This window comes from Cryobacterium zongtaii (genome assembly GCF_002909375.1).
Taxonomy (GTDB): domain Bacteria; phylum Actinomycetota; class Actinomycetes; order Actinomycetales; family Microbacteriaceae; genus Cryobacterium; species Cryobacterium zongtaii.
Genome location: NZ_PPXD01000020.1, coordinates 170,427 through 228,097, shown reverse-complemented (window position 1 = coordinate 228,097; position 57,671 = coordinate 170,427). Strand labels below are relative to the sequence as shown.

The 57,671-nt window shown below is 63.4% G+C and carries 42 protein-coding genes and 1 tRNA gene (2 of these 43 cut by a window edge); 32 read left to right on the top strand and 11 right to left on the bottom strand.

Translation table 11 applies throughout. The features are described 5' to 3' along the window. From xerD to C3B61_RS13310, 11 genes are all read left to right on the top strand, one after another. On the top strand, positions 1–720 hold the 3' portion of the coding sequence (gene xerD / locus C3B61_RS13360; RefSeq protein ID WP_244285936.1) for a site-specific tyrosine recombinase XerD. It extends 198 nt beyond the left edge of the window; only the last 720 of its 918 coding nucleotides appear in the window; its start codon lies off the left edge, out of view; it ends in the stop codon at positions 718–720. Between the two features lie 94 nt (positions 721–814). Further along, complete coding sequence (locus C3B61_RS13355) at positions 815–2,050, top strand: low temperature requirement protein A (RefSeq protein ID WP_165791172.1); 1,236 nt, start codon at positions 815–817, stop codon at positions 2,048–2,050. Between the two features lie 108 nt (positions 2,051–2,158). Then, positions 2,159–3,046, top strand: a complete 888-nt coding sequence (locus C3B61_RS13350) for a ParA family protein (protein ID WP_088455765.1) — start codon at positions 2,159–2,161, stop codon at positions 3,044–3,046. A gap of 85 nt (positions 3,047–3,131) precedes the next feature. Next, positions 3,132–3,935, top strand: a complete 804-nt coding sequence (locus C3B61_RS13345; RefSeq protein ID WP_241990301.1) for a segregation and condensation protein A — start codon at positions 3,132–3,134, stop codon at positions 3,933–3,935. Beyond that, positions 3,925–4,560 carry an SMC-Scp complex subunit ScpB gene (gene scpB, locus C3B61_RS13340; protein ID WP_088455766.1) on the top strand — a complete coding sequence of 212 codons (636 nt, stop codon included), beginning with the start codon at positions 3,925–3,927 and terminating at the stop codon, positions 4,558–4,560. Before C3B61_RS13345 ends, scpB begins: the two co-directional genes overlap by 11 nt. Next, positions 4,557–5,375 carry a pseudouridine synthase gene (locus C3B61_RS13335; RefSeq protein WP_103432461.1) on the top strand — a complete coding sequence of 273 codons (819 nt, stop codon included), beginning with the start codon at positions 4,557–4,559 and terminating at the stop codon, positions 5,373–5,375. Before scpB ends, C3B61_RS13335 begins: the two co-directional genes overlap by 4 nt. Positions 5,376–5,424: 49 nt before the next feature. Then, entirely contained in the window at positions 5,425–6,507 is a 1,083-nt protein-coding gene (locus tag C3B61_RS13330) for a prephenate dehydrogenase (protein WP_244285935.1), read from the top strand. A 4-nt stretch (positions 6,508–6,511) separates the two neighbouring features. Further along, complete coding sequence (gene cmk / locus C3B61_RS13325) at positions 6,512–7,198, top strand: (d)CMP kinase (protein ID WP_103461130.1); 687 nt, start codon at positions 6,512–6,514, stop codon at positions 7,196–7,198. Continuing rightward, positions 7,191–8,711, top strand: a complete 1,521-nt coding sequence (gene der, locus C3B61_RS13320; RefSeq protein WP_088455769.1) for a ribosome biogenesis GTPase Der — start codon at positions 7,191–7,193, stop codon at positions 8,709–8,711. Before cmk ends, der begins: the two co-directional genes overlap by 8 nt. Positions 8,712–9,336: 625 nt before the next feature. Next, positions 9,337–11,661 (top strand): glycosyltransferase family 2 protein, encoded by a 2,325-nt coding sequence (locus tag C3B61_RS13315; protein WP_103461129.1) that lies wholly within the window; start codon positions 9,337–9,339, stop codon positions 11,659–11,661. Then, complete coding sequence (locus C3B61_RS13310; RefSeq protein ID WP_103461128.1) at positions 11,658–13,268, top strand: chitinase; 1,611 nt, start codon at positions 11,658–11,660, stop codon at positions 13,266–13,268. Before C3B61_RS13315 ends, C3B61_RS13310 begins: the two co-directional genes overlap by 4 nt. 101 nt (positions 13,269–13,369) lie before the next feature. Here C3B61_RS13310 and C3B61_RS13305 read toward each other — a convergent pair whose 3' ends face one another. Beyond that, on the bottom strand, positions 13,370–13,828 hold the full coding sequence (locus C3B61_RS13305; protein ID WP_103461127.1) for a hypothetical protein: 459 nt from the start codon (positions 13,826–13,828) through the stop codon (positions 13,370–13,372). A gap of 327 nt (positions 13,829–14,155) precedes the next feature. Between C3B61_RS13305 and C3B61_RS13300 the strand changes: the two genes are divergently transcribed. From C3B61_RS13300 to C3B61_RS13290, 3 genes are all read left to right on the top strand, one after another. Then, a tRNA-Pro gene (locus C3B61_RS13300) sits at positions 14,156–14,232 on the top strand. Positions 14,233–14,410: 178 nt separating this feature from the next. Continuing rightward, positions 14,411–14,665 (top strand): helix-turn-helix domain-containing protein, encoded by a 255-nt coding sequence (locus tag C3B61_RS13295; protein WP_103461126.1) that lies wholly within the window; start codon positions 14,411–14,413, stop codon positions 14,663–14,665. Between the two features lie 6 nt (positions 14,666–14,671). After that, a complete protein-coding gene (locus C3B61_RS13290) occupies positions 14,672–15,859 on the top strand; it encodes a tyrosine-type recombinase/integrase (RefSeq protein ID WP_103461125.1) in 1,188 nt (395 codons plus the stop codon). Positions 15,860–16,274: 415 nt separating this feature from the next. Here the strand turns inward: C3B61_RS13290 and C3B61_RS13285 are convergent, their stop codons facing one another. Then, positions 16,275–17,045 (bottom strand): VOC family protein, encoded by a 771-nt coding sequence (locus C3B61_RS13285; RefSeq protein WP_103461124.1) that lies wholly within the window; start codon positions 17,043–17,045, stop codon positions 16,275–16,277. 74 nt (positions 17,046–17,119) lie between these two features. Between C3B61_RS13285 and C3B61_RS13280 the strand changes: the two genes are divergently transcribed. Continuing rightward, positions 17,120–17,611: a DUF1801 domain-containing protein gene (locus C3B61_RS13280; protein ID WP_244285934.1), complete on the top strand. Its 492-nt coding sequence runs from the start codon at positions 17,120–17,122 to the stop codon at positions 17,609–17,611. Positions 17,612–17,650: 39 nt separating this feature from the next. On the opposite strand, the gene C3B61_RS13275 is transcribed toward C3B61_RS13280, so the two are convergent. The 3 genes from C3B61_RS13275 to C3B61_RS19485 all read right to left on the bottom strand — a co-directional run bounded on the left by C3B61_RS13275 (position 17,651) and on the right by C3B61_RS19485 (position 23,228). After that, complete coding sequence (locus tag C3B61_RS13275; protein ID WP_103461123.1) at positions 17,651–18,388, bottom strand: hypothetical protein; 738 nt, start codon at positions 18,386–18,388, stop codon at positions 17,651–17,653. A gap of 199 nt (positions 18,389–18,587) precedes the next feature. Further along, positions 18,588–21,689: an SIR2 family NAD-dependent protein deacylase gene (locus C3B61_RS13270; protein WP_133160297.1), complete on the bottom strand. Its 3,102-nt coding sequence runs from the start codon at positions 21,687–21,689 to the stop codon at positions 18,588–18,590. Positions 21,690–22,043: 354 nt separating this feature from the next. After that, positions 22,044–23,228 carry a hypothetical protein gene (locus C3B61_RS19485; protein ID WP_133160296.1) on the bottom strand — a complete coding sequence of 395 codons (1,185 nt, stop codon included), beginning with the start codon at positions 23,226–23,228 and terminating at the stop codon, positions 22,044–22,046. A gap of 566 nt (positions 23,229–23,794) precedes the next feature. Here C3B61_RS19485 and mobF point away from each other — a divergent pair. Next, entirely contained in the window at positions 23,795–27,277 is a 3,483-nt protein-coding gene (mobF, locus tag C3B61_RS13265; RefSeq protein WP_103461152.1) for a MobF family relaxase, read from the top strand. A gap of 186 nt (positions 27,278–27,463) precedes the next feature. On the opposite strand, the gene C3B61_RS13260 is transcribed toward mobF, so the two are convergent. After that, positions 27,464–28,411 carry an abortive infection family protein gene (locus C3B61_RS13260; protein WP_103461121.1) on the bottom strand — a complete coding sequence of 316 codons (948 nt, stop codon included), beginning with the start codon at positions 28,409–28,411 and terminating at the stop codon, positions 27,464–27,466. Positions 28,412–28,953: 542 nt separating this feature from the next. Between C3B61_RS13260 and C3B61_RS13255 the strand changes: the two genes are divergently transcribed. The 3 genes from C3B61_RS13255 (at position 28,954) to C3B61_RS13245 (ending at position 34,892) form a co-directional block, all read left to right on the top strand. Next, complete coding sequence (locus C3B61_RS13255; RefSeq protein WP_103461120.1) at positions 28,954–29,346, top strand: hypothetical protein; 393 nt, start codon at positions 28,954–28,956, stop codon at positions 29,344–29,346. Positions 29,347–29,943: 597 nt separating this feature from the next. Next, the gene (locus C3B61_RS13250; RefSeq protein ID WP_103461119.1) at positions 29,944–30,927 is read left to right on the top strand and encodes a hypothetical protein; all 984 of its coding nucleotides are present in this window, start codon (positions 29,944–29,946) and stop codon (positions 30,925–30,927) included. Positions 30,928–31,187: 260 nt separating this feature from the next. Next, positions 31,188–34,892: a YobI family P-loop NTPase gene (locus tag C3B61_RS13245; RefSeq protein ID WP_133160295.1), complete on the top strand. Its 3,705-nt coding sequence runs from the start codon at positions 31,188–31,190 to the stop codon at positions 34,890–34,892. 85 nt (positions 34,893–34,977) lie between these two features. On the opposite strand, the gene C3B61_RS13240 is transcribed toward C3B61_RS13245, so the two are convergent. After that, complete coding sequence (locus C3B61_RS13240) at positions 34,978–35,544, bottom strand: dihydrofolate reductase family protein (RefSeq protein WP_103461117.1); 567 nt, start codon at positions 35,542–35,544, stop codon at positions 34,978–34,980. Between the two features lie 224 nt (positions 35,545–35,768). Here C3B61_RS13240 and C3B61_RS13235 point away from each other — a divergent pair, with 224 nt between their 5' ends. Then, positions 35,769–36,779: a PIN domain-containing protein gene (locus C3B61_RS13235; RefSeq protein ID WP_103461116.1), complete on the top strand. Its 1,011-nt coding sequence runs from the start codon at positions 35,769–35,771 to the stop codon at positions 36,777–36,779. Positions 36,780–36,939: 160 nt separating this feature from the next. Here the strand turns inward: C3B61_RS13235 and C3B61_RS13230 are convergent, their stop codons facing one another. Both C3B61_RS13230 and C3B61_RS13225 read right to left on the bottom strand, forming a co-directional pair. Then, positions 36,940–37,494 carry a hypothetical protein gene (locus C3B61_RS13230; RefSeq protein WP_103461115.1) on the bottom strand — a complete coding sequence of 185 codons (555 nt, stop codon included), beginning with the start codon at positions 37,492–37,494 and terminating at the stop codon, positions 36,940–36,942. A 684-nt stretch (positions 37,495–38,178) separates the two neighbouring features. Continuing rightward, complete coding sequence (locus tag C3B61_RS13225) at positions 38,179–38,361, bottom strand: hypothetical protein (RefSeq protein WP_103461114.1); 183 nt, start codon at positions 38,359–38,361, stop codon at positions 38,179–38,181. Positions 38,362–38,451: 90 nt separating this feature from the next. On the opposite strand from C3B61_RS13225, the gene pdxR reads away from it, so the two are divergent. The 6 genes from pdxR to C3B61_RS13195 all read left to right on the top strand — a co-directional run bounded on the left by pdxR (position 38,452) and on the right by C3B61_RS13195 (position 44,856). Beyond that, positions 38,452–39,873 (top strand): MocR-like pyridoxine biosynthesis transcription factor PdxR, encoded by a 1,422-nt coding sequence (gene pdxR / locus C3B61_RS13220; protein ID WP_103461113.1) that lies wholly within the window; start codon positions 38,452–38,454, stop codon positions 39,871–39,873. Between the two features lie 255 nt (positions 39,874–40,128). Next, on the top strand, positions 40,129–41,259 hold the full coding sequence (locus tag C3B61_RS13215) for an MFS transporter (RefSeq protein WP_165791170.1): 1,131 nt from the start codon (positions 40,129–40,131) through the stop codon (positions 41,257–41,259). A 53-nt stretch (positions 41,260–41,312) separates the two neighbouring features. Further along, on the top strand, positions 41,313–41,897 hold the full coding sequence (locus tag C3B61_RS13210; RefSeq protein WP_103461111.1) for an NAD-dependent epimerase/dehydratase family protein: 585 nt from the start codon (positions 41,313–41,315) through the stop codon (positions 41,895–41,897). Between the two features lie 48 nt (positions 41,898–41,945). After that, positions 41,946–42,401 carry an alkyl sulfatase C-terminal domain-containing protein gene (locus C3B61_RS13205; RefSeq protein WP_341866776.1) on the top strand — a complete coding sequence of 152 codons (456 nt, stop codon included), beginning with the start codon at positions 41,946–41,948 and terminating at the stop codon, positions 42,399–42,401. 87 nt (positions 42,402–42,488) lie between these two features. After that, on the top strand, positions 42,489–42,845 hold the full coding sequence (locus tag C3B61_RS19905; protein ID WP_208858819.1) for a three-helix bundle dimerization domain-containing protein: 357 nt from the start codon (positions 42,489–42,491) through the stop codon (positions 42,843–42,845). Between the two features lie 868 nt (positions 42,846–43,713). Next, on the top strand, positions 43,714–44,856 hold the full coding sequence (locus C3B61_RS13195) for a hypothetical protein (protein WP_103461109.1): 1,143 nt from the start codon (positions 43,714–43,716) through the stop codon (positions 44,854–44,856). A 209-nt stretch (positions 44,857–45,065) separates the two neighbouring features. Here C3B61_RS13195 and C3B61_RS13190 read toward each other — a convergent pair whose 3' ends face one another. Continuing rightward, complete coding sequence (locus C3B61_RS13190) at positions 45,066–46,967, bottom strand: ABC transporter ATP-binding protein (RefSeq protein WP_103461108.1); 1,902 nt, start codon at positions 46,965–46,967, stop codon at positions 45,066–45,068. 546 nt (positions 46,968–47,513) lie between these two features. Between C3B61_RS13190 and C3B61_RS13185 the strand changes: the two genes are divergently transcribed. From C3B61_RS13185 to C3B61_RS13160, 6 genes are all read left to right on the top strand, one after another. Further along, positions 47,514–48,536 (top strand): LacI family DNA-binding transcriptional regulator, encoded by a 1,023-nt coding sequence (locus tag C3B61_RS13185; protein WP_103461107.1) that lies wholly within the window; start codon positions 47,514–47,516, stop codon positions 48,534–48,536. A 47-nt stretch (positions 48,537–48,583) separates the two neighbouring features. Then, positions 48,584–49,843 carry a sugar ABC transporter substrate-binding protein gene (locus tag C3B61_RS13180; RefSeq protein ID WP_103461106.1) on the top strand — a complete coding sequence of 420 codons (1,260 nt, stop codon included), beginning with the start codon at positions 48,584–48,586 and terminating at the stop codon, positions 49,841–49,843. 87 nt (positions 49,844–49,930) lie between these two features. Beyond that, positions 49,931–50,902, top strand: coding sequence for a carbohydrate ABC transporter permease (locus C3B61_RS13175; protein ID WP_165787903.1), 972 nt, complete (start codon positions 49,931–49,933; stop codon positions 50,900–50,902). After that, positions 50,899–51,717 carry a carbohydrate ABC transporter permease gene (locus tag C3B61_RS13170; RefSeq protein ID WP_103461104.1) on the top strand — a complete coding sequence of 273 codons (819 nt, stop codon included), beginning with the start codon at positions 50,899–50,901 and terminating at the stop codon, positions 51,715–51,717. The genes C3B61_RS13175 and C3B61_RS13170 overlap by 4 nt, the downstream gene beginning before the upstream one ends. A gap of 4 nt (positions 51,718–51,721) precedes the next feature. Then, positions 51,722–53,647 carry a glycoside hydrolase family 127 protein gene (locus tag C3B61_RS13165; RefSeq protein ID WP_244285933.1) on the top strand — a complete coding sequence of 642 codons (1,926 nt, stop codon included), beginning with the start codon at positions 51,722–51,724 and terminating at the stop codon, positions 53,645–53,647. 159 nt (positions 53,648–53,806) lie between these two features. Next, positions 53,807–55,531, top strand: coding sequence for an amylo-alpha-1,6-glucosidase (locus C3B61_RS13160; protein WP_103461102.1), 1,725 nt, complete (start codon positions 53,807–53,809; stop codon positions 55,529–55,531). 316 nt (positions 55,532–55,847) lie between these two features. On the opposite strand, the gene C3B61_RS13155 is transcribed toward C3B61_RS13160, so the two are convergent. Then, positions 55,848–57,671, bottom strand: partial view of a glycoside hydrolase family 2 protein gene (locus C3B61_RS13155; RefSeq protein WP_103461101.1) — the 3' portion only. It continues 321 nt past the right edge of the window; only the last 1,824 of its 2,145 coding nucleotides appear in the window; its start codon lies off the right edge, out of view; its stop codon occupies positions 55,848–55,850.

The window sequence follows — 57,671 nt, the reverse complement described above, 5'->3', positions numbered from 1 at the left end:
GGCAGTCGCACCGAATCGCCGCTGACCGCGGCCTCCGTCGCGCGGATCTTAAGCACCGTGCGCGGCTTCCACCGGTTCCTTCTCGAGGAATCACTGGTGGACGTGGACGTGGCCCACGAGACCAAACCGCCCAAGCTCGGCCTGCGGCTGCCCAAGGCCATCTCGATCGAGCAGGTGACCGCGCTGCTGGCCGCGACCGACGGGGAGGAGCTGCAGCAGCTGCGCGACAAGGCGCTGCTCGAACTGCTCTACGCCACCGGGGCGCGGGTGTCCGAGGTGGTCAACCTCAACGTGGACGACATGCTCGAGGAAGACGTGGTGCGGCTCACCGGCAAGGGCAACAAGCAGCGCATCGTTCCCGTCGGCAGCTTCGCCCGGGCCGCCGTGGACGCGTACCTGGTGCGGGCCCGACCGGTGCTGTCGGGGCGGGGTAAGGCCACCCCGGCGCTGTTCCTCGGCGTACGCGGGCACCGGGTGAGCCGGCAGAACGCCTGGTTGATCATCCGCGCCGCCGCCGAACGCGCCGAGCTGGGCGTCGAGGTGTCGCCGCACACGCTGCGGCACTCCTTCGCCACCCACCTGCTCTCCGGCGGCGCCGACGTGCGCGTGGTGCAGGAGCTGCTCGGCCACTCGTCGGTGGCCACCACCCAGATCTACACCCTCGTCACCATCGACACCCTCCGCGACGTGTACACCACGGCGCATCCCCGCGCCCGCTGACCCGTGCCGCCCGCCCGCCATCCGGCCGTAACTGTGCCCGTTCCGCACGGGCAATAGTTGCGGATGGGCGGGGCGCATCAGTGACAATGGGGGAGTGACCCGTACCTCAACACCACCGCCCGCACCGACGCCGGCCGGCCGCTTCGGCATCCGCCGCAATCTGCTGCGGCCCGAGGACTCCACCAGCTCCGACCGGGTCACCTACGTCGAGTTGTTCTTCGACCTGATCTTCGTCTTCGCGCTCACCCAGCTCTCCCGCTACCTCTACGAGAACCAGTCCTGGGAGGGTGCCCTCGAGTCGGCGATGCTGGTGCTCGCGCTCTGGTGGGTGTGGGTGTACACGACCTGGGTGACCAACTGGCTCGACCCGGCCAAGCTGCCCGTGCGCGGCGTGGTGCTGGGCCTGTCGCTGGTGGGCTTCGTGGTGAGCGTCTCGATCTACGAGTCGTTCGGTGACCGCGGCATCGTCTTCGCGCTGGCCTACTCGTTGCTGCAACTGGGCCGCACGGCCTTCATGGTGCTCGCCGTGGCGCGGCACGATGCCGAGCTGCGCCGCACCTTCGTTCGGATCCTGATCTGGCTGGCTCTCTCGAGCGTGTTCTGGATCGTCGGCGCGCTACTGCCGTTGCAGTACCGGCTGCCGCTCTGGCTGATCGCCCTGGCCATCGAGTACCTCTCCGCCGGGGTCGGCTTCCGGGTGCCGGGACTCGGCGCGTCCGGCATCGACCAGTGGAACCTCTCCGGCCCGCACATCGCCGAGCGCAGTGCCCTGTTCGTGATCATCGCACTGGGCGAATCGCTGCTGGTGACCGGATTCGCGTTCGTCGCGAAGGAATCTTCGGCGGCGAGCATCCTGGGCATGCTGCTCGCGTTCGGCGCGACGGTGGCGATGTGGTGGCTGTACTTCGACCACAGCGAACGCGCCGGCGCCAAGGCCATCGCCGCCGCCGCGGAGCCCGGCCGCATCGCCCGGCTCGCGTACACCTACGTGCACGCCGTGATCATCGCCGGCATCGTGCTCACCTCGGTGGCCGACAAAGAGGTGCTCACGCATCCCCATACGGAGATGACCCTGTCCACCGCGGTGGTCCTGGTGGGCGGGCCGGCGCTCTACGTGCTGGGGATGCTGCTGTTCCGGCTCGTCGTGGCGCGGGAGCTGCTCGTGTCGTACCTGGTGGGCATCGGGGCGCTGCTGGTTGCGTTCGGCGCGGCCTTCGAGCTCACCCCGCTGCAGCTGGGCTCGGTGACCACCGGGGTGCTCGTGCTCGTGGCCGGCTGGGAGACCGTGGTGCGGGTGCGCCGGGGCACCGACGACAAGAAGGCCGGCTGACTCAGCCGGCGAGGCAGCTGGCGGCACACCGGGGAATCTGGCCGGGCTGGGCCTCTCGGCTCGGTAGAATCAACCAAGTGAACTGCATGACGGATCGAGGACAGCCCAGTGGCGCGTAGAACGGATAGCCGGACGCAGCTTCCCGGACTCGAGGAACCACCCACCGGTGCAACCGGTCGCCCGCTGCAGGTGTTCGATGAGCCCGCCCCGCTGAAAAGTCACGGCCCGGCGCGCATCGTCTCGCTGTGCAACCAGAAGGGCGGCGTCGGCAAGACGACGACCACCATCAACCTGGGAGCGGCACTGGCCGGCTACGGCCGCCGGGTGCTCGCCATCGACTTCGACCCGCAGGGCGCCCTGTCGGCCGGTCTCGGCGTGCCCACGCACGACGTCACCACCATCTACGACTTGCTCCTGAGCGGCTCCAAGGATCCCAAGGAAGCCATCCAGCAGACCTCCGTCGTGGGTCTGGACATCATCCCGGCCAACATCGACCTTTCCGCCGCGGAGGTGCACCTCGTCAACGAGGTCGCCCGCGAGCAGATTCTCGCCCGGGTGCTGCGCAAGGTCTCCAACGACTACGACGTGATCCTCATCGACTGCCAGCCGTCGCTGGGCATCCTCACCGTCAACGCCCTCACCGCCAGCCACGGCGTGCTGATCCCGCTGGAGTGCGAGTTCTTCGCCCTGCGCGGAGTGGCGCTGCTCATCGAAACCATCGACAAGGTACGCGACCGGCTCAACCCGGCCATCGAACTCGACGGCATCCTGGCCACCATGTACGACTCCCGCACCCTGCACTCGCGCGAGGTACTCGAACGGGTCGTCGACGCGTTCGGCGACCGGGTGCTCGACACCGTCATCGGCCGCACCGTCAAATTCCCGGATGCCAGTGTCGCGGGGGTGCCGATCACCGAGTTCGCTCCGGAACATGCCGCCGCCAAGGCCTACAAGCAGGCGGCGCGGGAACTGATCCAGCGTGGCGCGGTCGCCTAAGCGCACCTCGGCCGCTCCGGCCCCCGTCGCGGCGACCACCGCCACGACCAACACCCGCACGGCCGGCACCGGCACGCTCGAGTCCATCGGCGACGCCGGCACACCCGCGCCCGGCTTCTCCGTGGCGCTGCAAAACTTCGAGGGACCGTTCGACCTGCTGCTCTCGTTGATCGGCAAGCACGAACTCGACATCACCGAGATCTCGTTGAGCCGGGTCACCGACGAATTCATCTCCTACCTGCGCGGGCTCGACGCCGCCGAGGAGCTCGACCAGGCCACCGAGTTCCTCGTGGTGGCCGCCACCCTGCTCGACCTCAAACTGGTCGGGCTGCTGCCGCAGGGCGAACTGGTGGATGCCGAGGACGTGGCGCTGCTCGAGGCCCGCGACCTGCTCTTCGCCCGGCTGTTGCAGTACCGGGCGTTCAAGACCGCGTCGGAGTGGTTCCTCGAACGCCTCGAATACGAGGCCACCCGCCATGTGCGCTCGGTGCGACTCGAGGAGAAATACCGTACGACCACGCCGGAGCTCGTGTGGACGTTGTCGCTGGGCGACTTCGGCGCGCTGGCGGCGTTGGCGCTCACGCCGCGGGAGCTGCCGACCGTGGGGCTGGAGCATTTGCACGCGCCGCTGGTCAGCATCCGGGAGCAGGCGGCGATCGTGGTGGCGATGTTGCGGGCCAACCGAAGTCTGACGTTTCGGGAGCTGATCGTGGACTGCGCCGAGAAGGGCCTCGTGATCGCCCGTTTTCTGGCCGTGCTGGAGCTGTACCGGCACGGGGCTCTGACCTTCGACCAGCTCGAACCGCTGGGCGAGCTCAGTTTGCACTGGGATGCCGAGGGCTGGTCGGATGACAATCTTGCGAACCTTGGAGGCGATTATGAGTCTTGATGCCAGTGTGACGACCCTTGACGAGGTCTCGACAGGCTCGACCGACGGGAATCGCTCGAACGGCGGCGGGGGAGCGGTGGCCATTGAGCGGCGGCTCGAGGCGATTTTGATGGTGGCGGATGAGCCGCAGAGCCTGGTGCACCTGGCCACCGCGGTCGCGCATCCGCTCGTGGACGTACGCGCAGCCATCCTGCGGCTGGTCGCCGACTTCGACGGGGTCGACGGCACCGTGCGGCGGGGCTTCGAACTGCGCGAGGTGGCCGGCGGCTGGCGCATCTACGTGCGCGCGGAGCACGACCCGGTGGTGGCCGATTTTGTGCTCACCCAGAACCCCAGCCGGCTCTCTCAGGCCGCCCTGGAGACCCTCGCGGTGATCGCTTACAAGCAACCGATCAGCCGCGGCGCGGTAGCCTCGATTCGGGCCGTTAACGTCGACTCGGTCGTGCGCACCCTCCTGGGCCGCGGATTGATCACCGAGGCCTTCACCGATAGCGAGACCGGCGCGATCAATTACGCCACCACCGACCTGCTGCTCACCCAGCTGGGAATCAACTCGCTCGACGAGTTGCCACTAATTTCGCCGTTGCTCGCCGACGGTGCGAACGGATTCGAGGATCTACCATGACCGACCACAACGACGGCTACACCGACACCAGCAGCACCAACCCGGACTTCGCCACCAACCCCGAGGCCGCCGCCGACGGCATCCGCCTGCAGAAGGTGCTTTCCGCCGCGGGCGTCGCCTCCCGCCGGGTCAGCGAAGAAATGATTAGCTCCGGCCGGGTGCGGGTCAACGGCAAGGTCGTCACCGAGCTCGGCCGCCGCGTGCACCCCGAGACCGACAAGATCGCCGTGGACAACGTCGCCGTGCAGCTGGACACCAGCCGCCGCTACGTGATGCTGAACAAGCCCGTCGGCGTGGTCTCCTCCATGCAGGACGAGAGCGGCCGGCCGGACCTGCGCCAGTTCACGCAAGGCTACGAGGAACGCCTCTTCAACGTGGGCCGCCTCGACGCCGCCACCAGCGGCCTGCTGATCCTCACCAACGACGGTGACCTCGCCCACGTGCTCGCGCACCCCTCCTTCGGCGTCGCCAAGACCTACATCGCCAAGGTCGAGGGCCGCGTCTCGGCGCAGACCATCGGCAAGCTGCAGACCGGCATCGAGCTGGAGGACGGCCCCATCGCCGCCGACAAGGCCCGCATCCTGACCAGCCCTCCCGGTGACGGCTTCACCCTGGTGGAGCTGACCCTGCACTCCGGCCGCAACCGCATCGTTCGCCGGATGATGGACGCCGTCGGCCACCCCGTCGTAGACCTGGTGCGCCGCCAGTTCGGCCCGCTGCAGCTGGGCACCCTCCGCTCCGGCGCCGTGCGCGACCTCACTAAGGTGGAACTCGGTCAGCTGCTCACGGTGTCCCGCGCCGAAGTGCAGAAGTAACCCGCAGCATCCGTTTCACCCTGTCACCCGCGCAAGTTTGGAGCCGAACGTGGTCGAGTCTCGCCTGATCGGGCCGGTGCGTGTCGTCGGCGCAGGTCTCCTGGGAACCAGCATCGGCCTGGGCCTGAGCGCCCGGGGCATCGACGTGATCCTCGCCGACGCGTCGCCGACCAACCTGTCACTGGCCATCGACTACGGCGCCGGCCGCGCCGCCACGCCCGCCGACGCGCCCCAACTGATCGTGGTGTGCGTGCCGCCGGACGTGACCGCCGACATCGTCGCCCGCGAACTCGAGGCGTTCCCCGAAGCGATCGTGACGGATGTGGCCAGCGTCAAGCTGGCCCCGCTGACCGAGCTGCGTGCCCGCGGCGCCGACACGTCCCGCTACATCGGTTCGCACCCGCTCGCCGGCCGGGAACGCGGCGGACCGCTCGCCGGCCGCGCCGACCTGTTCATCGGCCGGCCCTGGGTGGTCGCCGCGCACGACGACATCAGCTACCAGCGCGCCACCGCAATCGACGACCTCATCCTCGACCTCGGCGCCACCCTGGTGGAGATGACCCCGGAAGAGCACGACAAGGGTGTCGCCCTGGTCTCGCACGTGCCCCAGGTGGTGGCCACCCTGATGGCCCGCCGCCTCACCGACGCGCCCGCCTCCGCGCTGAACCTCGCCGGGCAGGGCCTGCGCGACGTCACCCGCGTCGCCGCGAGCGACCCCGAACTGTGGGTGCAGATCCTCGGTGCCAACCCCGCGCCGGTACGCGAGATCCTGCTCGCGCTGCGCGACGACCTGGACCGGTTCATCGGCGCCCTCGCCGACCCATCCGCCCCCGGCGCCCGCCGCCAGGTGGCCGAGGAGATCGCCGGCGGCAACGCCGGCGTGGCCCGGCTGCCCGGCAAGCACGGCCAGGACCGCCGTTACGCCAGCCTCACCGTGATGGTCGACGACACCCCCGGCCAGCTCGCCCGCCTGTTCAACGAAATCGGCGAGGCCGGCGTCAACCTCGAGGACCTGCGCCTCGAACACTCCCCGGGAGCCCAGATCGGGCTCGCCGAGATCAGCATCCTCCCCGAGGCGGTCAGCCGCCTCACCACTGAGCTGGCCGCCCGCGGCTGGCGGATTGTCGGTTAGACATTTGAGTAAGCACTCCTACCCCCTGTTCGTCGCGATCGACGGGCCTGCCGGCAGCGGCAAGTCCAGCGTCAGCCGAGCCGTGGCCCGCCGTCTCGGCTACGGCTACCTCGACACCGGCGCCGCCTACCGGGCGCTGGCCTGGTTGGTCATCGACCAGGAGGTTGACCCGCAGAACTCCGCCGCGGTCAGCGCACTGCTGCCCAGCTTCGACTACACGATCGGCACCGAACCGGATGCCTACTTCGTGCGGGTGGGGGAGACCGACGTCACCGACGCCATCCGTGAACCGCAGATCTCGGCCGCGGTCAGCGCAATCGCCCGGGTCCCCGCGGTGCGCAGCCACCTGACCGAGCTGTTCCGCAGCATCGCCCGGGCGGTTCCGCAGCCCGGCGTGGTGGTCGAAGGCCGCGACATCACCACCGTCGTCGCACCCGAGGCCGAGGTCCGCATTCTACTCACAGCAACCGAAGAGGCTAGAATGGCTAGGCGCTCTGCGGAAATATCAACCCAATCGGCCCACACCGTGGCGGAACAGCTGCGATCGAGGGATCGCGCCGACTCCCAGGTAGTGGAATTCATGAGCGCCGCAGACGGTGTGACCACCGTCGACTCCACCCATCTCGACTTCGACCAGACCATTGACGCGGTTGTAGAGGTCATCAATACCGCGAGGAACTCGCATGACTAATCAATTCGACGACACGACGATCCCCGAACTCGACCCGGAAATCGCATCGCGCCTGACCGACCTCGACGAGGACGACGCGCTGATCACTCAGCGTGCCACCGCGCTGCGCACCGGCCTGAACGAATACGACCTTGACGACGAGGACTTCGACGTTCTCGACTCGGTCTCCGATGACCCCGACGCGATCCAGTACCTGCCGGCCCTGCCGGTCATCGCGATCGTCGGCCGCCCCAACGTGGGCAAGTCCGCGCTCGTGAACCGCATCCTCGGCCGCCGCGAGGCCGTCGTGGAGGACACCCCCGGCGTGACCCGCGACCGGGTCACCTACAAGGGTGAATGGCACGAACGCCGCTTCAGCCTCGTCGACACCGGCGGCTGGGAGCCCGACGCCAAGGGCATCGACGCGTCCGTGGCCATGCAGGCCGAACTGGCCATCGAGCTGTGCGACGTCGTCATGTTCGTCGTGGACTCCAACGTGGGCCCGACCTCCACCGACGAGGCCGTCGTCAAGCTGCTGCGTCGCAGCGGCAAGCCGGTCTTCCTCATCGCCAACAAGGTCGACGACATCCGTCAGGAGCCTGAAGCGGCCAGCCTGTGGGCGCTCGGCCTCGGCCAGCCCTGGCCGGTCTCCGCGCTGCACGGCCGCGGCGTTGCCGACCTGCTCGACGCGATCCTCGAGAAGCTCCCGGAGATCTCCAACGTCGCCAAGCAGGAAGTGGGCGGCCCGCGCCGCGTCGCCATCCTGGGACGCCCGAACGTGGGCAAGTCCAGCCTGCTGAACAAGGTCGTCGGCGAAGAGCGTGTTGTTGTCAACGCGCTGGCCGGCACCACCCGCGACCCGGTCGACGAGCAGGTTGAGCTCGGCGGCAAGGTCTGGCGTTTCGTCGACACCGCCGGCATCCGTCGTCGCGTGCACCTCTCGCAGGGCGCCGACTTCTACGCGTCGCTGCGCACCAGCGCGGCCCTGGAAAAAGCCGAGGTGGCCGTGGTGCTCATCGACGTCACCGAGGTCATCAGCGAGCAGGACGTGCGCGTCATCGACCTGGTTCTCGAGTCCGGCCGTGCGCTGGTGCTCGCGTTCAACAAGTGGGACCAGATCGACGACGACCGTCGCCGCTACCTGGAACGCGAGATCGAGCAGGACCTGGCCCACGTGGCCTGGGCCCCGCGCGTGAACATCTCGGCCAAGACCGGCCGTCACATGGAGAAGCTGGTTCCGGCCCTCGAGCTCGCGCTCGAGTCGTGGGACACCCGCGTTGCCACCGGCAAGTTCAACGCCTTCCTCGCCGAGCTGGCCGCGGAGCACCCGCACCCGGTGCGCAGTGGCAAGCAGCCGCGCATCCTGTTCGGCACCCAGGCCTCCAGCCGCCCGCCGACCTTCGTGATCTTCACCACCGGGTTCCTTGACCCGGGCTACCGCCGGTTCATCCAGCGTCGCCTGCGTGAGGTCTACGGCTTCGCCGGCAGCCCGATCAACATCAGCATGCGGGTGCGCGAGAAGCGCAAGCGCTAACCCGACCGCCGGCTCACCGGCAGGTTCGATCAGGCCGTGTGCCGCCATCTTCGGATGCCGGCACGCGGCTCTTTCGTGCCGCGGAATCGACGCACGGTTGGCGCAAGCTTTGCTCAAGGGCTGCCCAAGGACAGCGCAACTAGAGCGAGCTGATCCCAGAGCTGGCGCGGAAATGGTTACCTGAACCCGCAAGCTGAGGTTGAAGGTGCCCCCAAACGAGGGGGTTTCCTGCACTCGTGAAATTGTCTTAGGTTCTAAGTGCTGGCAGAACCCACCCGGTTCCACCGGCATCACCAAGTCAACGAGCCTCATCCGGCCCGTCATCCACACCTGCGTGCTCCACTTCGACGTGACTCAGAACTTCGGGCTCACGCCCAGGTTCGACCGCATCATCCGCAGCATCCGCCGGCCCCGAAACCTGCGGAAGACTCGCCAGCTTGCGGCCTCTCGAGCTTCCTGTTCCCCCTCAGCCGTCCGCTTCCTAGAGCGGCGCTGGGTGCACCACGTAGCCCTTCCGACATTTCCGTGTCCCTGCATTTCGTTGACACCTGGTCTAAACGAGAACCCGAACTCTCGACCGCTGATCCAGCGAGATCCCTGGCCCTATTCCAAGGATGAATTCACTGTGCCCTCGAAGTCCCTCGCTTCGCCTGCCCGCAAACGCCAACTCGGCGCCGAACGCAGCACCCAGCCCCTTCCCACCGTTCACGACATCCCCAGCGACGCCAAAATCATCTGGGGTCGACTCGCCATCATCAGCACTGTGCTGGCTTGGCTCGCGTACGTCATCTACACGATCCTGCGCCAGTTCCTCAACCACGGCGCCGAGAGCTTTCGGTTCACCACCGAGGCCGTCTCCTACGTGATCGTGGTGACCTTCCTCACCTTCTCCGCGCTGCTGTACCTGGTAGCTCGGCAGGGTGCACTGCAACGGTTCCGCGACCACGTGCGGGTACCCCGTGCCGAACTCGACGGCCACTTCGCCAACCACCAGGGCTCACTTACCGTGCTGGTGCCCTCTTACAGCGAGGAATACGGTGTGGTGCGGGCAACTCTGTGGTCGGCCGCGTTGCAGGAGTATCCCGATCTGCGCATCGTGCTGCTGCTTGACGACCCGCCGCACCCGACCGACCCGGCCGTCGCCGCCCAGCTGCGGTCCTCCCGCAGCATCGCCCGGGACATCGAACTGGCCCTGGCGGTACCGAAGAACCGGTTCGCTGAAGAGCTCTTGATCTGCGAGATCGAATTGACTGACGACGAACAGCCCACGCAACGTGCCGTGCAACGCCTTGCCGACAGCTACCAGTGGGCTGCCCGCTGGTTGCAGGCGATGGCTTCCGCCGAGACCATCGATGACCACGTCGATACTTTCTTCGTGGAGCAGGTGCTCGGTGGCCTTGCCGCGGAACTCTCCCTCACCGGCGCGGCGCTGACCGCGGCCGCGCGGGAGGGCACCGCCCCGAGCGCCGCCCGGATGCTGGAGCTGCACCGCCGGTTGCTCTGGACCTTCTCCGCCGAGCTGGACACCTTCGAGCGCAAACTGTTTTCGTCGTTGTCACACGAGGCCAACAAGGCGATGAACCTCAACGCGTACATCGGTCTGATGGGTCGCCGATTCCAGCGCGAGGAGGGGCCGGACGGCACCATCCTGCGCCCGGTCGCCGACGATGCGCCGGCGAACTATGTGGTGCGCGACTCCGAGTACCTGCTCACTCTCGACGCCGACTCGCTGTTGCTGCGGGACTACTGCCTGCGCCTGGTCTACTTCCTCGAGCAGCCCGCCAACGCCAAGGTCGCTGTCACCCAGACGCCGTATTCGTCGTTCCGCGGCGCCCCCACCCGCATTGAGCGGCTCGCCGGTGCCTCCACCGATATCCAGCACATCCTGCACCAGGGTCTCTCGCATTACGGCGCCACTTTCTGGGTGGGCGCCAATGCCGTGATCCGCAAGGTAGCCCTGGAGGACGTCGTCGAGGTGGAAACCGTGGGTGGCTTCGAGGTTCGCCGCTACGTGCAGGACCGTACCGTGATCGAGGACACCGAGTCGAGCATCGACCTGGGCACCCATGGCTGGTCGCTGACGAACTACCCCGAGCGACTCAGCTACAGCGCCACCCCGCCCGACTTCGGTTCTCTCATCGTGCAGCGTCGCCGCTGGGCCAACGGCGGACTGCTGATCCTGCCCAAGCTCTGGCGCCAGCTGCGCGAGCGCCGCCGCCAGGGGCATCCGATCAGCGTGATCGAACTGGCGCTACGGGTGAACTACATGGCCAGCATCGCCTGGTCCAGCTTCGGCCTGATCTTCCTGCTGGCCTACCCGTACGACAGTAGGCTGCTCAGCCCCGTCGTGGTCCTCGCCGCTGTGCCGTATTTCCTCGCGATGGGCAGCGACCTCCGCTCGTGCGGTTACAAGTTCAGCGACATCCTGCGCATCTACGGCTTCAACCTGATCCTGCTGCCGGTGAACCTCGCAGGCGTGCTCAAGTCGATGCAGCAGGCCGTGACAAGCAAGAAGATTCCGTTTGCCCGCACCCCCAAGGTGCGCAACCGTACGGCCGCCCCGCTGCTGTTCGTGGCGGTGCCGTACGTGATCGTCGCGTTCTCCGCGCTCACACTGTGGCGGGATGTGTCGCAAGGGAACTGGGGCAACGCCTTGTTCGCCGGGTTTAACGCTCTGCTGGCCATCTTCGCGATTGTTGCCTACATCGGTCTCTGGAACTCGATCGTGGATGTCTGGCTGGGCTTGACCCAGTGGATGTTCGTCGAACGCGCCCCCCGACGTAGTGTCGCCGCCGAGGCGCCGCAACCGCTGGAGCCCGTTTTGGACTGGCGGGCGGTGATCTATCACGGCCACGCTGTCGGCGAACTGCCCAGCGACGTCGAAGTGATCACCGGACCGTTCGTGAACCAGCCCGCGTCCAAGCGCGCCAAGCAGGGAGCACTCAAATGAGCGCCGTAGACCCTGGCACACCGGTGCCCGCCGCCCGCGCGACCATCTCCGCGGTCGATGCGCCGCACCGCCGTCTCTCGGTGGTACGGGTGCTGCTCGGCGTCGTGCTCGTCGTGGCGTTGTCCAGCGGCGGTTACCTCGGCTGGCAGTGGTGGGGTTCGGCGCAGGCCGCCGAGGCCTACGACCCCTGGTTCGCCGGCTACGTCGACGTGACCGCCACCCCCACCTACGACTTCGAGGCGTCGGCCGACCAGGCCGGCAGCGACGTGGTGCTCTCATTCATCGTTGCTGACGCCGAGGAGCCTTGCACGCCCAGCTGGGGCACCTATTTCACCCTCGACGAGGCTGCGGACGAGCTGGACCTCGATCGCCGCCTGGCCCGGGTGACCCAGCTCGACGGTCAGGTCATCGTCTCCTTCGGCGGCCTGCTCAACACCGAACTGGGCACCGGCTGCACCGACACCAAGAAGCTCACCGCCGCCTACGCCGCGGTGCTCGATCGGTACGACGTGACCACCATTGACCTCGATCTCGAGGGTGACAACCTCACCGACAGTGCGGCGGCCAAACGCCGGGCCACCGCGCTCGCCGACCTGCAGGCCGACCGCCGCTCCGACGGCGAGGACCTTGCGGTGTGGCTGACCCTGCCTGTGGGCACCTTCGGCCTCACCGAAGACGGCACCGACGCGGTCACCGCCATGCTCGACGCCAAGGTAGACCTGGCCGGGGTGAACCTGATGACCATGGACTACGGCAGCAGCAAGGACGCCGGCGAGACCATGGCCGAGGCATCCATTCGCGCCGTCACGGCCGCGCACCGTCAGATCAGCACCCTGTACAGCCGGGCCGGTACCGAGCTGACGGATGCCACGGTGTGGTCGAAGATCGGCATGACGCCCATGGCCGGTCAGAACGACGTGCCCGACGAGGTCTTCGACCTCGACGACGCTCGCGCCGTGAACACGTTCGCGCGGGAACAGAAGATCGGCCGGATGTCGTTGTGGTCGCTCAACCGGGACACCACCTGCGGATCGAACTACGCCGACCTCACCCGGGTGTCGGACTCTTGCAGCGGCATCGACCAGGGCGATGAGAAGTTCGTGGACGTGCTGGGCAAGGGCTTCACCGGCCGCCCCGTTCACGCGGCGGCGTCGGTGACCACCGACGAGGCCAAGGAGATCGCGTCGATCGTCGACGACCCCGACACCAGCCCGTACTCGATCTGGGCGGAGGAATCCTCCTACCTCGAGGGCACCAAGGTGGTCTGGCACAAGAACGTCTACCAGACCAAGTGGTGGACGCGCGGTGACCTGCCCGACAACCCGGTGCTCAACGAGTGGGAGACACCCTGGGTGCTGATCGGCCCGGTGATGCCGGGGGAGACCCCGATCCCCAAGCCCACCCTGCCCGCCGGCACGTACCCCACCTGGGACGGCACCGCCATCTACGAGAAGGGCGCCCTGATCCTCTTCGATGGGGTTCCCTACGAGAGTAAATGGTGGAATCAGGGCGAGAGCCCGGATGCCGCGGCCGCGGACCCGGACGGTTCACCGTGGTCCGTGCTGCCCGACGCCGAGGTGCAGAAGCTCCTCGAAGCTCTTTCCTAGCAAGTTTTTTGGGCGGGGGAGGCCCAAACATAGATATGCCCGGGGCGGTGGTTAGGGCACCGCCCCGGGCATTCCCACGTCAGCGCTTCCGCGCGGAGGAGCTAGCGAGCGGTCTTGGGCTCGTCGGTGGGCTCGTCGCCCGAGGTGGTGTTGGCGGTGGGAGCCACAACGGTCGGCGCGGCAGCAGCCGGCGTCGTCACGGCAGTCTTCTCGTCGGTGTCGAAGTCGGTCTCATCAAAGTCGAAGTCCGGCTCGTCATCGATAACCGCAGGCGCCACGACGGCGTTCTTGGCGATTGACCGGGACACGACCATGGCCGCGAGGGTGATGATGAAGCCCAGGATGCCGGTGCCGATCAGGGTGGCACCGAGACCGCTGCCGGACTGGGCGGAGAAGTACGCCACGTAGTCCGAGGACTGCGACGTGTAGAACTCGGCCTGGGTGGCGTTGGAGGAGGTCAGGATCAGGTACCCCGCGGCGGTCACGACCACGTCGACCAGCCACAGCAGTGCCAAGACGAGATTGAACTTGGACAGGGGACGTGAGCTGTTCTGGGACATAACTTCCTTCGTTGTATGAGCGGCCGGTGACGACCTCGCGTCACGCTACGCACCATTCCTATGGACAACCTATGTGTGAGCAGGGAATCGTCGCCGCGTCCGCTGATCGAGCCCACCCGCGGACCGATCCCACCCGCTGATCGAGCCTGTTGAGATCCGGTGCCCTGTCTCCGGTAGACACTACGTCGCTCTGCAACATTGTCAACCGCATTTCCGAGCATCCCGCGCCCAGATACACCTCAAAAGTGAACGCGAGCACTCCGCCGACGCGGTAAGCTATTCGAGTTGCCTCCGGTGGATGCCCATACGGGAATCTGTCGGGCACGGCGGGCTGTAGCGCAGCTTGGTAGCGCACCTGACTGGGGGTCAGGGGGTCGCAGGTTCAAATCCTGTCAGCCCGACCAAATGTCCCGGAAACTCAAGGGTTTCCGGGACTTTTTTGGTTAAGAGATTTGATTGTGTCATCACTACGTCATCACTTTCAGCCCATTTCCGCCGCTTTGCCGGCCCTGTCGTGCGGGGCGCTGAGGTCGGTTTCGGTTCCTCCCGATCGTCCGGGATCGCCCGGCACACCTTCTGGGTATGAGCATTCACAACGAGAACTCAACCTCTTCTCCCACCGACGACTGGGGCCTGGAGCCCCTGCTGGACGTTGCCGAGCTGGCGGCCTATCTGGGCATCCCGATCTCCACCGTCTACGACTGGCGGGTGCACGGCAAAGGCCCCGCCGCCTACCGGTTCGGCAAGCATCTCAAGTTCGCGATCTCCGATGTGCGGGACTGGATCGCCCAACAGCGCGAACCCACCAGCGAGCCCAGGCGCCACGATCGGCGGTGAGCTGAGATGCCCCGGCAACGGTTGACCATCGGCACCTTCGGCGACATCACCACCCGCAAGCTACCGTCCGGCCGATTCGCGGCACGGACCCGCTATCGAGACTGGGACGGCCACGCGCGTCTGGTCCAGGCCAGCGGCGCCACCGCCAAGACCGCCGAACGCGCACTAAAGACCAAGATCGCCGACCGGGACCTGTTCCAACCCGCCGACACGTCGCTCACCCCGGACAGCCTGTTCAGCGACCTAGTGACCTACTGGCTGGAGGACATCGACCTGGAGGACCGGATCTCCCGGACCACCCGCAACCTCTACGAGCGCAACATGCGCACACTCGTCTCACCCGCCTTCGACCACCTGGCGCTGCGGGAGATCGGTGTGGCCCGGTGCGACAAGTTCATCAAACAGCTCGCGAAGATCTCCTACAATCGCGCCAAACAGGCCCGGGTGGTGCTGCGGCTCGCCCTGGAACTGGCGGTGCGGCACGAAGTCCTGCCGCGGAACCCGATGGACCACGTCTCCCGCCTGCACCGCGAGCCGCACGTCCCCGCCGCGCTCATGGCCCCCGAGGTCAACGTGATCCGCGCCGCGATCGCGCAGTGGGAGAGCGCCGTCAATCACACGTCAGGCCCCAAACCCGACGGCCAGCTCGGCGCCATCATCGAGGTCATGCTCGGCACCTCAGCCCGAATCGGCGAGGTCCTGGCCATCCGCCGCCGGGACGTCGACATCACCAGCCCCGTGCCGTCCATCCGCCTGGCCGGCACCATCGTCAGCCGCAAGGGGGAGCAGACCTTCCGGCAGGACCACCCCAAGACCGCCAAGTCCACCCGCGTTGTCGCCATCCCCACCTTCACCTCCGATGCGGTCCGCCGGCGGCTCGCCAAGGTCGGGAGCATGGGCCTGGATGACCTGCTCTTTCAATCCCGGGACGGCACCCCGCTGACCACGGCGAACGTGCGCAGGCAACTACGACAGGTGCTCGAGGGAGCCGGCATCAACGGGGTGACCCCGCACATGTTCCGCCGCACCGTCGCCACCGCGGTCAACACCAACGCCAGCATCGAACTCGCCGCGGAGCTGCTCGGCCACACCGACACCAGGGTCACGGTGATGCACTACATCCAACGCAGCGAACTGGTGAATCCGGCCACCGCCGCGCTTCTCGACCGGGCGTTCCCGAAGGATGAAGACTGAGCACGGTGCTGCCGATGCGGCAGCACCGTGCCATCTGGTCTTTTACCTATTGGAAGAGAATCTGCGACCCGATCGCCGCAGCCATCCTGACCGGACGTTCGCATTGGATGCCAACTTGTCACGGTGCCGCCACCGCGGCGGCACCGTGCCATCTGGGGTTTTGCCCTTCCGTGGGGAATCCTCGCCTCGGACCGCCGCACTCATCGACTGGCGTTGGCGAGAGATGACCACCGATCACGGTTGTGCCACGGTGGCTCCACCGTCCCATCTGGAGTTTTACCGAAAGCCCGAGAATCAGGTCGTCGATGCAACGTGCAGGCTTTCTAGGATCTACCTTCCATTTTGCGCCGAGGATCCAGCGTTTTCAATCGTTCCATCCTCGAAAGCGGAAAAACGCCCGTGACTTCCTTGGCGGTCATACTAAGGGGCTGTCATTCTCGTTGGGCCCGCTCGCGTCTTCGCCCGACTTGCCCATCTCGTTCTGTTGTTCTGTCGTGAGTTCCGCCTCGACCGCGAGTGTCAGCGCCCGCTCTGCATCCGCGCCGAGCTGATGCTCGGCGAGCAGCGCGCTTGCGATGGCCAGGTCGGGAGCCGGGTCCGCTCCCGTTCGCCCTCTGAGTTCCGCGCGGTAAAGTAGCGCCTCGAACACCTCGATTGGCGGCGCGTCGGGGTATCGGGCAAGCCCGGCGTCTAGGACGGCGATCGCCTGGGCGTCGTCGCCGCGCGAGTCGCCCTGCCGGGCGGCGACGTCGATCACCCGGAGGAAACCGGAACGCCGCTCTGCCGGGTCGTCCTCGGAGGATCCATGCCGGTAGAACCGGAGCCAGTTACCGCCGACATCTACGACCGAGAACCCGGTCGCGGTACCGGCTTTCCGCCGCGGGGGGAGTAGGCGCGGGATGCCCTTAATCGGGACCTTGCCGAATCGTTCCCGTAGCCCGGCTTTGAACGCCTCGTGGCGCTCACCGGGTTCTGCGACGGTGATGATGGCGCTGCCGTACGAGGTCGCCGGGTCGAAGCCGTCCATGGCGAACAGGTGGATCGCTATGTCGTCCAGCTCCACCACCGCGCAGGGGTAGGGGCGTCGTTGGTGGAAGGTGACGGTGAAACCAAGCGCGGTATAGAAATCGAGTGCGTCGTCCAGATCGGCGCACGGCAGCACCGGGTAGGTCCGTTCGCCGGTCATCCGATCATCTTGCGCCGAAAATCGGGTGCAGGCAATCGCGTCATCCGAGACAGGGGAAGGGCTACCATCCTGCCATGGACAGCAAAGAGATTGGGAAGAGCGAAGTCCAGAATCCGACTAAAGCCTCGGCCGAGGGTGACGCCGCCTGGACTCTACCGGAAGCCATGTCCGGCCGGGCAAGCCCCGCTAAGGCTGCGGTCGGTGACAAACCGGTCTTTGCCTACATTGCCAGCCTGCCGCAGCCGCAGCGCGGCATCGCCGAAGCAGTCGACGCACTTGCAGCCAAGACACTGCCCAACCTCCAGCGCTCCGTGAAGTGGGGCATGGCGTACTACGGCGTCGGCGACGGGTGGTGCTTCAGCTGCGGCGGCTTCGCTGGGGACGTTAAGGTCATGTTCGTCAATGGCGCAGCGCTCGAACCAGCCCCGCCGGTGACACCGGTGGGGATGGGGAAATCCACGCGGGGTGTGGAACTCGAGTCCGTGGACGACCTCGACGAAAGCCAGATCGCGTCCTGGATGAAACAAGTCACAGCCGTGCCAGGTGTTGGGGGAAAGAAGCGTTGACCTCGCAGGCGCAAAGGCGCTTGTGCAGAGGATGCGCTTTCACGTTCGCTGCGTCGTTTCGGCGGTGGCCGACGCGATGAGAAAACTCATGGCATCGTCGTGGCCGACGCCTTCGTCGATGAGGATCTGCCCGACGATGGCGCAGATCACCATAGATACGCCGTTTAGGTTTCCCGACCAGTCGATGGAAGCTGGCGGATTGGTGAAGGTGCCGAACGCGGATGTGGGTGCGTACGCCTCGTAAAGTGCCGCTGTGGCGTGCGTGAACTGAGTGGCGGCTTGCCACGTATGGTAAAAACCGGCTGAATCTTTAGTCGCTCTGGAGAAATCCAGGACTCGGCTGGCAACGCCCTGGAGCTTCGTGTCGAGAGGGCCGAACTGGTCAAGGTCAATTCGCGCTGTCGCCTCTTCGATCTTGAGCTCTAAGCCCATGGACTCCAGATTCCGGGGGTGACTGTTCGCCTTTCGGCTCTCACCTTCAAACTGCGCACGCAGCCCCGCTGCGCGGTCGTCGAGGCCGAGGAGCCACATGAGACGAAGTGTGATCTCCATGACGGTTCGTGCGTTGGGGCCGGTCGCGCTTGTGCGCCCGTCACGCACCAATTCACCGATAGCTAGAATCTGGTCGTGGGCTGCGCGCATCCACCCAATAATCGCTTGCCCGACTGGCGTGACGTGAATGCTCCTGTAGTCAACACCCAGCACGCTGCGCGCCATTTGAATAATGTAATCGGGGCTTGCAGGGTCGATCGAGGTCTCTTCAGGCAGTTCCGGCATTCAAGAATTTCCTCTATATCGGCAGAGCGAAGGGGGTGGACAACACTTCTTCGGCGCGCGGGCGCAAGATCGGCGGGATAGGAAAGCATCCTGGGGTGGATCGAGCGCGAGGGCGGCAGCATCTACTCTTCCGCTCCCACCGCACGGGATGCGGTGCGACTTCTGCCGCTGTCTTTCTTCAAGAGACGCCCGCCGTTGGCTAATTCAGTGCACGTTGGCCGTCAGGGAGACGCTTCTTTTCGTTGAGTACTCTCATCTTGGTGAGGCTTTGGGTGAACTTTGCGACCTGTCTTTGTCGGGACGCGTCTGAAACGTACGTTCCTCGCCCCGATAGACAATGGCCAAAAAAGATGCGAAGCCGAGCTAAGTCCTCATCATGCATAACCTCGTATTTATACGCCGAAATGCCGATTGCAAGCATGAAAGTGTTGACAACCCAAAGATCGCCAAAGTCCTTAGCTGTGGTTACCCACTGCTCGGTCCAGCTCTTGCTCTTCGAAGCGTATGCAAACATCGCCGACGCGAAGCAGGAGAAGGGATCGGCGGAAATTTCAGGATCAGTCAGTGCACGCGCATTTGCGCGCTCCAGCTTCGTGGAGGCTAAGCAAGCAGAGATTCCCGAGAAAACAAGCAATGACGGAATCAAAAGCTCGAAGTACTCAGAGATCAATTCCAGCTGATCGCCTTCGTAACCATCGCTCTCGGCGGCCTTCAACGCTCCTTCGTTGAAGAGCTTGTCCACCTCGAATCGTTTGAGGAGGAAGCCCCATCGCTGCAGAATAAGGCGAAATAGGCGATCCTTAGCAGCCAGCTCTTGAATGTCATCAGAATCTCGCAGCGCACGTGAAGCTAGATCGAGTGTCCATGCAAGTCTGCTGGCTTCGCTCCACGCCTGAGGGTCGGTTAGGGGGAAGGGTAGACGATCATCGTCAGGCGAGGGATCGTACGCCAGTGACTTGGGCAAGACGATCGGCACAGGTCCGGAACCCTCACCACAGCCCTTCGCTGCTTCATCCCCGGCCCCACCTGCCTCAGCGGCTACTGGCGTTTGAACAGTTAGGTCGTCCTCGCCAGTCGCGTGCCCTTCTTCGTCGTCGTCACCGTCTCCCAGGAACTCAAATCTCTCGGTCTGAGAAAAGATCCGGCTGTCACCACCAGGTTCGGGGAATCCGCCGACAAGGGTTTCCGCCGCATTTAGAACCACCGTGCTGTTTCGAGTGAGAGCCGCGTAGTGGCGGATAATCGGGGCAAAGTAGAGCGGGTCTGCCAAGAGTTCATCGCGAAAAGCCTCGTCACGAATAGCAGCTTTCGCTGCAAACAGGTGTAGGTAACTGGATTGCTGAAACTTGATCTGGCTGTTCTGTCGTGACAGGAGTTTGAGTTGGCAAAACACATTGAGCGTTGCGCCGGCATCGTCAGGCCAATCTAAGCGGTCAAATATTCCAATGATCTCGGCCTCAACGATGGGAGCCGAAAGCGAACCCGCTCTCTCTCGCACGAAGAGCTTCGCAACGTCGGCCAAGACGGTTTCCCGATTCTGAACTCCGAGAGTCCAGCGTGGGTCCAGGAATGGCCCAGTTCTTCCGAGCAAGTAGCTGGCATACGCATCAAGGACGGAGGTTTCAGAAGAATTGGCGAGATTTATGCTCTCCTTTGCGACCAGCACAAGCAGCAATGTGATGGTAAACGGCGAACGTGGCAGGTGCTCGTTCCGCACGATCTGTAGTACGCGACTACACAACGTTGGCGATGCCATGGGAACGATAAGACTCGCGAGTGAAGCCACTTCATCAATACCCAGGCGTCCCAGATAGAGCGGTTGCACGAGTCGCGAAGTGCTTGATACTCCTTCCCATACTTCTGGCCCGTCAGATTCTCGACAACCGAGCACGACGAACTTAGCTGTGCAGTCGTTAATCTCCCTCAAGAAATTTTCATAGATCTTGTCGTTCCGCGGTCGGACGTTGTCGATTGCCAGGACGAACTCGGGCAGATCGTCACCGATGGTGTCGATGAGACGCGCATTGAGGGCCTCCTTTCGTATCGCCCTCGACAGTGGCGAACTTCCGGGCGTCAGCGAATTGAAATCGACGTAGATCGGGCCAGCGTGTGGCCTAGCAAGCACTGCTTCGTTTAGGAGCCAGCGAATCGTCGTAGAGACCCCCGAAAGCTCCCTGCCCGACAAAACGACAACTTGATCATCACGGGCAACGTCTGTGGGCTCCACTCTGCGGGATTCCATCGCCGCGGCTACTTCACCGTCAACTTGCTTTTCTTGAACGAATCGCTCATGAGGCGCCGTTAGCAGGACTGGTGGAACCAGGTACTTTGAAAGTGCGGCCCCGTCGTGAACCGCAACATTAGGGGTGTGCAACGCATCCGAGACAAGCTGTGAACGCAATCGTTCGACAGCGAATGACACCCGATCGCGCAACACCATTCCATGCTGGCGCGTTGTGGGAGCCATGGACTCAACGAAGCCGACGAGCGCGCCGTAGTCGTCACCATATGGAACGACTCGAATGTCGTCTGCTAGGTGAAGGGCGGTCAGCTCGTCAACTTCGGACGACAGGCACAACCGGAAGTGATCGCCGCGAGACTCCGAACTGATGTTCCGGTGATGAGCCAGCATCATCCCGAAGTTGGGATCGTCTAGGCCTTTGCCATAGCCGACGAATATGAAGGAGTGGGAATGGTAAAACGAATTAAGGTTTGCGACTGCCGCAGGAGACGAGACGATTCTCCCGTAGTCAAGTTCAGACAGGATCACGCTCTGGGGATTGTCCCAAATCCCGTGGAGATGAACTACTCGGTCCACTTGCTCGCCCCGAAACACCTGTCTTACGGTCTCTGAATCCTGCCACTGCGTCGCACCCCAGTTCAGTGCCTGCCCCATCAAATTGTCGTAGTTGGTCGTTGCAATCGGAAGGCCCAGTGCCTTCAGAGCAAGCGCGAGACCTATTGGTCCAGCCAATGGCAAAGAGCCGACTGAGTCCCGCAGCCAATCCGCGAATGCTTGGTCAGAAGAGTCCCGAATCGTCTTGGATAGCCACGAGGCAACTCCCAAGAGTTGTTGTGGGCTGTCGCTTGCCAATGCATGGTCAAGCATCATCTGTTGGAGCGCGACGGTTTCGCCATCGGCGATCGCGGTTGACTCCGCATGCCCGAGGCCATCACGAAGCAATCCGACCCAGTCTGCAAGTGGGGCATTCCCCGAGAGAGCCTTGCTAATGCCTGTTCCTAGGACCACAATCGCTCGACCGGTCTCGATCTCTTGGCGCAGCCTTTCCGCGTAATCCACTTTTCCCCCTATATCGATGTGAAATGCAACCCACGTGTGGCGGCCATAGATCACCGAAATGCCTATTAAGGCTGGAGCCTATAGGCGCCCTGAGTCGATCGCATAATCAGTGCTTACCCCCATAACCGGGGGTTATGGCAGCTCTCAGCCTGGCACGATGCTTGCGGGATTTAACTGAATGGAATCGCCCAGAAAATCCATAAACGCGAGTGGTGTCAGTGACTTGTTGCTTGCGACCTAGGCCAGCTGTCGGGTCTCGAGTACTTAGATGCCACCTCTTCTCCGGAGTGGCTTTTTAGGTTGCCCGGGGAATGACTCGCTTTGCAGCCGGCGGGAAGTCGATGCGACATTGCTCTATGAGTTCTGAATAACCAATCGCTCGGCGGCCACGATCGATCGCCAGTTTGTAAACTCTGCACCCCAATCAGCGTCTTCTTCATCGCGTCGATACGCTGCAATCGTGGCCGATTGCACTCCACGCCTAATCAGCCCTGGGTCGCCAACTAGTGCAAGTGCGGTCCGCGAATAGCGTGGCAGCCTCGTTGGGCCGCAAAGGAGATCCGCCGCATAACGCTCAAGGTGAATGGTGGCTCGATAAGCGGTCTCAGCGTCAGCGCGTGTCGGGCGCACGCCCGCGTGAATGAGTCGATTTCGGACATTCGCGGTCAGTTCCAACCAGGCGCCTGGAGGAGTAGTTGCATCCATACAGTTCCAGATCCCTCCCAGACGCTGGGCATACTGAGACCGGACTCGCCTTGCAATACTCGTCGTGAAGAGGCGGGCTGCTGCTTCCGCTGTTGAGCCTTCTTCCCACAAGAGATGAAGCAGCAGAGTGTCAAGGAACACTTCTGCGGCCGTCGCTGAAGCGAGCGTGGACGACCTTGAATCTCCTCGCAGGCGCAAGGCTGCCGCAGACTCTCGCCGTAGGTCCGCGTAGGTGGCAAACGGCGTGTCGGGCGCCTCGAAGGCGAATCGGAAAGCGGCGTTCTGTTGCTCCGTCAGTGGCTCTGGCAGAGCCAGGGCAGAGATGCCGACGGAATTGGCGAGAAATATGCCGACTGCACCAGGCCAGCCATCACTACGATCCGTGACGATGCGGGTGGTAGTCGGGACCATTGGCGGTAGTAATTCACGAGTCAACAACTCGATGGGGTGCTGGGTCGCTAGCGCGTATGCCCGCTGTAAGTCCTGAATGCCTGCGAGTCCAAGGTCGAACGCGTCGGAAATGGCGTTTTCAGTCAGGTCGACGTTGCGGGGAAACTCTACGGCTAGCTCCAACACCGTGACGACTTCCGTGGTCTCCAGACGGTTCCGTCGCTCCTCGTCTCTCTGAATCGTGGGCGGTTGCAGTACTTTCATTGCGTCGAAAAGGTCGTCCATGGTCGCAGCAATGCGACTCGACCATTTGAACTGTTTGACCATAATCGAGACCGATTGGATGCGGGCATAGGCAGGAACGGCCAGCGCGATCGCGGTAAGTTCCGGCCATGCAACAGGCTCGGGTAGCGGCAAGTACCAATACACGACTGGAATGGTCATGGTTTGAGTCTCACATGCTGGCTCAGGTAGGGCGAACGCCGAAGGTATGGTCGATCTCGGACGAGAAAATGCGAGACATAGCAGGTGCGCATGGCCTCAGATCGAGACCGCTCCGCCTGACCCGGGGCAGGCGATATACCCCAGTAAGTTCGTCAAGAAAACGTCCTCAGCGGCATGAGTCGTTCGTGCCGGGGCTTGAGGTCCATTAGACCATCGCGCCGCGGCTGGAGGAAGTGATCAGCGACGCCCTGCCGGGTGTCACTAGAAGACACCGAAGCTCACAGTGAGCACCGAGCGAAAACAATCCGCCCTTGAAGCAACCGGAATGGCACGAGTCGTACCCTGAACTTCAAGTTCGAAGCGGACAAAGCGTTCGTAGCTTTCACTGGTTCAGCGCCTCAGCTGTATCGACACATTGACCAGCGCGGCTCCCGAAGTACAGCTTGCCTATATCGAAAGTCGTACCTGACCGCTTGAAGCACTTGAAGTATGAATTGCCACGCCTCTTGCAGATCGAGGCGGCACACCTCCTAAGGGACAGGGGAGGTGCGCCGGTGACGGTGTCGATGCGGGTGATGAGCGCCGGCGACGGCTACAAGTACCTGCTGCGCACCGTCGCTGTCGGCGACGGGCAGCGATCGCTGTCCACGCCGTTGACCCGCTACTACAGCGCGAAGGGCACGCCGCCGGGTCGATGGATGGGAAGCGGTCTGCCGGGTCTCGACTCGGGTCGCATCCTTGAGGGCGCCGAGGTCACGGAGGCCCAGCTCCAGAACCTGATCGGGTTGGGGCGAGACCCGGTCCATGGGGCACCGCTCGGTCGCGCATATCCCGACTACCAGAGGCCAGCTGATCCTGCACCGCCTGGCAGCGCTCAGGAGACCGTTACCCGGCGGCGTGCGGTTGCCGGGTACGACTTCACGTTCTCGATTCCGAAGTCGGCGAGCATCCTCTGGGGCGTGGCTGACGCAGCCACCCAGGCACGGATTGTGGAGGCGCATCATGCCGCGGTTTCCGAGATCGTAGCATACATGGAGCGCGAGGTCGCGGCGACAAGGACAGGAACCACCGCGTACGACGGAGCCGTGGCGCAAGTTGATGTGACGGGCCTGATCGCCACCGCGTTCGACCACTTCGACAGCCGAGCCGGCGACCCGCACCTGCATACGCACGTGGTGATCAGCAACAAGGTGCAAACCGTGCTGGATGGCAAGTGGCGCTCGCTCGACGGCCGGCCCATGCACGCCGCCGTAGTTGCCCTGTCAGAACTACACGAGTCCTTGTTCGCGGACGCTCTGAGGCGATCGCTGGGTGTGCGGTGGGAGATGCGGGAGCGGGGGAGGGATCGCCACCCCGCCTTATCGATCAGTTCAGTTGCTGAGGCGCTTGTCGCAGAGTTCTCGTCGCGGTCTAGGCACATCGACATCGCGACCGACGCGTTGATCAACGCGTACCTGGACCGGCACGGCCACCGGCCAGGACCGGTGACCATCATGAAGCTACGCGCGCAGGCGACGCTCTCCACGCGGCCCGCGAAGGAGGTGCGCTCGCTTGCCGAGCTCACCGCGGCCTGGCGCGAACGAGCCGAGCGAGTGCTAGGCGAGGACGCGACGACCTGGGCATCCACGGCAGGCACAACCTCCGTGGCGCCCGTGTTGCGGGCCGAGGACATGGCGCGGGAGGCGATCGATGAGATCGGGACGAGAGTGATGATGGCGGTGAGCGAGAAGCGAGCGACCTGGAGGCATTGGAATCTCGCCGCCGAGGCAGCACGCCAGCTGGCGCAGCTGCGATTCGCCTCGTCGGCAGAACGTGAAACCGTCATTGACCTCGTCGTGGATGCCGCCGAGCGGGCCTCGTTGCGGATCACTCCACCCGAGCTCGCGCCAAGCCCTGCTTCGTTCCTGCGAGCCGACGGCACGTCCGTCTTCCGGCCGAAGCATGCCACCGTTTTCACCTCGACGGCACTGCTTGACGCCGAGGTTCGGCTGTTGGAGCGCGCCGCGGACACGACCGGGCCCCGAATCGCCCCGGCGATGCTTCATGCAATTTCGCTGACGCGCCATCCGGGTGGCGTCGTGCTTGCCGACGACCAGGTCGCCGCGCTCAGCGCGATCGCCGGCTCTGGGCGAGCCGTTGATGTCCTGGTGGGTCCGGCCGGTGCAGGCAAGACGACCGCGATGAGCGCGCTTCGGCACGCGTGGGAGGCAGCGCACCATACGGGCTCGGTGGTGGGGCTCGCTCCCTCGGCCGCCGCGGCTCAAGTATTGGCAGAAGATCTCGGTATCCCCACCGAGAACCTGGCGAAGTGGTGGCAGAACCATCTCGACCACGGAGAGACCTTCCACGCCGGCCAGCTCGTCATCGTCGACGAAGCGTCCTTGGCGGGCACTCTGTCCTTGGATCGGATTACCGCGGTTGCCGCGAGCGCCGGTGCCAAGGTTCTGCTGGTTGGCGACTACGCGCAGCTTCACTCGGTGGACGCCGGAGGCGCATTCTCAATGCTGGTCCACAACAGGGCGGATGCCCCCGAGCTCGTCGACGTGCACCGCTTCACACACGAGTGGGAGAAGTCAGCCTCCCTCGGACTGCGCAAGGGCGACCAGAACTCGATCAACCGCTACATCGCGCACGACAGAGTAAGCGGCGGTGACACCGAGTCGATGACGGATGCCGCCTACACGGCCTGGCGTGCCGACACCCGAGCCGGCAGGACGACCGTCCTGATCAGCGATTCGAACGAGGTGGTCGCCTCTCTGAACGCGCGCGCCCGCACAGAACTCATCCTCGAGGGTCGCATCGACGCGGTTCGCGAAGTCGCCCTCCACGACGGCAACCGTGCGGCCGTCGGTGACACTGTGATCACCCGCCGAAACGACCGGCAGCTTCGCACCTCCCGAACCTGGGCGCGCAACGGAGACCGTTGGACCGTGACCGAGGTGCGCCGGAACGGCTCAGTCGACGTCCACCGGCACGGCCGCCGGTGGGGGAGCGCAGTGCGGCTTCCCGCGGACTACGTCAAGCACCACCTAGAACTCGGCTACGCCGTAACTTCGCACCGCGCGCAAGGCATCACGACCGACACCGCTCACGTCGTCGCAACCGCTGGCATCACAAGGGAAAACCTCTATGTCGCGATGACGCGAGGTCGCGAGGCGAACAGCGCCTACGTCGCGGTCGACCTACCCGATTCGACCCACGTTGGGCCGCGATCGGGCGACGAGGCCGCGACGGCTCGCAGCGTCCTTTACAGCGTTCTGAAGCACGTCGGCGCCGAACCGTCAGCGCACGAGACGATCGCGGCGCAGCAGGATGCCTGGGGGTCGGTAGCGCAACTTGCGGCGGAGTACGAGACCATCGCGGCGGCCGCGCAGCACGACCGATGGGCGGCATTGGTACGCGACAGCGGGCTCTCACCCGGCCAGGCCGAGGAGGCTATCAAGTCGTCTGCATTCGGGGTCCTGACGGCGGAACTCCGGCGAGCTGAAGCACACCATCTCGACGTTGAGAGCCTGTTCACTCGCGCGGGTGCAGCACGCGGGCTAGAAAATGCTGATGATGTCTCGGCCGTTCTGTGCTCCCGGATAACGACGGCGGCCGCGCGCTACACCCGCGCGACTCGAGCGCGCAGGACGCCGCATCTAATCGTGGGGCTCATCCCGAGGGCAATCGGACCGATGGCCGTGGAGATGCGCCAGGCTCTCGATGCGCGCAGCGATCTGATCGAAGCGCGAGCGAACGCTGTACTCGACGACGCATTGCTCGGAGGCGCCATGTGGATTCGGGAACTCGGGGCCGTCCCACGACGACAGGATGCAGCCAGTTGGCGACAGCAGGCCTGCACGGTGGCGGCATACCGAGACCGATATGCCATAGTCGGCACGAGAGCCCTCGGCACCGCCCCGCGTACAGAGACCCAACGACGCGATGCCGCTCGTGCTCGTGGCGCGCTGGAGGCCGCCAAACGGATCGCGGAGGAACGGGACGCTTTTGTGACACTGCGCCCGGTTCGCGCAACGGGTCATTCAGCTGTGCGCGTCCGCATGTGATGCCAGTGCCTCCGGTGCCGGTGGGAACTGAAGTCTGCTACGTTCCGAAACCCCTTAGCGTCACGACGATCTAGAGAGCGAAGGCTTCGAATTCCTCGAGCAACCCATTTCTTCGTACAGGTGGCGCCCAGCCGGACCGAATGCCCCACTCACCATCCATCTCTCGCCCCTGGCGAGCCCGTGCTCTTATTCCTCGCCAGCGTGACGGTGCAACTGACCAGAGTCGAGTCGGTCCTGCCAGGTGTCAAGAATAAACTCGGCAACGGTGACGGTGGCGTTGAGCGCCAACCGGGCATGCCGTGCCAAGGCGGCGGTTCGCTCAGACTTGCCGTGATCAATACCGAGCTCGTTGCGCAGCTCGGCCAGCGTACCTACGGTGGTCACAAGAGTCCGCAAGATCTTCTGCGACGCCTCGCTTCCGCGGACGGAAGCTGGAACCGACTCCGCGCTCAGTGAAAGAAGGTCAGCGACCTTTCTATAAAGTTGCGGCACGTCATCGGCTCGAGGGTAGTCGACAGAACTCTGGTCCAAGACGATCTTGAAAAGGCTCTCCAACAGGCTCTTGCACGCAGAAATCGTGGCAGCGGGATCGGTAACAAGCCCGTCTCGTATGCGGGTGAGATGCTGCTGAAGCACAACTGGATCAGTTAATGGCCGCTCGTGAAGCCGAAGCTCGGGCGAGGAACCGTGGAAAGCGTCAGTTCGCTTCCAGCCATACACGGCATGCCCGCTGATCCAGTCCTTCGCATACAACGCGAACCCGTCAATCTGCAACATCCCGTTGAACTCGGTGAGGAGTTCGGACACCTCGGCTTCATCGGGGCGAACGATGGGATGAAGCATCTCTGCGAGCAACCTGAGGAACTCGTCATCGTCGGAATGCAGGACATTGAACCGTGAGTCATTGAAGACCCAGCCGTCGCCCCAGTCATAGTTGCGAACTTGGTGCTGATAGATGTCGTCAAAAGCGTTCGAGTACCTTGAATCTGTGCTCGGCATGTTCTTAAGGTCGTAGATACGGGACAAAAAGTCAGGCTCGTCGAGATTGCCGGCCCAGGGCACCGTCGACAGCGCGATCGAGTCAGTCACCCTTCGACGAGTGACCGCGGAAATGCGATGCCGAGACGCTGTCATAGGACAGATGGTAGGGGGCAACTCGTCGTTTGAACGAATTCAACTCAGGCCGGGCGTCAGACCAGCGACTACAGCCGGGGAGCGCCGCCGGCGGTAGATCCAAGCTGTGGCGCTCATGAAGCGTCTCTACAAGGTCGTCGGCGTTCGCCCGAGGCCCCGACAGTATCTCCACGTCGAGCCCAACCGATCTGTGGCGGACTGGCAAGCGACAAAGCAACAGCTAGAGCGCCGACCTGGCCACAGATGCTCAATGCCGAACTGTCGCAGGCTAACATCGCGCCCTACCGGTGGAGCCAATGGCGGTTTTTCGCGAGCAGGAGTCGCAACGCACATTACGGCTGCCAGCCCTAAGGGCCCCGGTACGACTCGTCCTTGTCACGCCTCGAGCGGCAGTCGGCAGAAACGGCATCTGGCTTTGCGCTGTTTGTTCTCGAGTAATTGACGATGACGCGCCCTCCTACCCCGCTCTGGCTCTTCATTCCATGAGAGAACGAGCAGAGAGGTACGCACTCAAGGAGCACTCAAGTGTCGACGAAATTTCGATGGCTATTGCCTGCATCGACGAGGCCGTCAAGATACTCGGTGCTCCCAGTGATGAGGTGGACCGACCTGGTCTTATCGTTTCCAAAGCGGCGTGGGTGGAGTATGCGATGTTGGCCAACTCGGGAGCCAATGCCGCCGAGTTGGGCGATTGGAGGCAATGTGAAAGTGCAAGGCAGCAAGATCAGCACTATGAAGCCATCGCTCGAATGCGCGATCTCGTGAACGTCCCACTTCAGCGAGCTGCCTGGCGCGCCGGCGAGATCTTGGATCATGAATCCATAAACATGACGGTTCTTCGTCAGGTGATGGTGATGAGTTTTATGGAGGGATTCGCACGCCTGGACCTGTTTGCAGCACTGGATGTAGTTCGGGCCGAACTCGAATACTCATGATTGGTCAATGACTGGTTTCCAGCGAATCAATGGGCCGCAAACGCCACGCTGCCCAGCTTTCGCGCGTTAACGGTGATCAACCATCAAAAGCTGTATGAATCAGCGACGCGAGGGCGAGCTGATCGTGCCAAGGTGTCGCGATGCCGTGCGCATGCCCTCTAGGTGACAGAAAGCCCTGCTTCATCGGCTCTTGACTTAGAACAAAACACCAGCACGGGCCGCCCAAGCAGTCCGCCGGCCTCGACGAGTCGATGGGCTTCGGCGAACTGTTCAAGCGGGTAGGCCCCGCGACGCGGAGCGTGAAGCCACCCGTAGACGAAGACGGGGAACCAGCTCACACCCCGGTCGGTGTCGCCGGTGAACTCCCTGAAGGTCGCGATCAGACGTGAACTTATGACCAGCGTCCCGGTAGCACCGCCCTCGCCACCAAGCTCCGATAAGCAGGGATAGGGCTTTTCATGCAGCCAGACACGAGGGGTATTGCGTAGGGGAGGATGAAGCGCGAGCATCGGTCGGATTAGGACCCGAATGGCTACCCGTCTGGTTCCAGGCCTTGGTCGGGAGTCGATCGTCGGTTCGATAGGCGAAAATCAGAGCATGGCTCTCGATATCGACTATTCCCGCTCTCTCCGCACGAGCGATCAACTTGCAGGCTTGATCAGGGCCGTCGTCTTGGCTGCACCTGTGGATGAGAGCAGGGCCCTGGAATGGAAGAAGGGATACTCAGATCTGACCTCCGCGGAGGCCTCGTTCGCGATCGGTCGCGCGATTCTCGGCTTCGCCAACAGGATGCCCGGAGTGGCTGCTACGCAGTTCGAGGGTGCCGCATACGTTGTGATCGGGGCCGAGCCCGGACTCCTGTTAGGACAGAGCGTGCCGGACTCGGCGAACGTGGTGAATGCGATTGGCCGGTACTGCGGGCAAGGGTTTCCCCTCTGGGACGGCCGAGCCGTATCAGTCGATGGGACGACTGTCTTTATCGTGACTGTGGAACCGCCCCGCGCAGGAGACCGTATTGCCCTCCTCCAAAAGGACTTCCAACCAGCAAAGGGATCATTGGTTAAGGCCGGAACCGTGTTCGTGCGCCAGCCTGGCGCGACAGAGCGAGCGACGAAGGAAGAGTTGGAATCGCTTCAGGACCGCCTTCTTGACGGATCGCGGCGCGACGCTCATTACAGCGAAATTCGGGCGACAATCGACTCGATAATTGGAGCTGCTCGGCGCTGGGCTGACACGATGCTGGGCATGCTCTCGGCGACCAGCCGTCGCAGAAGCGCCTGGAGCGAACAGGATTTGGCTGAATGGGTGGATACGGACAGCGGCGTCGAGCAAGGAGCGCAACTTCAGCTCTTCCACGCGAGCGTTCGGAGAATTCGGCTCTTAACGACCGAGTCCGGAATTCTCGCAGCGGTCGGACATGTCGAGCAGTTCGTGTCGCACGAGCGGGATGCCTGGAGCCTCATCGCAGGCAAAGTGCCATTTACGGACGCCAATCAGACAAAGGCAGCCGCGCAAATCTTCGAGGTTCGCGGGGCCGCTGAGACGCTTGAGGAAGTAGCGGTTGCTTTTCTGGCGCGGTAATTGCACCGCAGAGCACGCGTTTTCAACACCCACTGCCGGATCCTCGAGATGGCGCCTTCCACATTGAGAACGATCAGCACCGCGGGGAGAGCTTGAGTCGCCGGTTGTTATCCTGGGCTTCAGACCAAAGTTGAACGTCGGCTTGTAGCGGCCGACGAGCGTATTCGGGGCCGGGGGATTAAGGTCCCAAGACACGACACGACAGGGCCCCGCGGACCAAGTCGGCGAGCTCTGTCTGGGGGCCCGACCATACTGGCACTGTGACTGCACACAACGAAGCTGATCTGGACATGACCGAGGACGCGCCTCAACCTACCGAGGTGCCGGCGCCATCAGTGATCCTTCGTACTCTCGCGCCCCAGTACGAGGCACTGCACCACGCGGGTTATCTACGCCACCTTGAAGATGCGATTAAGGAGCCCAGGAATCGCAACATTGCGCTCACGGGCCGATACGGTTCGGGGAAATCGAGCGTGCTCGATCAGTTCGAACTCGCGCACAAGGCGGATACCCTTCGAATCAGCATCAATACGCTCGGCCCGGACGAGGACGATGAAGACCTCACCAATCGGATCCAAAAGGAGTTGGTCAAACAGCTCGTCTATCGTGCGGAACCGGGAAAGCTCCGCCGTTCGCGGTTTGCGCGAAGCAAACCGCTGACCCGTCGGCGCGCGTTTCTTGAAGCGCTCGGGATCACAACCGGCGGTCTATTACTGCTCTGGTTGATAGGCCTACGGCCCGGGAGCAACTGGTTCGGTGGCACCGACCAGCCGCTCTTGACGTTGTCACTGGGTGCAGTGTTCGTTGCCCTCATCGTGGCGGTTGTGTGGCTAGCGCGGCTAATCATCGGCGACCGCATCGTCTCCCAGGTCACAACAGCCGGAACAACGATCACCCTCGGCGACAAGCCGACCACATACTTCGACGGCTTTCTCGACGAAATCGTAACCTTCTTCGACGCCGTCGAGCCGAAATACGTGATCTTCGAAGACCTCGATCGCTTCGATGATCCGCAGATCTTTGACTCCCTCCGCGAACTCAACACGTTGATAAACGCGTCCTCTCAATGGATTGGTAACGCGGAGCCGCTTCGGTTCATCTACGCCATTAAGGACAGCCTCTTCGAAAGAATCGGCACAGATCTCGACGAGATTGACAAAGAGTCGGGCGACAAATCGCCGAAGTCGCCTCCCGCTAACTCGGGCCGCAAGATCGATATGGCTACTGCGGCCGTGGAACGCGCGAACAGGACAAAGTTCTTTGAACTGGTAATACCCGTCGTGTCGTTCATCTCACATCGCAACGCTCGAGACCTCCTTGCAGGAGCGCTGACCAAGCTCCACCTGCCCGACGATCTTGTCACCCGACCCTTACTCGATCTCGTCGCGCGCCACACGACCGACATGAGGCTGCTGATCAACATCTGCAACGAGTTCGCGGTGTACGCCGAGCAGCTCTACTGGACTGACAATCGCGCGCCGGGACTGACTCCGGACGATCTGTTCGCGTTGGTGTCTTACAAGAACTTCCACCTCGCGGACTTCGAGTCCATTCCGCAGCGCGCGAGTGCCTTGGACACTCTCGAGGACCGCCATAGAGAGCTCGTTCGGTCGACCATTGAAGATCTCCAAAGGAAGCGCCGAGAGCTGGTCCAGACCGAAGAGATGCGCCGCCTCCAGGGCGAAACTGCAGTGGCTCTCGGGGAACTGTTGGTCACGTTAAAGGGCCTGGTTTCGATGCGATCCACGTATGGCTATGCGGGAATCGAAGTCGACGGAGATGCTTATACATTCGATGACGCAAGCACCCCGAGGTTTTGGCTGCGCGTCTCAGAAGCAGGCACGCTAACGTTGGCGCCCGCCCGGCCGCAGTACGAGAATAGCCCCGTGATCATCGGGGCGGCGGAGCTGGCAACCCTATTCCCCGGCAGCATCGACGGCGAGACATGGCGCGACTCGACACCGGCCGAATTAGCCCATCAAGCACAGCAGTATGACCACGACATCGCGTCACTGCGTGGTGCAGACTTCGAAAACCTCGCCCAGTACGAAGTACCTCCGGGCAAGACACAATTCAACGACACGATTACTAGCACGCTCGATTCCGAACTTGCACGAGATCTCGTGCGTCGCGGATTTCTGACCCGGAATTATTCGGAGTATTCAGCGCGGTTCTACGGGAGCTTCATTGGTGTGGACGTCGCCTTCTTCTACAACCACAGTGTCCAACCAAACCAAATGTACGTCGACTACGTGTTCAAGACGAAGAACGCAATCACGAACCTACTTGAGCAGGTGCCAGACGACTTCACGAGCTCTGTTAGCGCGCTCAACCTCGAGGTCATTGCACACCTCTTGATCAACAAGCTGGACCTAGCGAAGGCAGTTGTCACATTCATCTCGGCCCACTACAGCAAGGACGTGCAGGTCTTCCTCGATGCGGCGATGAATGCCCCCACGTTCCCACGTGAAGAGCTCATCGAGGTGCTTGCAGCCCATCCCTGGAAGCAACTGTTCAAGTACATCGCCGGCCACACCGGTATTCCTGACGAGGACACCAGACTCCGCTTGCTGGATTCAGCCCTCCTGAGTAGCGAAACCATTGACGCCTACGACTTCACCGCGGAGGTGCGCTCACTCCTCGCAAGCGGGTACTCGAGACTCAGCGCGTTTCGCGAACCTCAAACTGATGCGCGCTCGGTGACAATCATCGGCTTCGCACGGGCTGCCGGGATCGTTGTCGCAGACCTGACCGTTCTTGGAATACCCCTTCGGAAGCGCATCGTCAACGCTGAAATGTACGAACTCTCCAAAACCAACCTGCAGACCGCGCTCGAGATCTCGACAACACCGACCATCGACGAACTCCGAAAGCATGACGCGGTTTGGCGTTACTGCAAAGGGAACCTGGGCGCATACCTCGACGCGATGCTTGTAAATGATGCTGGTGCAATCGTCGTGATGTCGGAATCTGTCCTCGCGACTGTCATCGCAGAGCAACACGCCACCTGGACCGATGAGCAACTTGCCGCGGTAATTGCGGCGAGCTCCCCTGAAGCGGAACTGGCAGATTTCTCGGCAATCCCTCGCGAGGTTTGGCCGCTCATCGTTACAGGCCACAGGGTCGTCCCGACTGCCACCAATTTGAAGGAATACGTTGGTGCACACGGCGTCGATGAAAGCCTTGCTCAGTACCTTGTCAAGGACGGAACCCCCATTGACCTGCAAGGAGTGTCCGAGGTTGATGACGATGACCGGGTCGCTCTCGCCGTTCTACTTCTCAACGCCAGCGCGCTTCTCACAGCAACCGAGCGCGTCGCCCTCGCCGTTCAGCTTGAACTACCAGACGGTGTCGAGGCGGTCAAACTGGTTCCCGCCGGTGACGACCTGCTGGCATGCACTTTAGGAGCAGGCATAGTCCCCGACGAGTACGCGTCCTTCGCGCATTTCGCGACAGGCGGTTGGCCCTCAGTCGCAGATGCATTCGCCGTGTCGAAGAACGCGGAAATGTTCATCACCCCAGCGCTCGTGTCAGGGTATGTCGCAGAACTGATTCAAAGCGATGATGTCCCTGTAAGCATCCGCAACAAATTGGCAGTGGACGTCGCTGCGTTCGTCCCCGATGACCAAGTCGAGCCGCTCCGTGCGATAGGCATCTACGCCGCCGAGAAGCGGATCAGGATTTCACACGAGCAGGTATCCCGAATCGCGAGAGTCACCATGGACGCTAGCGCCGTGCTCCCACATCTAGTTCGAGATCGAGACCTCAGCCCTGATCAGTTGATCGAGACGATGGCATTCCTGGACGCGCCATATAACGCTCTAACCAGCGGTCCGGGAGTGGAGTTCAACCTGCCAACCGGCTCGTCTGCCAAAACACTCCTGGAGCGGCTAGAGACGGCCGGGCGTTTGGAGATTTTCAACCGCGGATGGGGAGCTGGAAAGGGTGTACGCAACCGGATCTAAGACCGGGAACACTCCAGTCAACGGCGGAACAGAGCCTGCTCGAGGGAGAGCGGCTCGGCGCCGACTCGTAGACGTACGAATCGGGTCAAGTCCTTGGCGTTGGTTGATAACGCACGGCGACTGCCCCGGACCGGAACTCATGGCGGTCCACGAGTTTGAGCTGGATGCGCTCACGCAGGCCGGCGAGCAACGTCGGGCCGTGTCCGGCGAGGACCGGCTGCACAAGGAACTCGTACTCGTCAATCAGCCCCAGATCCGCCAAGGCCAGGGGGAGCGTCACGCCACCGACCCACAGGCCCTCGCCTGGCTCCTGCTTGAGCTGCTGAACCGCTTGTGCCAGGTCGCCTCGCACCAGGTCGGCATTCCAATCGACCTCGCTCAGTGTGCTCGACACGACGTACTTCTTCGCCCGGTCGATGGTCTCGGCGAACGGTTTCTGCCACTCTTCAATCCAGTCAGGCCACGTGCCCGTGTCTGGCTTCTGCCAGGCCGATGCCATCATCTCGTAGGTCACCCGGCCGAAGAGCAGGGCATCGGCGCGCTCCAGCTGAGCGGTCCAGTAGCGCATCGACTCCTCGTCCGGGGGGAGTCCTGCCTCGTGGTGGCAGCAGCCGTCGAGCGTGACGTTAATCGAGTATCGGAGTGGTCTCATCTCGTTGCTCTCGTTGATAGTTCCCGGAACTTGCTCTGCCTACGTCGCCTGTCGTCTAGGTAGTTCAGCTCCCACGTCCAACCTGTGGGGCCTGCGGTAGCTGCGGGGGCCACTACAGTGGGGCGGAAGCCTCGCGGGGAATTCTTGCAGATGTGCCACAAAAGGTGCCACATCTCGGAGTGGGATGACTGCGATATCGCCGGACGGCAAGTTTATGGGGGAAAGTGCTAGTCGTTGTCGACGCCAACATCATCATGAAAGACGCAATCCTTCGAGACCGCAAGTGGGAGGTGGCGAAGGACGCGATCGATGCGAACCGTCTGCGTCTCATTCTTCCTGAGATCGCTCGGCTGGAAGCGATCGGCGGGTACCGCCGCGACCACGAAGAGAAGATCCGGCAGGTTAAGAGTCTCATTCGGAAGTCGACCAACCGAGCGAAAGACGCGGCGGTAGCTCTGCTACAGGTTTACGTCGACGAAATCGACGCATATGAGTCGATCCTGGACGCGCGCCTCGCCGAGATCGGGTTCGAGACCCCTGAACCGCCTGACAACACGCATCTCGAGCTGACTGAGCGCGCGGTGAACCGTCAGCCTCCGTTTGACAAGGATGGAGGCGGATACCGAGACACGTTGCTGTGGCTCACTGCTCTCGAACAGCTCGCTGAGCCACCGTTCGACAACCTCACGCTTGTGTCTGATGACGGGATTTTCACGAAAGGGATCCGCGATCTGACCGAAGAACTAAGTCGCGAGACTGGCGCCAAGCTGACGGTGGTGCGGTCTCTTGCCAGTATCGAGTTTCCGGGAGAGTACGAAAGCGGCGACTTTGACCTTTACAGTTTTGACATTGACGATCTCGACTTCGTCAACCTGATTGAGCATCGCCTTCTGGGCAAGGAGATCTCACGATGGAGCCCGCCAGGCCCCGACCACGCTGAAGTCCAACTAGTAGGTCGAGTGGATCTCCTCACGGAGACCGTCGACGTCAAGAAACGCTACGGCTCAGATGTCTACGAAGTCAGTATTGACGCGATCGCCGACATTGACGCCCTGGTTCTTGTGATCAATGACGGCTACGGCGACGAGGTGGACGTGTCACAGATGTCTGCGCGATGGAACCTGCATGTGCGGTGGCGAGGCGAGACCGAGAGCGAGAACGGCAGGACCAAGCTCGTTGACGAGGGCATGGTCGAGGTGCTGGGATTGGAAGAACGAAGGAAATCGGTGCGCTGACGCTGCCCGCTGTGTTTCGTCGGCTTGAGCCCTAACCGGCATAGCTCCGAGATTTTCGGCATGCGGAGAAATGCTAAATACTATGCGCAGGGCCCGTCCTCTAGGCACGCGTTTCGCTGAGGGTCCCCGTTGCAACTCCGGTCTGCGGACCGTTTGAGCGTCATGTCGCGGAACTTCCGGTGACGTGGCGACTAGTTTTGGCCAGCCACAGGTCAAACCCCGGCAAGCGCACGTTTGGCGCCGACTTGGCCGAAGCGTCGCGCCACTCGCGGATTGAGTCCACCGCCATCTCTATGTACTCGATCGCGTATTCATTCCACCGATGATTGTAATCTGCGAGCTCCGCAGGCTCACTCGACGGGCCTAGGTCAGCCAGGGACGGACCCCCGACAGCCTCTCCTAGCGCAAACCTGACACTTTGTCGCAGGTGCTGAAAACGCTGCGGAAGACGATGCCGGGCATCGTCGATTGTGTCGTAGGCCGTAATCACCGGCACCGTCCACTGCTCAGAGTTGCGATCGTTCTGAACATCGCGCAGGAGATCTCGAAGCTTGGTCAGGGAGACAACGATTTCTTCCGCCGTCTCGCGTCGGAACCGGTTGTTCTCTGCCTGGTCGGCGTGGACCACTCCCAGGCGTGCGCTGACGTATGCGCCGGCGCCGGCCGCGAGCGCCGTTGATGCTATCCCGACAAGCCATGACAGGTCCATATCCATTTTTCGAGTATCCACCAATGGTCCGACATCTCAGGGCCCAAACCGGTCACGAAAGGACGGACCTGCGACGGGAAGGGCTCAAGCGGGATCCGGGAAGGTCGCCCAAGGTCAGCCCTGGTGCGAGTCCGAGAAACTAGTCTAGGTCTTCCTATACCGCCCAAAGCAGTTCAAATGGTCATCATTTGGTCATCAAAATCAATTTCAGCCGACCCGAATGGACCGATTACAATTGGCAGCAGTGAACCGCCCGGTTCCCTGTAGAAACAAGGGAATCCGAGGGTTTTCGGAGATTTTTCGGCACCACCCGAGTTGAGGCTAGAACCTTACAGCCGGTCGCCGGTTCGATTTCAATTGCCGCAGCGGCTGGTTCCGTGGCCTTTGCTAACCATCGGCTCATCAGATTCGCTCGCTACAACTCGCGCATTCTGCCTGTCCGAGGGGCGAGTGCAAGTGAGCGTCGGCCGCGTATTCGCGGTGCTGGCCTCGGGCCACCAGCGCTGCACCGGGTCACGCACGAGGCCCCGATGATTCCGGATGAAACGACCAGTGGTACCAGAGCCGCTGACGACTGCGAAAAGTCGCCACGACCAATCAATCGAACGCAGTACGGCCCCACAGCGCGGTGGCGCCGGCCAGAGTCGCCATTGCGATACCAATGACCGCAAACGTCTGGCCGATGAGGCCTCACGGGCTCGACGGCGATGTCGCGAACGTCGTGATCGGGTAGCTCTGCAAAGCGAACAGCGGCGCGAGGACCGGCGCCCGGGTGAAGGTGATCGCGAGGATCAGAGAGCCGAGGTCGTCCTCCTGTTCTGGGTGAGCGAAGACGGCCAACACGATCGGGAATCCGTTGACTATGAGCGCCAAGGAGCAGCTTCAGGATCGACAATGATCGGGTCGTTGTTGGTCATGACTTGACGGTAGGAGACAAGAGGAGCAGGAGTAGAGTCCATTCTCATGGCAAACAAGCAGACCACTTCGAAGTCAGAGACACGGCCCCGGGTAGGTCTGGACCTTCATCTCGAACTCCAGGGCACTGGATTACGCGTGGGACTCAGCGATGCACTTCGCGAAGCCGTGCGTTCCGGGCGCCTTGCCCCCGGAACCCGACTGCCGGGATCCCGCGCGCTGGCAGAGGATCTGGGAGTTGCGCGCAGCACGGTCACCGAATGCTACGCCGCTCTCGTCGAGGAAGGATGGCTCATCGCGCGTCACGGCTCCGGCACACACGTCGCGCAGCGCGCGGCACCGCAACGAACTCCTGAACTCGCCCCGTTCCAATCGGGCCGAAGGCCTCACGGCCTCGAGCCCGGAGCGGCAGAGTACGCGGATTTCCCCCGTGCGCCATGGTTGGCTGCAGCACGCAAAGCGCTCTCCGGAGCTCCCCACACCGCTTTCGGGTATGGCGATTCTCTTGGGCGGATAGAACTGCGGATTGCACTGGCCGACTATCTGTCCCGGGTCCGCGGAGTCCAAGCCGACCCAGCGAATATCGTCATCACCTCCGGATTCCACCACGGCCTTGCGGTGCTGGCGCGAGCGCTCAAGAGTCAGGGGGTCAACACCGTGGCAGTCGAATCGTACGGTCTTGGCATCTATCGGGACCTACTCGAAGACGAGGGCATGGCCATCCCTGCCCTGGAGGTCGACGAGAGCGGAGCGGGGCTCGCTGGTCTGGAGGAGCTGCAGCCGGGAAGCGCCGCGTTGCTGACCCCGGCACACCAGTTCCCAACCGGGCACGCGTTGTCACCAGATCGACGTCACGGGTTCCTGGAGTGGGCGCGACGCACGGGTGGAGTGGTGCTCGAGGATGATTACGATGGCGAGTTCCGCTACGACCGGAAACCCGTCGGCGCCCTCCAAGGACTCGACCCGGATCACGTCGTGTACTTTGGCACCGCAAGTAAGTCGGTAGCCCCCGCGCTCCGACTGGCTTGGGCCGTGATACCCGAGCGCCTACTGCCCGCTGTGACCATCGCAAAGGGCCGCGTGGACACCGTGAGCGTGCTCGATCAGCTCATCTTCACGGAGTTCGTCTCTTCTGGAGGGTTCGACCGGCACGTGCGCAGCCGACGTCACAGCAATCGCTCGCGCCGCGAACAACTAGTAGCAACACTTGCTGAGCAGGCACCCGATGTGCGCGTGCTCGGAATGCCGGCCGGACTGCAGGCCGCGCTGCTATTGCCAGAAGGCACCGAAGCGTTGACGTTTCAGGCGGCGGCGCGGCAGGGTCTCGCCGTCAGCGGACTGTCCCAGTTCCGCCATCCGCAGGTGGCGCGCAAATCCCGATGGAGCGATGGGCTCGTGGTCAATTTCTCCGCCGTCTCAGACAGCTCTTGGCCCAGCGTTCTCCAGACCCTCGCGAGCGTAATGCCCTAAATCCACACGCGCCCGAGCCGCACTTCATCGGCGATGCACCTCGTCAAGTGGTCCGGGATTGCAGGCCTCAAATGGTACTCGTTGTGAGGCCTCTTTCTGCATAAAGTCGAAGACGAGCGGCGACCAATAGGCCCGCAATCACGCATGTGCTTGAAGGAGCCGGACTTGTCTTCACAACGCTCGATCTCTATTGGAACGCGACGACGCACGGCTGTCCCGCCCGCCCTGTCACTGGCCGGAACTGCTGTCGCCTTCATGAGCCTGTACCTAGGCGCCGGCGCGCTGACACCACTCCTGGTCAACTACAAGGACCGTTTCGATTTCGCCCCCGAGATGCTCAATGTCGCCTTCGCCGTCTACGCCGCCGGATTCTTGGTAGCTGTACTGGTATTCGGATCCCTCTCGGACTTCGTCGGGCGGCGGCCCGTACTGATCGCCGGTCTCATTGTGCAACTGGGATCCAACGTGCTGTTCCTGACAGCCACGGACGTGAACGCCGTGATCGCCGGGCGCATCGTCCAGGGCCTCGCAAGCGGAGCGGCGACCGCGGCCTTCACCGCAGCCATGGTGGAGCTCTCGCCGGAACGAAACAAACGACTCGGTGCCATTCTCGGCAGTATCAGCCTCACGGGCGGCTTGGCGCTGGGCTCGGTGCTGGCAGGATTTACCATCGAGCTCACCCCCGCGGCGAACACCGTCATCTTCGCGGTCCTGATCGTCCTCACGGTGCTGGGAGTTGTTGTCGCAATCCTCTCCCCGGAGACCGGCCGGCAGAACCCGGGGGCACTGCGATCACTGATACCCCGGATCGCCGTGCCCTCAGCAGCTCGGACCGAGTTCCTCGCCGCCGCCCCGGTCGTCGCGGCAGTGTGGATGCTCGCGGGGCTCTCCGGTGGCCTCGCCCCCAACATGGTGCGCAGCGTCTTCGGCATCGACAGCCCCTCGCTCGGGGGCATCGCCGGGTTCATCGCCCCCGCAGTGTCCACCGTCATCGGAGTGGTGTTCGCGAAGGTCGCCTCCCGACACGCCATGGTCATCGGAATTTACGCGTCCCTCCTCGGCGCTGCAGCCATCATCGGAGGAGTCTTTGCAGGCAGTCTCGGACTAATGCTCATCGGCCAGGCCATCGCCGGCATCGGATTCGGGTCCTCCTTCACCGCAGCACTCCAGCTACTCATCCCGCTGGTCCTCCCTCAGCAGCGTGCCGGAATCGTCGCAGCCGTCTACATCGTGGCCTACACCGCGTTCGGCCTGCCAATTGTCATCGAAGGCCAGATCGCTGGACCCCTCGGAGAGATCCCGGCGGTGGTCTGCTACACCAGCCTCACCATCCTTCTGGCCCTCATTAGCCTCATCGCCCAGGCGCGCATCGCGCGTCGCGCGTGAGCCCCGGCATCTCGCCGGATCAACAAACCAACACACAAAAGAAAGGCACAACCATGTCTAGAATTTTCCTCGCCGGCGCTTCCGGAGTCATCGGCCAGCGACTCATCCCGCTCCTCGTCGATGCCGGCCACACGGTAGCGGGCATGACGCGATCTGTGACGAAGGCGGATCGGATCGCGGAGCTCGGCGCTCAGCCCGTCGTGGTCGACGTCTTCGAGCGCGACGCGCTGATCGCCGCCGTAGTCGAGTTCGGCCCCGACATCATCCTCAACCAGCTCACCGATCTGCCCGACGATGTAAATAAGATCGCGGAGCATGGCGACCTGAACGCCCGCATCCGCACGGAGGGCAACCAGAACATCATCGATGCGGCCCGCGCCGCAGGTAACCCGAGAATCTTCGCCCAATCTGTCGCGTGGGAGCTCCCGGCCGGCCCCGACGCGGTCGCGGTGAAGCAGCTAGAGACCTCTGTCCTGGCTGAGGGTGGTGTCGTGCTCAGCTACGGGCAGTTCCACGGACCCGACACCTACAACCCGGACGCCGTTCCGGCGGAACCCCGCGTACAGATCGATCGCGCCGCAAAGCGCACCGTCGACCTGCTGGCGTCGGCGTCGGGAATCGTCACTATCACCGACTGACGTGGAGCAAGGGCCGGGCCGCGCCTCCCAAGGTTTGCGGTCCGGCCCATTTCCACGTCCAGTCGGCCCTGCCCAGGTCCGAATCGCCGATATCTACCTCGCCCATGCGTCGGGCGCCAGATCAACGCCCCCGACCAGATCGCCGCGATGCCCGGCTCAGCACTCATTGAGAGCCTCCGCTTCCGCATTGACCCCGAGAGGGCCGGAACCGCGACGGTGACCGCGTGTATTCATGTCAGCGACACCAATGAGGACATCGGGCTGATCATCCGTAACGCAGTGCTCGAAGTGACGACTGCGATCCCCAACAATGCGTACTTCGTGCTCGAGGTCCCCAATCAAGCGGTCGCCGGCATGATCTTCCTCGACACTCTCGGCGTGCTCCGGAAGACGCTCGAGAGCGGCGCGGCGTCCTTCCGGGCCGGCGATTTGGATGACGCAGCTGCGTTCTTTGCCTACTTCGAGCCACTCAGCGACCAGCGCATCACCCTCGCCGACAGGTGAACCGTGGCTACCACCTCATCGTCGCGATGACTGAAAGTTCACCTTCAGGCGGTTGCCGCGAGCGCACCCGCGCTGAAGAATGTCCTCATGAGCGAGCTAGACGAAACTCAGGCCATCGACCAGGTGATCGACCGGCTCTCGCAACGGTTTCCGAGCTTGGAGCGTGAACACATCGCGGACGTCGTCCAAGATGAGCACGAGCATTTGGCGGAGGGTTCGGTCCGTGACTTCGTTCCCGTCCTCGTCGAAAAGGCAGCGAAGCGAAGGCTGAAGCAAGAAGCCAAAGAAACCCGCACGATGGTCGAACAGCCGGAAGCGCTGGCTCCGCTACCCGAGGGTGACCCAGACCCGGACCCGATGGAAGTCGAGCGCGCAAGCCGCGAGGGCCAAGGTAGCCACTTGTTCGGCGGTCTTCTCCGTAGCTCCGGCGACAACGAACGCTGAGGAATTCCAGCTGGAATTCACCGGTGCAGGCTTACGCTGCACGCGTGACGTTGATGGAGTTTCGAAATGATCTCATCTCATTGCTCCCCTCTGATGTGCACCCCGCGTTCGTCAGACCGTTCTCATGCGATTGCCGGGGCCGTTTCTGATCGACGCACTAAATCGCGCCCAGTGGATAGCGCCGTCCGTGATGCGAACCAGACCGCGGACCAAGCGCACGACCGATCGCCATCACCGACCATGCTCGATCGCCTGCGGCGGCATGTGGGGGAGAGGTTGGGAGGGCTCGTGGTGCCGCTCCAGCGAGTTCACATGGTCATCATCTACTCATCTAATTCATCTCTATTTGACCCAAAACGATGACCTACAATTGGAGGCAGTGAACCGCCCGGTTCCCTGTAAACACAAGGGAATCCGAGGGTTTTCGGAGACATTCGGCAACGACTAAATTAAGGCCAGAACCTTCAGGGGGTCGCCGAGTCAAATCGCTTCGGCCCTGACTAGTAACTTGGCGCAGGGGAGTCGCTCTCTTCCTGACCGGCCCGGAGAATCGATACATCACCGGGATGAGACTCGATGTCGCGGGCGGGGCCTGCGAATGGGTCGTTCGGGAGGCGTTCGGTCAACACCATGCACCGAGCGCGCTCATAGAGTCATAGTGTTTGGCGCACGGCCCAGCTTGTCGAGATCGAAGCCCTGGCGGCCGTGATCGACTGAAGTCATCCCAACGGGCACCTCCTCTCCCCAGCCGGAAGTGGGAGCAAGCTAAGGGCATAGGGAACGTCCTCACCGGGAGCATGGCCACGTTAGGGTCGAGCTGTAGTCGTGATACTCGGCGCTTGGGGGAAAGATGCACTTACGGAACGCGATGATCGACGCCGACGGCAACGTCTACGGCCAGGGTCGGATCACCTTTCCACCCAGCCCCTCCAGGTTATTCCGCACCCCGTCATTCAGGACCCCGGAGGCAGATCTGGTCCAGGTGACGATAACCTCCAGCCGATCGCTTTCGTTCACATCGTCTCGCGCGATTCGCGACCCAGTCACCGGCTATCTCACCCCCGACATAACGGGGCCTCGAATTTTCATCCCGCAGGGCCTCGGGTCTCTTCTGATCACGGCGTTAGCACAGAGCTATCCGGCCAATCCGATCACCTTCGCGCTCGATGCCGCCGGGCAACTATCCACCGTGTCAGAGGCCAATCGAGTCCGCCAAGGCCTTTCGGACTGGCGAGGATCGGTGACCTACGCAGAGGGCGCCTTGACGCTTCACGTATCCGCCGCGCTGCGTTCCCTGCCCCCGATCTACAGCTTCGACGAACTCGAAGACCCGTGGCCAGTGGATGACAAGGTGCCCGGTCGTGTCGACGTTGAATTCGAAATGGACGCCATCACATCCGTTGCCCGGTTCGGCGGCTACTGGAAAGCACTCTCACAAGAACGCGAGCGAGAACCGTCCTCTGTCGTGCGGACGTCCGTCGATGCTATGAGACTGGAGTCGGCACCCTTCGGATTCCACCAAAGAATCTACGGCCTGACCAAGGACGACCTGTATGTCGGCATTTATGAAGTTGCCGATCTTTGGAACTCGCTGTCCCTCAGCGCCCCCAGTGCTGAGCCCCGGTTCGCTAGCGGTTTGATAGTTGGATACAACCACCCCTTCCCCCGAATCACTTTCGAAGGAGTTAATCTCGACGTCGTTGTGGGAAGCATGTGGGCGACGCGAAACTTCGGCCTGACTTTAACTAGTGGGAGGATCGGCTACATCGAGTGGTCCGGCGGCGGCTCAGACGGGCCCGGGAGCACAAGCAAGCTTCTCGAAGCCAGCTTGAATTTCGAGCTCACGATGGACGGACTCGTGTTGAGCTACTCAGCGTTACCGGAATCGTCTGCGCGCGGAGCACTAATTGGCGAAATCACGATTCCCTGGGAGGTGCTGACTATCCGCTCACCCTTGTTCGTAAGACACCGAGAAAAGCTGTTGGCAGGCAAGCCACAATTCGGTTCGTAATGGGCGAATGGCTTCCACTGCGTAGCGCCGAACATTCGGGCACGCAAGTACTCATTTACGCAAGCCGTAGCGACGGCTGAGCGACAGACATGTTCGTTGGCAAGATCGAGTAGCTTCTGGACGCTTATACGGGCGTGCGTTCGACGCGGCATTCTCCAATTCGCCCAACGCCGCTAACACCCTCGGGGCAGGGGCGCCGAGCTCAGCGACTAGGTCCGGCTCAGCGCTTCCTCATCGGCGGCAACATTCTTCTGCACGGCGAACTGGGTCCGGTGCAATTCCTCGTACCGCCCACCCATAGCCAGCAGTTCCTCGTGGGTACCGCGCTCCACGATCGAGCCGTCCTCAACCACGAGGATCAGGTCCGCGCTGCGGATGGTGGAGAGGCGGTGCGCGATCACCATCGCCGTCCGTCCCTCAAGCGCCTCGCTGAGCGCCGCCTGCACGGCGGCCTCAGACGTCGAGTCCAGCGCCGCTGTCGCCTCGTCGAGGATGACGACGCGCGGCTGGGCGAGCAGGAGCCTCGCGATGGTCATCCGCTGGCGCTCACCTCCGGACAGCCGGTAGCCCCGCTCTCCGACCATGGTGTCCAGCTGGTCCGGCAGGGACCGGATGAGCGGCTCCAGCCGCGCACGGCGGACGGCGTCCCACACCTCGTCGTCGGACGCCTCCGGCCTCGCGAGGCGCAGATTGGAGAGGATGGTCTCGTGGAACAGGTGGCCGTCCTGCGTCACCATGCCCAGGCTGTGCCGCATGGAGGCGAAGGTGACATCGCGGACATCCGTCCCGGCGAGGCGTACGGCGCCGCTGTCGACGTCATACAGGCGCGAGAGGAGCTGCGCAATCGTGGACTTGCCGGCACCGGACGTACCAACGAGGGCAACGGTCTGCCCCGGCTCGATCCTGAAGGACACGCCGTGCAGCACCTCCTCGCCGCCGCGGGTGTCCAGCGTGGCAACCTCCTCGAGAGAGGCGAGGGACACTTTGTCCGCGGACGGGTAGGCGAAGTGGACGTTGTCGAACTCGACGGACACCGGGCCTTCGGCGACGGCCACGGCGTCGGGCTTCTCCTTGATGAGCGGGTCGAGGTCCAGCACCTCGAAGACACGCTCGAAGCTGACCACCGCGCTCATGATCTCCACCCTTGCGTTTGCGAGGCTGGTGAGCGGCGCGTAGAGGCGGGTGAGGAGGAGCGCCAGGGTGACCACGTCACCGGTATTCAGCTGGCCGGCCAGTGCGAGGGAGCCGCCGAGCCCGTACACGAGCGCGAGGGCGAGAGCGGAGACGAGCATCAGTGCGGTGAAGAAGACGAACTGCAGCATCGCGGTCCGGACCCCGATGTCGCGGACGCGGGCGGCGCGGACGCGGAACTCCTCGGCCTCTTCGTCGGGCCGGCCGAACAGCTTGACGAGGGTGGCGCCGGGCGCCGAGAAGCGCTCGGTCATCTGCGTGCTCATGGCGGAATTGTGATCGGCGGCCTCGCGGCGCAGCGCGGCGAGGCGGCTGCCCATGCGGCGTGCGGGTACCAGGAAGATGGGGAGCATGATCACGGCGAGAACCGTCACGAGCCAGGACGTGCTGAGCATGACGATAAGGGTGAGGACCAGCGCCACGAGGTTCGTGACCACGCCGGACAGTGTGCCGCTGAAGGCCTGCTGAGCGCCGATCACATCGTTGTTGAGGCGGCTCACGAGGGCGCCCGTCCGCGTGCGGGTGAAGAACGCGATCGGCATCTTCTGCACGTGGTTGAAGACGGCGGTGCGGAGGTCGAGGATCACGCCTTCGCCGATCCGCGCCGAGTACCAGCGCGTCACGAGTGACACGGCGGCGTCGGCCACGGCCACGAGGGCGATGACGACGGCGAGCCAAACGATCGTGCTGACCGCACCCTGGGCGACGATGACGTCGACCACCTGGCCGGCGAGTACCGGCGTCGCGACCGCGAGGAAAGCTCCCACGGTGGAGAGGGTGATGAAGATCAGCAGCTTGGACCGGTAGGGGACCGCGAACGTCAGGATCCGCCGAACGGACTCACGGGAGAAGCCGTGCTTGCCGTCCCTGGCGGTAGAAATCTTGTACAGCGAGCTCCAGGCCGCGCCTTCCATGCTCATTGAGGTTCCTTCCGTGGGCAACAGTCCAGCTTAGATGGCGGCTTGCCCGAGCTCGGGTTCTCCCCAGCGGCGAAGGTTTTGCTGAGGGCGACGATCGCTGGCTTCGTTTCAGAGGTAATGGGCCAACTGCTCGGTTCATGCTCAAGCGATGTCTCGACAACAACATGCAGCCGCCTCTCGTTGATTTCTCAGTGCAGTCTTAGGCACCCACTGTCCGGGGGCGAGTCCTAGCCGTCGGAGGAGTGGTTAGCCGGCAGGTCGCCGTCCGGGGTGACTGCAGCATGTAGTCACCAAAACGCCGCCAAGAATTGGTCGCAGTTCTCGCGCACCACGCTGGCGTTGGCATGCTGCAGCATGAGGAGGTCATTGTGGCCGAAGTCGGCGGGCAAGCGCTCTCCGAAGTCTTGGCCACGTAGCTGGTCGCAAAGCGGCGTATACGACGCCGAGCTCTCCGATTGAAAATATTTGTTGCGAGACCTTGGTCATTTTGATACTGTCGAACCGGTTCGAGTCGAACCGGTTCGAAACAACGTCAATGGAGACCTCATGGCAACAATCGGAGACGTGGCACGTGTTGCGGGTGTGTCACGGAGCACCGCGTCCTACGCGCTATCCGGCAAACGATCTATTTCCGCGGAGGTGCGTGAAAAGGTCGAGCAGGCCGTGCGCAGTCTGGACTACACGCCGAATGCTGGAGCGCGAGCGTTGGCGACCTCGCACACCAAGGTGATCGGTCTGCTGGCTCGTTTCCTCGAAGACGAGTTCGCACCTGCGATGCTGCAGTACATTCTTGGAGTCACCAATCGTGCGCGTGAGTGCGGGTACGACACACTTCTACTCACGGACGAGGATGGCGTCTCAGCGCTCAGGCGCATCTCAGATTCACGGATGGTCGACGGCTTCATTCTGCTGAACGTCGCCGAGAACGACGACCGCCTCGGTATTCTTCGCGATGCCGCTCAGCCGGGTGCCCTGGTCGGACTGCCGGGTGACGCCAGCGGCATCGACGTGTTTGACCTCGACTTCGCGGCCGCGGGGCGCTTGATGGTGGAGACGCTGCACGAACTGGGACACCGGAGCCTCATTCTGGTCTCACAGCCCGAGCATGTGCTCGAGCGAGGGGGCGCCTACGTGTCTCGGCTGGCAAATTCTGCGCAGGATCGGGCGGCGGAACTCGGTGTGGAACTCCACCATCATTTCGCCCCTTCCAGCCAGCCGCAGATCGGATCCGAGCTCGCCCGACTTCTCGATGCTCACCCCAGCGCGACCGGCCTGCTGCTAAACAACGAGGCCGCGGCCGCGGCGCTGCCGAGCGTGCTGCATTCCCGGGGATTGTCGGCCCCGGCAGACATCTCTGTTATCGGCCGCTATTCCGACGACTTCGCCCGCACCTTCTCGCTTCCCTATACGGCGATCGACAGTGCCGCCGACGAACTCGGTCGGCGGGCTGTCGAGCGCCTCGTCTCTCGCATCGAAAGCAACGCCGATGCGCTAGCACCGATCGTCGATCTGATCACACCCCGCATCGACGACCGCGGCAGTACCGCCGTGCCGCCGACCCGTCACTGACCAACACCAAGAGATCCGGTATCCCGGACACGTTCAAGGAGGAACACATGTTGAGCACCGCGTTTCGAAAGCCCATAGCCATCGCCGTCACCGCCATCGCGCTCGGAGCCCTCGCGGGCTGCTCGGGTGCGGGGGATGCCACGCTGAGTGACGCGGCTGGGGGCACCTACACCTGGTGGGATCCGTATCCCCAGCATGAGGAGGGCTCAGACTGGGCTAATCGTGTGCAGACCTGCGGCACGGATGCCGGAGTCACCATCCAGCGCACCGCCTACGACACGACGTCGTTGACGAATCAGGCGCTGCTCGCCGCGCAGGAAGGCACTTCTCCCGATGTGATTCTGCTCGACAACCCCGCAGTATCCACGCTCGCCGACACGGGGATGCTGACCACCACCGACGAGCTCGGCCTGGACACATCGGCCGTCGATGGCAACCTGCTGGCCGCGGGGGAGCTCGACAGCGAGGACTACGGAGTGCCGGTTGGCGCCAACACGCTCGCCTTGTATTACAACGCCGATATTCTGACGGCTGCCGGAATCGATCCCGCCGGCATCACGAGCTGGGCGTCGCTGACTGATGCACTCGCCAAGGTCACGGAAGCTGGCAACAAGGGCATCACGTTCGCGGGCATCAACACCGAAGAGGGGTCCTTCCAGTTCCTGCCGTGGTTCTGGGGCTCCGGCGCAGAACTCAGTAAGCTCGATTCCCCGGAGGCTGTCAGCGCTTTGACGCTGTGGACGGACTGGGTCGACAAGGGCTACGCACCGCAGTCGGTGATCGGCAACTCGCAGAATACCAGCTGGGAGGAGTTCATCACCGGCAACTTCGCCTTTGCCGAGAACGGCACCTGGCAGGTCAACAGCGCCGCCGAGCAGCCCTTCACCACCGGTGTGATCGAACTGCCCGCCGTCGATTCTGGGGTGGCCCCTGCCCCGACTGGAGGCGAGTTCATCACCACTCCGGTGCAGAAGGACACGGCACGCTACGAGACCACGAAGAAGATCGTTGACTGCATGACGACTCCGGAGGGTTTTGTTGAGACGGCCAACACGTTCGCCTACTACATCCCGCCGACCAGCGATGGTCAGGACCAGCTGCTCGAAGAGCACCCGGAGCTTGACACCTGGGTTTCAGCCGTCAAGGCTGCCAAGGGCCGCACCAGCGACAACCTGGGAACCGACTACCCGCTGATCTCCGAGCAGCTGTGGACCGCGGTTCAGAGCGCCCTCTCGGGTGCCTCCTCGCCCCAGGATGCGCTGGCCGCCGCCCAAAAGGCCGCCGTTTCGGCGACCGACGGCGACTAGCACCCCAAGGTGCCGGGGCGGGCGCAGCGCCCGCCCCGGCTTCTGATCCTTGGGCGCCTGGCGCCCGGCACCCCTAACGAAGGAATCATGATGACAATCTCCGCGGCGCCGGCTGCAGTGCTGGCACCCGAGCCCACGCCGGGCGCCCCTCGCCCCAGGCGTCCACAGGGCAGCGGGGTAAGCGGCTCTCGATGGGTCGCGGTCGCATTCGCGGCACCCCTGCTGGTCTACCTGCTCATTTTCTACGCGTATCCGTTGATCCGCAGCATCGACCTCAGCATCCACGACTACGACGTGCGCGCCTTTGTTCAGGGAAACGCCGACTTCGTCGGGCTGAAGAACTACATCGACGTTTTCTCATCGCCCCTGTTCGGGCAGGCAGCCTGGAACACTGTCGTCTTCGTGTTCGGCTCGCTGATCTTCCAGTACGCGCTCGGACTGGCGCTGGCGGTTTTCTTTCGCGGCAGCTTCCGCCTGAACGGCATTCTTCGGGCGCTGTTTCTCGTGCCGTGGCTCCTGCCCCTGATCGTCTCGGGATCCGCTTGGGCCTGGATGCTCAACAGCGACAACGGGATTGTCAATGCGTTTCTTCAGACGTTCGGTATCGGACAGATCAACTGGCTGACGTCGCCTGACACGTCATTGCTCGCCGTGGTGATCGCGAACATCTGGCTAGGCGTTCCCTTCAACCTCGTCATTCTCTACTCCGGCCTGCAGAACATCTCTGCCGATCTGTATGAGGCAGCAGCGTTGGACGGCGCCGGACCGTGGCGTCAGTTCTGGAGCATCACCTTCCCCCTCCTTCGCCCGGTGTCGGCGATCACGCTGCTCTTGGGTCTCGTCTACACCCTGAAGGTGGTTGACATCATCTGGATCATGACCGGCGGTGGCCCGGCGAACTCCACCACCACACTGGCGATCTGGTCGTACCGTGAAGCCTTCGGAACGGGCCAGCCCGATCTCTCACCCGCTGCCGCCGTCGGCAATATCCTCATCGTTATCGCGCTGGTCTTCGGGTTCGTCTACCTGAGAATGCAGCGACGTCAGGAGAACTCATGACCGCCCGCCGGCCCTGGTGGAAGACGGCTCTCGGCGTCCTCTTCACCGCTCTGATGCTGTTCCCGGTCTATTGGATGGTCAACGTATCGTTCACCAAGACGGCGGACCTGCGGCTGAGCCCACCCCATCTCTTTCCCCTCGATCCGACCCTCGACGGCTACATCGAGGTGCTGCGGCAGCAACTGCCGAACCTCGGTACCAGCTTGCTCATTGGGTTGGGTTCTGTCGTCTTGACCGTGGTCATCGCGGCTCCGGCCGCATATGCGATCTCGCTGTTGAACCTGCGTGGCGGCCGCACCCTCAACTTCGTGCTGCTGGTGGCGCAAATGATCCCTGGTGTGGTTATGGCAATGGGCTTCTACGCCATCTACGTGCGGCTGGGCCTACTTAACAGCGTGTGGGGACTGATCCTCGCCGACTCGACCGTCGCGGTTCCGTTCGGCGTGCTGCTGTTCACCGCCTTTATGAGCGGTCTGCCTCGCGAGCTGCTCCAGGCGGCGCGAATGGACGGTGCCAATGCGTGGCGCACCTTCACCGCCGTGGTGATGCCGTTGAGCCGCAACTCCGCGATCACGGTTGCGCTGTTCGCGTTCCTCTGGGCATGGTCGGACTTCGTCTTCGCCTCGACCCTGGCCCGCAACTCGGCGTTGAAGCCGGTCACCCTCGGTATCTACTCGTACATCGGCAACAACACCACCCAATGGAACGCCATCATGGCCACCGCCGTCGTGGCCTCCATCCCGGCCGCGATCCTGCTCATCGTCGCCCAACGCTACGTAGCCGCCGGCGTCACCGCCGGCGCAGTGAAGGATTGACCCCGTGACCCTGACCGCTTCACCAACAACCGAAATCCTCCGCCCGATGGCTGGCCCGGTTGAACCCGCCACGACCACCCGCCACGGCGTCGGTGTCGCCGACGTGAGCCTCTGCCCCTCGGGATTCTGGGGGAGCCGTCAGACCGTCAATGCCACAGCCACCCTGCGACACTGCCTGGAATGGATGGAGCGCCTGGGCTGGATAGAGAACTTCGATCGCGTCGCCAGCGGTGAGACCACGGTGACCCGGCCAGGATGGCAGTTCTCGGATTCAGAGATCTACAAGCTGCTGGAGGCAATGGCGTGGGAGCTCGGCCGAAGCCCTGACCCGTCGCTGGCTGCAGCATTCGAGGCGCTGGTGGAGCGGATCGGCGCGGCCCAAGACGACGACGGCTACCTGAACACGGCGCACGGACATCCGGGGCTGCCGTCGCGGTACTCGGACATGGCGATGGGCCATGAACTCTATAACACCGGTCATCTGCTGCAGGCCGCCGTCGCGCGACTCCGTACCGGGCACGACGATGGGCTCGTGCACATCGCACGACGCGCGGCCGACCAGGTCTGCGCGGAATTCGGGGCGCACGGCCGCGAGTCGGTCTGCGGTCACCCCGAAATCGAGGTGGCGCTCGTCGAAGCGGGGCGCGCATTCAGTGAGCCTCGCTATTTCGAGCAGGCCCGTGTGTTCATCGAACGGCGCGGACATGGCACCCTCCCGGTACGGCCGCTCCTGTCGGCGGAGTACTTCCAAGACGACATCCCCGTGCGGAAGGCAAACGCGCTGCGCGGGCACGCCGTGCGGGCGCTCTATCTTGCGGCCGGCGCCCTCGACGTGGCCACCGAGACCGATGATCAGGAGCTGACCGAGGCCGTCACCCGCCAGTGGGAGAACACTGTCGCCCGTCGCACCTATCTGACGGGAGGCATGGGCTCCCGGCACCAGGACGAAGGCTTCGGCGACGATTGGGAGCTGCCGGCCGATCGCGCATACTGCGAGACCTGCGCCGGCGTCGGTTCGGTCATGCTCGCCTGGCGGCTGTACTTGGTGACGGGCGATTCACGCTACCCGGATCTGATCGAGCGGACTCTGTTCAATGTCGTGGCCACCTCCCCGAGCGAGGACGGCAGATCGTTCTTCTACGCCAATCCGCTGCACCAGCGAGAGCCGGGTGCGGTTGCGAGTGACGGAGTTAACACGCGGGCCGAGGGCGGGGTGCGGGCTCCGTGGTTCGATGTCTCGTGCTGCCCCACCAACGTCGCCCGCACCATATCGTCGCTGGGTTCGTACGTCGCCTCCGTCGACGACCGCGGGATATCGGTGCTCCAGTACGCGGCCGGTGAGATCCGAGCGGGCGGGTTTGTTCTGCAGGTGGAGACCCAGTATCCCGACGAGGGCACGGTGCGCGTGCGCGTCCTCGCTGCGCCCGCGTCAGAGTCCCGACTTCGCCTGCGAATCCCTGGCTGGGCCGCCACTGCGACGCTGGCGGTGAACGGCGACGATGCGGTCAGCGTCGCACCCGGCTGGGCCGACATTCGACGCACGTTCGAACGGAATGATGAGGTCATCCTCGAGTTGCCCCTCGCTCCGCGTCTCACATGGCCGGATTCCCGCATCGACGCCGTGCGCGACACGGTGGCCGTCGAACGGGGACCTCTTGTGCTGTGCGTGGAGTCGACGGATCTGCCCACGGACGTACGCATCGAGGAGCTCCGGCTCCAGCCCGATCTGGGCCTGTCCGCCCATGCCGACGGGGCTCACGCTCACGGCACTATCGCCGTGCAAACGCCGGCCGCCGGGCCCCTTCCATTCGGCCCGACCAAGCCGCACTTCTCAGATCCGAAACGGGTTGAGATCACTTTCGTGCCCTACCACCGGTGGGCAGAGCGCGGCCCGGCCGCGATGCGCATCTTCCTACCGGTGGCCGGCTGACGATCGCCGCCACTGGCACCAACACTCTCATGGTCTACGACGTGGCCAGAGACACGACGGCTGTGACCTTCAGTATTGATTGACCACTTGCCCCGGGTCGCGTTCCGCCCTATCGGCGGAGCGCATCCCGGGGCATCCACCTCTAGGAGTACCGATCCCATGACAGTGCCCTCAGCGACTTCGTTCGACATCCGCGACATCCCTTTCAGCCGGCGTGGATCGTGGCTCGATATCTCACCGGTGGTGGGTCTCCACAAAGTGTGCGAGAAGCTGCATCTGGTTTCCCATCAAACCGGCATGCACGCGATCTTCGTCTTCGAGCCCTTGCAGCACGGCCTGCCCGTCGAGGCGATTGTTGAGGCGACGCCGACGACGTTGCGCTGGTCAACTCCGAGCGGTGTGATCGAGGCGGTCTTCGAGAGCGACAGCGTATTGCGGGTGCGTGGACGGGCGGCCGAGCTTCGGCTCGCGGATGCGACGCCTGAGCTGACCCCGTTCACTGGAACATACCTCTACACCGACCCGATCGACGGCGCGCCTGTCTTCACGTCGTATGAGACGGGCCGTCGTTACAGGGTCACGGCAGTTTCCGGCTCTCTCGCGATCACCGGAGCGGAAGCCCTGGGCGCCGGCGAACGCGCGGTGTGCACGAGTGGCCCGGAGTGGGAGATCGCCATTGAGGAGTTCGACGCAGCGCGGGCTCCCTACCGGCAGGCCCAGTCGTTCGAGGTCATCACAGTGGGCGTCGCGGCGGAATTTGACCACTACGTCGACAGCATCGCGTCCTGGCGAAGCGAGCGCACCCCCGGGGTCTCCACGGCCTGCTACGTGCTCTGGTCAGCAACCGTTGCACCGAGCGGGTTCCTCGCCCGGGAGTCGATCTTCATGTCGAAGCATTGGATGGACAAGGTCTGGAGCTGGGACCACTGCTTCAACGCGCTCGCACTGGCCCCCGGACTCCAAGAAGAGGCCATCGATCAATTCCGCGTCGTCTTCGACTTCCAGGACGCGACCGGCGCACTGCCCGACTCCATCACCCATTCGGAGGTGCTCTACAACTTCGTGAAGCCACCGATCCACGGATGGGCTTTCCGCAAGCTCCGTGCCACGCTCGAGCTACCGATCGAGGAGCGGACTCTGAACGACATCTACGACTCGCTCGTACGATGGACACGGTTCTGGCTCGATAGCAGGCGCGTTCCGGGGCATGTGTTACCCCATTACCAGCATGGCAACGACAGCGGCTGGGACAACTCGACGACGTTCGACCACGACCGCGTGATAGAGGCTCCTGACCTTGCGGCGTTCCTCCTGGTGCAACTCGACGTGCTCGCCGAGCTCGCCGCGGAACTGGGACGAAACGACGAAACGGACGAGTGGCGCCGCGAGGCGGACGTCATGCAGGGCGCCCTGCTCGAGTTGTGGGACGGTGACGTCTTCGTCGCGAAGGCGGCGACGAGCGGCCGCCTCAGCAAGACGACCTCGCTGCTGAACACCATGCCGATCGTCGCCGCCCGGCATCTGCCCGACAGCATCATCGAGAAACTCTCCGGGCGGATCTCCCGGCACGTGACGGAATTCGGTCCAGCCACGCAGCTGGTCGACAGTGAGGAGTACGAGCCGGACGGCTACTGGCGAGGGCCCATCTGGGCCCCTTCGACCGCAATCATCGAAGACGGTCTCCGGCAGGCTGGACAGGTCAGGCTCGCCGATCTCATAAGCGAACGGTTCCGCGGGCTGTGCGAGCGTTCGGGCTTCGCCGAGAATTTCGACGCTCTGACGGGCGAAGGTTTGCGCGATCGTGCCTATACCTGGACGGCGAGCTGCTACCTCACCTTCGCCCGGGAGGCCGAGGAGCGCACCCGGTTTCGCTGTTCGCAGTAGGTATTCACACCGCTCCACGGACTGTGTGCTGTCATCGCAGGTGCCGGCCTTGTTAGGTAGAGACGTGATGCCCATTCACCCGCGCGATGGAATTCCCGGAGAGGTGCCTCACTGTTGCACGGTCGTCGCTCGGTCGACGCTTGGTAAAATAGCGCGGGATCAGGAAGAGAGCGATTGCGATCGGGAGCAGTGAGATGGCTGCCCGGCGAGTATTGCGGCATGGCGTCCCCTGGAGGTGGTGACGTATTCTTTCCAATCCATGGATGCTTTGCTGAAGTGGCGCGCGCCGCGTTGGCGTTGAGACGCGCGCCACGGCTTAGGACGCCTGACCCGGGCGGGCTCCGCGGCGATTCGGTGGCTCAATCTCGGCCGCGTCAATGAAGGTTCGAGCGATCACACGTCCGCTGTTGTCGGTGAGCCAGAGGAGGAGACGCGCCGGACCCTCTGGTGGTGCAACAACGATTTGTACGGCCTCCGTCACGACGAACGGATTCACGACGACGTGTGCGGAAGAAACCGAACCGGGCAGGCTGGGAGCCGAGTCGGGCGAACGGGTGACCGCACGGAACGGGACTCCAGCAGCGACCCATACGGCGTGAAGCTGTGCTGTGACGGAGGTGACCGCGTGGTGCGAGACCCGCACGCCAATGCTGGTGACACCGGTCGGAACGGGGATATCGGCTCCCGCCCGCTCCGGGACGAGATCGACGATGAGGACGGTGTTGGCATTGGAGTCCGCAGGGTCGAGACCGCCCCAATCTTTTTGGCGACGGTCCCCGTCCACCAGGCCGGCGCACTCGTGTTCCACGTCAGTGAGCTCGGTGTAGACGTACCCGGCGAATCGGTCGTGGCGGCGCAGCTCTTGTGTCTGCCACCGCACATGCCAGGCGCGCTCGAGGCTAGTGAAGCCTTCTCCGAACTCGCTGTTGAGGATCGGGACGCCTGTGCGGGGGAACTCGGCGGTCCCGTACAGGCTCTTGTCGACCACGAAGTCGGGGCCGAGCTTCACCGGGAAGTCGTGGCGTTTGCCGGAAGCGAGGTCGGCGATGCTTTGTGCCCACGTTTCCGGGTCGGGCTCGTAGTAGTGCCAGTCGACGAGGTCGCTGCGCACATGCGACCAGCCCGAGTTTTCGACGATGGGGCGAGTGCGATCGATCGCGGCCAGAATGTCGTAGGCGGCCACCGCCGCAGCAGCGCGACTGCTACTGCCGGGGATATCCCAGTCCAGGCCCCACTCTTCGTTGTAGAGACCCCAAATGACGATCGACGGATGGTTGCCGTCCCGTTCGACCATCGGGCCGATCTGTGCGTCGAAGGCGGCGGCCGCCTCATCACTGTGCCGGCTCGGGCAGGCGGGTTCCGCCCAGACGAGCATCCCCATCTCGTCGGCGGCGTGAAGCCATCGTGGTTCCTCGAACTTCAGGTGTTTGCGTACCAGGTTGAACCCGAGTTCGCGGGCCAATGTGAGGTCATGCCGGAGGGACTCGTCGTCGGGTGCGGTGAGCCCCGATGTCGGCCAATAACCCTGGTCGAGGACACCGCGGACGTAGAGGCGTTCGTCATTGAGGTAGAGCTCTTCGCCGCGGACTTCGATGCTGCGTAGTCCGGTGCTGGCGATTACCAGATCTGCCTCTCGACCTTCAGCTGTCGTGATCTCGACCCGGTAGAGATGTGGGTCTGTCGGCGTCCAGATGCGTGGTTCGGCCATCTCGATGCGCCCGGATGCTCGCCCGTCAGAATCAGTGGTTAGCTCGACAGCCTCATACTGGCGGCCATCGACCACTCGCGCGGTGATGCGAGAGCCTGCAATGACGTCGCCGAGAACTTGAACTGATACGTCGATGCCGGTGCGCGAGTCGCCCCGCAGTTGCACCGAGTGAGCATAGGTGCGCCCACGGCCTTCGAGCCAGACACTCTGCCAGATGCCGGATGTAGGGGTGAAGGAGACGCCGTCATAGTCGTCTCGCGGGATGGAGCGCTGCTTTCCATGCACGAGTGCACGCTTGTCCGCCGGAGCGCTGACGTCGACCACGAGCTCTGCCGAACGGCCGGCGTGGAGGTGGTCGGTAACGTCGAATTCGAAAGAAGTGTAGCCACCGACGTGCTCTCCGACCAGATCACCATCGATGGAGATCGTCGC

Excerpts from the sequence above, each read along its gene's own strand:
- C3B61_RS19905 (WP_208858819.1), top strand. The coding sequence starts at position 42,489 with ATGAGCGAGCTAGACGAAACTCAGGCCATCGACCAGGTGATCGACCGG.
- C3B61_RS13305 (WP_103461127.1), bottom strand. The coding sequence starts at position 13,828 with ATGTCCCAGAACAGCTCACGTCCCCTGTCCAAGTTCAATCTCGTCTTG.
- C3B61_RS13250 (WP_103461119.1), top strand. The coding sequence starts at position 29,944 with ATGGCTCTCGATATCGACTATTCCCGCTCTCTCCGCACGAGCGATCAA.
- pdxR (WP_103461113.1), top strand. The coding sequence starts at position 38,452 with ATGGCAAACAAGCAGACCACTTCGAAGTCAGAGACACGGCCCCGGGTA.
- C3B61_RS13240 (WP_103461117.1), bottom strand. The coding sequence starts at position 35,544 with ATGAGACCACTCCGATACTCGATTAACGTCACGCTCGACGGCTGCTGC.
- C3B61_RS13255 (WP_103461120.1), top strand. The coding sequence starts at position 28,954 with ATGGCTATTGCCTGCATCGACGAGGCCGTCAAGATACTCGGTGCTCCC.
- C3B61_RS13285 (WP_103461124.1), bottom strand. The coding sequence starts at position 17,045 with ATGACCGGCGAACGGACCTACCCGGTGCTGCCGTGCGCCGATCTGGAC.
- scpB (WP_088455766.1), top strand. The coding sequence starts at position 3,925 with ATGAGTCTTGATGCCAGTGTGACGACCCTTGACGAGGTCTCGACAGGC.
- C3B61_RS13260 (WP_103461121.1), bottom strand. The coding sequence starts at position 28,411 with ATGACAGCGTCTCGGCATCGCATTTCCGCGGTCACTCGTCGAAGGGTG.
- C3B61_RS13160 (WP_103461102.1), top strand. The coding sequence starts at position 53,807 with ATGACAGTGCCCTCAGCGACTTCGTTCGACATCCGCGACATCCCTTTC.
- C3B61_RS13210 (WP_103461111.1), top strand. The coding sequence starts at position 41,313 with ATGTCTAGAATTTTCCTCGCCGGCGCTTCCGGAGTCATCGGCCAGCGA.
- C3B61_RS13175 (WP_165787903.1), top strand. The coding sequence starts at position 49,931 with ATGATGACAATCTCCGCGGCGCCGGCTGCAGTGCTGGCACCCGAGCCC.
- C3B61_RS13195 (WP_103461109.1), top strand. The coding sequence starts at position 43,714 with ATGATCGACGCCGACGGCAACGTCTACGGCCAGGGTCGGATCACCTTT.
- C3B61_RS13190 (WP_103461108.1), bottom strand. The coding sequence starts at position 46,967 with ATGAGCATGGAAGGCGCGGCCTGGAGCTCGCTGTACAAGATTTCTACC.
- C3B61_RS19485 (WP_133160296.1), bottom strand. The coding sequence starts at position 23,228 with ATGACCATTCCAGTCGTGTATTGGTACTTGCCGCTACCCGAGCCTGTT.
- C3B61_RS13275 (WP_103461123.1), bottom strand. The coding sequence starts at position 18,388 with ATGCCGGAACTGCCTGAAGAGACCTCGATCGACCCTGCAAGCCCCGAT.
- C3B61_RS13280 (WP_244285934.1), top strand. The coding sequence starts at position 17,120 with ATGGACAGCAAAGAGATTGGGAAGAGCGAAGTCCAGAATCCGACTAAA.
- mobF (WP_103461152.1), top strand. The coding sequence starts at position 23,795 with ATGCGGGTGATGAGCGCCGGCGACGGCTACAAGTACCTGCTGCGCACC.
- C3B61_RS13335 (WP_103432461.1), top strand. The coding sequence starts at position 4,557 with ATGACCGACCACAACGACGGCTACACCGACACCAGCAGCACCAACCCG.
- C3B61_RS13295 (WP_103461126.1), top strand. The coding sequence starts at position 14,411 with ATGAGCATTCACAACGAGAACTCAACCTCTTCTCCCACCGACGACTGG.
- C3B61_RS13290 (WP_103461125.1), top strand. The coding sequence starts at position 14,672 with ATGCCCCGGCAACGGTTGACCATCGGCACCTTCGGCGACATCACCACC.
- C3B61_RS13310 (WP_103461128.1), top strand. The coding sequence starts at position 11,658 with ATGAGCGCCGTAGACCCTGGCACACCGGTGCCCGCCGCCCGCGCGACC.
- C3B61_RS13215 (WP_165791170.1), top strand. The coding sequence starts at position 40,129 with ATGAGCCTGTACCTAGGCGCCGGCGCGCTGACACCACTCCTGGTCAAC.
- C3B61_RS13185 (WP_103461107.1), top strand. The coding sequence starts at position 47,514 with ATGGCAACAATCGGAGACGTGGCACGTGTTGCGGGTGTGTCACGGAGC.
- C3B61_RS13230 (WP_103461115.1), bottom strand. The coding sequence starts at position 37,494 with ATGGATATGGACCTGTCATGGCTTGTCGGGATAGCATCAACGGCGCTC.
- C3B61_RS13180 (WP_103461106.1), top strand. The coding sequence starts at position 48,584 with ATGTTGAGCACCGCGTTTCGAAAGCCCATAGCCATCGCCGTCACCGCC.
- der (WP_088455769.1), top strand. The coding sequence starts at position 7,191 with ATGACTAATCAATTCGACGACACGACGATCCCCGAACTCGACCCGGAA.
- C3B61_RS13170 (WP_103461104.1), top strand. The coding sequence starts at position 50,899 with ATGACCGCCCGCCGGCCCTGGTGGAAGACGGCTCTCGGCGTCCTCTTC.